49 protein-coding genes and 4 tRNA genes (1 of these 53 running past the window's edge) are annotated in these 57,671 nt (G+C 56.2%); 22 read left to right on the top strand and 31 right to left on the bottom strand.

The window, feature by feature from the left end; all coding sequences use genetic code 11:
• The 4 genes from C2U68_RS01975 to glnE all read right to left on the bottom strand — a co-directional run.
• Positions 1 to 193: the 5' end (the start) of a PAS domain S-box protein gene (locus C2U68_RS01975; RefSeq protein ID WP_260839178.1), read on the bottom strand. The gene continues 2,744 nt to the left of window position 1, outside the view; only the first 193 of its 2,937 coding nucleotides appear in the window; the start codon lies at positions 191 to 193; the stop codon falls past the left edge of the window.
• Positions 194 to 202: 9 nt separating this feature from the next.
• Positions 203 to 793 (bottom strand): YfiR family protein, encoded by a 591-nt coding sequence (locus C2U68_RS01970; protein WP_140910829.1) that lies wholly within the window; start codon positions 791 to 793, stop codon positions 203 to 205.
• Positions 794 to 809: 16 nt separating this feature from the next.
• Positions 810 to 3,206, bottom strand: a complete 2,397-nt coding sequence (locus C2U68_RS01965) for a TonB-dependent siderophore receptor (RefSeq protein ID WP_140910828.1) — start codon at positions 3,204 to 3,206, stop codon at positions 810 to 812.
• A gap of 165 nt (positions 3,207 to 3,371) precedes the next feature.
• Positions 3,372 to 6,248 (bottom strand): bifunctional [glutamate--ammonia ligase]-adenylyl-L-tyrosine phosphorylase/[glutamate--ammonia-ligase] adenylyltransferase, encoded by a 2,877-nt coding sequence (gene glnE / locus C2U68_RS01960; RefSeq protein WP_140910827.1) that lies wholly within the window; start codon positions 6,246 to 6,248, stop codon positions 3,372 to 3,374.
• Between the two features lie 238 nt (positions 6,249 to 6,486).
• On the opposite strand from glnE, the gene C2U68_RS01955 reads away from it, so the two are divergent.
• A complete protein-coding gene (locus C2U68_RS01955; RefSeq protein WP_186289471.1) occupies positions 6,487 to 6,894 on the top strand; it encodes a cytochrome c in 408 nt (135 codons plus the stop codon).
• 1 nt (position 6,895) lies between these two features.
• Positions 6,896 to 8,374, top strand: a complete 1,479-nt coding sequence (locus tag C2U68_RS01950) for a porin (protein WP_260839177.1) — start codon at positions 6,896 to 6,898, stop codon at positions 8,372 to 8,374.
• A gap of 62 nt (positions 8,375 to 8,436) precedes the next feature.
• Here C2U68_RS01950 and ubiB read toward each other — a convergent pair whose 3' ends face one another.
• Genes ubiB through hslV form a run of 7 tightly spaced genes read right to left on the bottom strand, consistent with a single transcriptional unit; the run spans position 8,437 to position 13,916 of the window.
• Entirely contained in the window at positions 8,437 to 10,005 is a 1,569-nt protein-coding gene (ubiB, locus tag C2U68_RS01945; RefSeq protein ID WP_140910824.1) for a ubiquinone biosynthesis regulatory protein kinase UbiB, read from the bottom strand.
• 12 nt (positions 10,006 to 10,017) lie between these two features.
• Positions 10,018 to 10,653, bottom strand: a complete 636-nt coding sequence (locus C2U68_RS01940) for an SCP2 domain-containing protein (RefSeq protein WP_140910823.1) — start codon at positions 10,651 to 10,653, stop codon at positions 10,018 to 10,020.
• Positions 10,654 to 10,842 carry a hypothetical protein gene (locus C2U68_RS01935; protein WP_140910822.1) on the bottom strand — a complete coding sequence of 63 codons (189 nt, stop codon included), beginning with the start codon at positions 10,840 to 10,842 and terminating at the stop codon, positions 10,654 to 10,656.
• Positions 10,843 to 10,875: 33 nt separating this feature from the next.
• Positions 10,876 to 11,625 (bottom strand): bifunctional demethylmenaquinone methyltransferase/2-methoxy-6-polyprenyl-1,4-benzoquinol methylase UbiE, encoded by a 750-nt coding sequence (ubiE, locus tag C2U68_RS01930; RefSeq protein ID WP_140910821.1) that lies wholly within the window; start codon positions 11,623 to 11,625, stop codon positions 10,876 to 10,878.
• An 8-nt stretch (positions 11,626 to 11,633) separates the two neighbouring features.
• Positions 11,634 to 12,023, bottom strand: coding sequence for a gamma-butyrobetaine hydroxylase-like domain-containing protein (locus C2U68_RS01925; protein ID WP_140910820.1), 390 nt, complete (start codon positions 12,021 to 12,023; stop codon positions 11,634 to 11,636).
• 6 nt (positions 12,024 to 12,029) lie between these two features.
• Entirely contained in the window at positions 12,030 to 13,349 is a 1,320-nt protein-coding gene (gene hslU / locus C2U68_RS01920; RefSeq protein WP_140910819.1) for an ATP-dependent protease ATPase subunit HslU, read from the bottom strand.
• A gap of 3 nt (positions 13,350 to 13,352) precedes the next feature.
• Positions 13,353 to 13,916 carry an ATP-dependent protease subunit HslV gene (gene hslV / locus C2U68_RS01915; protein ID WP_140910818.1) on the bottom strand — a complete coding sequence of 188 codons (564 nt, stop codon included), beginning with the start codon at positions 13,914 to 13,916 and terminating at the stop codon, positions 13,353 to 13,355.
• Positions 13,917 to 14,131: 215 nt separating this feature from the next.
• Here hslV and C2U68_RS01910 point away from each other — a divergent pair, with 215 nt between their 5' ends.
• On the top strand, positions 14,132 to 14,578 hold the full coding sequence (locus C2U68_RS01910; RefSeq protein WP_140910817.1) for a hypothetical protein: 447 nt from the start codon (positions 14,132 to 14,134) through the stop codon (positions 14,576 to 14,578).
• On the opposite strand, the gene C2U68_RS01905 is transcribed toward C2U68_RS01910, so the two are convergent.
• From C2U68_RS01905 to C2U68_RS01890, 4 genes are read right to left on the bottom strand one after another with little or no spacing between them, the layout of a single operon-like run.
• A complete protein-coding gene (locus tag C2U68_RS01905; RefSeq protein WP_140910920.1) occupies positions 14,572 to 15,036 on the bottom strand; it encodes a nucleoside deaminase in 465 nt (154 codons plus the stop codon). The two genes, C2U68_RS01910 and C2U68_RS01905, sit on opposite strands and share 7 nt — an antisense overlap.
• Positions 15,036 to 16,100: a homoserine O-succinyltransferase gene (locus C2U68_RS01900; RefSeq protein WP_140910816.1), complete on the bottom strand. Its 1,065-nt coding sequence runs from the start codon at positions 16,098 to 16,100 to the stop codon at positions 15,036 to 15,038. The genes C2U68_RS01905 and C2U68_RS01900 overlap by 1 nt, the downstream gene beginning before the upstream one ends.
• Positions 16,101 to 16,113: 13 nt before the next feature.
• Entirely contained in the window at positions 16,114 to 16,962 is an 849-nt protein-coding gene (locus C2U68_RS01895; protein WP_140910815.1) for an ATPase, read from the bottom strand.
• Between the two features lie 10 nt (positions 16,963 to 16,972).
• Positions 16,973 to 17,275 (bottom strand): DUF6763 family protein, encoded by a 303-nt coding sequence (locus tag C2U68_RS01890; protein ID WP_140910814.1) that lies wholly within the window; start codon positions 17,273 to 17,275, stop codon positions 16,973 to 16,975.
• A gap of 129 nt (positions 17,276 to 17,404) precedes the next feature.
• Between C2U68_RS01890 and C2U68_RS01885 the strand changes: the two genes are divergently transcribed.
• The gene (locus C2U68_RS01885) at positions 17,405 to 17,617 is read left to right on the top strand and encodes a SlyX family protein (protein WP_140910813.1); all 213 of its coding nucleotides are present in this window, start codon (positions 17,405 to 17,407) and stop codon (positions 17,615 to 17,617) included.
• Positions 17,618 to 17,633: 16 nt separating this feature from the next.
• On the opposite strand, the gene C2U68_RS01880 is transcribed toward C2U68_RS01885, so the two are convergent.
• The 5 genes from C2U68_RS01880 to C2U68_RS01860 all read right to left on the bottom strand — a co-directional run bounded on the left by C2U68_RS01880 (position 17,634) and on the right by C2U68_RS01860 (position 24,398).
• Entirely contained in the window at positions 17,634 to 18,962 is a 1,329-nt protein-coding gene (locus C2U68_RS01880; RefSeq protein ID WP_260839176.1) for a D-alanyl-D-alanine carboxypeptidase family protein, read from the bottom strand.
• 242 nt (positions 18,963 to 19,204) lie between these two features.
• Complete coding sequence (locus C2U68_RS01875) at positions 19,205 to 20,317, bottom strand: PepSY-associated TM helix domain-containing protein (RefSeq protein WP_260839175.1); 1,113 nt, start codon at positions 20,315 to 20,317, stop codon at positions 19,205 to 19,207.
• Between the two features lie 57 nt (positions 20,318 to 20,374).
• The gene (locus C2U68_RS01870; protein WP_260839174.1) at positions 20,375 to 22,705 is read right to left on the bottom strand and encodes a TonB-dependent receptor domain-containing protein; all 2,331 of its coding nucleotides are present in this window, start codon (positions 22,703 to 22,705) and stop codon (positions 20,375 to 20,377) included.
• A gap of 132 nt (positions 22,706 to 22,837) precedes the next feature.
• Complete coding sequence (locus tag C2U68_RS01865) at positions 22,838 to 23,791, bottom strand: FecR family protein (protein WP_140910810.1); 954 nt, start codon at positions 23,789 to 23,791, stop codon at positions 22,838 to 22,840.
• A gap of 91 nt (positions 23,792 to 23,882) precedes the next feature.
• Entirely contained in the window at positions 23,883 to 24,398 is a 516-nt protein-coding gene (locus C2U68_RS01860) for an RNA polymerase sigma factor (protein ID WP_140910809.1), read from the bottom strand.
• Between the two features lie 342 nt (positions 24,399 to 24,740).
• On the opposite strand from C2U68_RS01860, the gene C2U68_RS01855 reads away from it, so the two are divergent.
• Positions 24,741 to 28,217, top strand: a complete 3,477-nt coding sequence (locus C2U68_RS01855; protein WP_140910808.1) for a hypothetical protein — start codon at positions 24,741 to 24,743, stop codon at positions 28,215 to 28,217.
• A gap of 30 nt (positions 28,218 to 28,247) precedes the next feature.
• Here the strand turns inward: C2U68_RS01855 and C2U68_RS01850 are convergent, their stop codons facing one another.
• The 5 genes from C2U68_RS01850 to sucC all read right to left on the bottom strand — a co-directional run bounded on the left by C2U68_RS01850 (position 28,248) and on the right by sucC (position 35,496).
• Positions 28,248 to 30,335, bottom strand: coding sequence for a putative bifunctional diguanylate cyclase/phosphodiesterase (locus C2U68_RS01850; RefSeq protein WP_140910807.1), 2,088 nt, complete (start codon positions 30,333 to 30,335; stop codon positions 28,248 to 28,250).
• A gap of 340 nt (positions 30,336 to 30,675) precedes the next feature.
• Positions 30,676 to 31,800, bottom strand: a complete 1,125-nt coding sequence (locus C2U68_RS01845; protein WP_140910806.1) for a hypothetical protein — start codon at positions 31,798 to 31,800, stop codon at positions 30,676 to 30,678.
• A 4-nt stretch (positions 31,801 to 31,804) separates the two neighbouring features.
• Positions 31,805 to 33,451 (bottom strand): NAD+ synthase, encoded by a 1,647-nt coding sequence (locus C2U68_RS01840; RefSeq protein WP_140910805.1) that lies wholly within the window; start codon positions 33,449 to 33,451, stop codon positions 31,805 to 31,807.
• A gap of 3 nt (positions 33,452 to 33,454) precedes the next feature.
• Entirely contained in the window at positions 33,455 to 34,327 is an 873-nt protein-coding gene (gene sucD / locus C2U68_RS01835) for a succinate--CoA ligase subunit alpha (protein ID WP_140910804.1), read from the bottom strand.
• On the bottom strand, positions 34,327 to 35,496 hold the full coding sequence (gene sucC, locus C2U68_RS01830) for an ADP-forming succinate--CoA ligase subunit beta (protein ID WP_140910803.1): 1,170 nt from the start codon (positions 35,494 to 35,496) through the stop codon (positions 34,327 to 34,329). Before sucC ends, sucD begins: the two co-directional genes overlap by 1 nt.
• A 104-nt stretch (positions 35,497 to 35,600) precedes the next feature.
• Between sucC and C2U68_RS01825 the strand changes: the two genes are divergently transcribed.
• Positions 35,601 to 37,217 (top strand): sensor histidine kinase, encoded by a 1,617-nt coding sequence (locus C2U68_RS01825; RefSeq protein ID WP_313901395.1) that lies wholly within the window; start codon positions 35,601 to 35,603, stop codon positions 37,215 to 37,217.
• A complete protein-coding gene (locus tag C2U68_RS01820; RefSeq protein WP_140910802.1) occupies positions 37,214 to 38,554 on the top strand; it encodes a sigma-54-dependent transcriptional regulator in 1,341 nt (446 codons plus the stop codon). Before C2U68_RS01825 ends, C2U68_RS01820 begins: the two co-directional genes overlap by 4 nt.
• Positions 38,555 to 38,601: 47 nt before the next feature.
• Here the strand turns inward: C2U68_RS01820 and C2U68_RS01815 are convergent, their stop codons facing one another.
• Positions 38,602 to 39,078 (bottom strand): hypothetical protein, encoded by a 477-nt coding sequence (locus C2U68_RS01815; protein WP_140910801.1) that lies wholly within the window; start codon positions 39,076 to 39,078, stop codon positions 38,602 to 38,604.
• 149 nt (positions 39,079 to 39,227) lie between these two features.
• A complete protein-coding gene (locus C2U68_RS01810) occupies positions 39,228 to 41,063 on the bottom strand; it encodes an EAL domain-containing protein (RefSeq protein ID WP_140910800.1) in 1,836 nt (611 codons plus the stop codon).
• 181 nt (positions 41,064 to 41,244) lie between these two features.
• Between C2U68_RS01810 and C2U68_RS01805 the strand changes: the two genes are divergently transcribed.
• From C2U68_RS01805 to C2U68_RS01785, 5 genes are all read left to right on the top strand, one after another.
• Positions 41,245 to 42,096: an HDOD domain-containing protein gene (locus C2U68_RS01805; RefSeq protein ID WP_140910799.1), complete on the top strand. Its 852-nt coding sequence runs from the start codon at positions 41,245 to 41,247 to the stop codon at positions 42,094 to 42,096.
• 334 nt (positions 42,097 to 42,430) lie between these two features.
• Positions 42,431 to 44,080, top strand: a complete 1,650-nt coding sequence (locus C2U68_RS01800) for an OprO/OprP family phosphate-selective porin (RefSeq protein WP_140910798.1) — start codon at positions 42,431 to 42,433, stop codon at positions 44,078 to 44,080.
• A gap of 155 nt (positions 44,081 to 44,235) precedes the next feature.
• Positions 44,236 to 45,663, top strand: coding sequence for a sensor histidine kinase (locus tag C2U68_RS01795; protein WP_260839172.1), 1,428 nt, complete (start codon positions 44,236 to 44,238; stop codon positions 45,661 to 45,663).
• A 58-nt stretch (positions 45,664 to 45,721) separates the two neighbouring features.
• The gene (locus C2U68_RS01790; RefSeq protein WP_140910797.1) at positions 45,722 to 46,666 is read left to right on the top strand and encodes a cation diffusion facilitator family transporter; all 945 of its coding nucleotides are present in this window, start codon (positions 45,722 to 45,724) and stop codon (positions 46,664 to 46,666) included.
• A 5-nt stretch (positions 46,667 to 46,671) separates the two neighbouring features.
• On the top strand, positions 46,672 to 48,060 hold the full coding sequence (locus tag C2U68_RS01785; RefSeq protein WP_140910796.1) for a sigma-54-dependent transcriptional regulator: 1,389 nt from the start codon (positions 46,672 to 46,674) through the stop codon (positions 48,058 to 48,060).
• Here the strand turns inward: C2U68_RS01785 and C2U68_RS01780 are convergent.
• The 4 genes from C2U68_RS01780 to hemA are packed head-to-tail and all read right to left on the bottom strand — an operon-like array spanning position 48,057 to position 51,680.
• Positions 48,057 to 48,482: a M67 family metallopeptidase gene (locus C2U68_RS01780; protein WP_140910795.1), complete on the bottom strand. Its 426-nt coding sequence runs from the start codon at positions 48,480 to 48,482 to the stop codon at positions 48,057 to 48,059. The genes C2U68_RS01785 and C2U68_RS01780 overlap by 4 nt on opposite strands.
• Positions 48,479 to 49,345, bottom strand: a complete 867-nt coding sequence (gene prmC / locus C2U68_RS01775; RefSeq protein ID WP_140910794.1) for a peptide chain release factor N(5)-glutamine methyltransferase — start codon at positions 49,343 to 49,345, stop codon at positions 48,479 to 48,481. Before prmC ends, C2U68_RS01780 begins: the two co-directional genes overlap by 4 nt.
• Positions 49,338 to 50,423 (bottom strand): peptide chain release factor 1, encoded by a 1,086-nt coding sequence (gene prfA / locus C2U68_RS01770; RefSeq protein WP_140910793.1) that lies wholly within the window; start codon positions 50,421 to 50,423, stop codon positions 49,338 to 49,340. Before prfA ends, prmC begins: the two co-directional genes overlap by 8 nt.
• 6 nt (positions 50,424 to 50,429) lie before the next feature.
• Complete coding sequence (gene hemA, locus C2U68_RS01765) at positions 50,430 to 51,680, bottom strand: glutamyl-tRNA reductase (protein ID WP_140910792.1); 1,251 nt, start codon at positions 51,678 to 51,680, stop codon at positions 50,430 to 50,432.
• Between the two features lie 147 nt (positions 51,681 to 51,827).
• Here hemA and C2U68_RS01760 point away from each other — a divergent pair, with 147 nt between their 5' ends.
• From C2U68_RS01760 to C2U68_RS01715, 10 genes are all read left to right on the top strand, one after another.
• Entirely contained in the window at positions 51,828 to 53,552 is a 1,725-nt protein-coding gene (locus C2U68_RS01760; protein ID WP_140910791.1) for a tetratricopeptide repeat protein, read from the top strand.
• On the top strand, positions 53,552 to 54,121 hold the full coding sequence (lolB, locus tag C2U68_RS01755) for a lipoprotein insertase outer membrane protein LolB (RefSeq protein ID WP_140910790.1): 570 nt from the start codon (positions 53,552 to 53,554) through the stop codon (positions 54,119 to 54,121). The genes C2U68_RS01760 and lolB overlap by 1 nt, the downstream gene beginning before the upstream one ends.
• On the top strand, positions 54,118 to 54,993 hold the full coding sequence (gene ispE, locus C2U68_RS01750) for a 4-(cytidine 5'-diphospho)-2-C-methyl-D-erythritol kinase (RefSeq protein ID WP_260839171.1): 876 nt from the start codon (positions 54,118 to 54,120) through the stop codon (positions 54,991 to 54,993). Before lolB ends, ispE begins: the two co-directional genes overlap by 4 nt.
• Positions 54,994 to 55,002: 9 nt before the next feature.
• Positions 55,003 to 55,077, top strand: a tRNA-Gln gene (locus C2U68_RS01745).
• 35 nt (positions 55,078 to 55,112) lie between these two features.
• Positions 55,113 to 56,066, top strand: coding sequence for a ribose-phosphate diphosphokinase (locus tag C2U68_RS01740; protein ID WP_140910788.1), 954 nt, complete (start codon positions 55,113 to 55,115; stop codon positions 56,064 to 56,066).
• 46 nt (positions 56,067 to 56,112) lie between these two features.
• Positions 56,113 to 56,709, top strand: coding sequence for a 50S ribosomal protein L25/general stress protein Ctc (locus C2U68_RS01735; protein ID WP_140910787.1), 597 nt, complete (start codon positions 56,113 to 56,115; stop codon positions 56,707 to 56,709).
• A 16-nt stretch (positions 56,710 to 56,725) separates the two neighbouring features.
• Complete coding sequence (gene pth / locus C2U68_RS01730) at positions 56,726 to 57,283, top strand: aminoacyl-tRNA hydrolase (RefSeq protein WP_140910786.1); 558 nt, start codon at positions 56,726 to 56,728, stop codon at positions 57,281 to 57,283.
• 61 nt (positions 57,284 to 57,344) lie between these two features.
• Positions 57,345 to 57,429, top strand: a tRNA-Tyr gene (locus C2U68_RS01725).
• A gap of 19 nt (positions 57,430 to 57,448) precedes the next feature.
• A tRNA-Gly gene (locus C2U68_RS01720) sits at positions 57,449 to 57,522 on the top strand.
• 19 nt (positions 57,523 to 57,541) lie between these two features.
• Positions 57,542 to 57,617, top strand: a tRNA-Thr gene (locus tag C2U68_RS01715).
• Positions 57,618 to 57,671: the final 54 nt, after the last annotated feature.

The raw sequence follows: 57,671 nt of genomic DNA, 5'->3' as shown, positions 1-57,671 counted from the left end.
GGCCGTCCTCGAAAGCCACCGCGCTGTCGGTGCCGACCGCGATCAATTCTGCGTAGGGTTCCATGATCTGATGGACCCGTTGCTCCAAAGTCAGGTTTTGATATATCAGCAAACCGCCGCCGAGCAATATGAAGATCAAGACAGCCGATCCCCACAATATCAGAGATAGCCGGTGGTGAATGTTCAATCGCATCGGCATTGCTTACCTCATCCGGCGCAAGGCGCCGTTGAACAGGACGCTGGTGGACACCTCCAGCATCTTGGTTTGAATGGTCAGCGAAACCGCTCGCGCTTGGTCCAGATTGATGCTCATGCCCACCCGGTCATCCACAACGAAGCCCACGACTCCGCCGGCGTCGAGAAAATCCGGCGCGTCGCCGATCGTCAATACCGGCTTGTTGCGCAATTCGGCGAGTGCTTGTTGGCGTTGCCAAGGTTCCGGGTAAGCAATGTAAACCAATTGGCAAGCCGGCAATTCCGCCGGCCGCTGGGCGCGAACGATGCGGAAGCCGCGGCCTTGCTCGGTGCGGTTGCGCAAGGTATCGTCCAGAATCTCGCCGAACGGGTCCGGACCGAGGATGCCGACGCACCAGGGGGCACCGTTGTCCGGCAAGGCTTGGTCCGGCCAGACCACATAATGGGCGAAATTGCGCAGAAAGGCGGCTTTGACCCGGTACGGGTTTTCCTGAGTCGAGGCCGGAGCCGGCGCTAACGCGCAGAGCAGCAGAGTCAGCAGGCCGAATGCCCGGATTCGGCCGGAGCCGCTATGCGAAAACTTGATGCCGTATTGCATGCTCGTGCCGCCGCAGTCAGTACTTGACCGAAAAGTTGACCATCAACTCTTGCGGTCGACCGCGGCTGCTCTGCGACGGCCGGTAATGTTCGTCGAGCAGGTTTTTACCGATCAGGTCGACGCTGATGCTGTGGCCGCCCACTTGCCAGGTGTAACCGACCAAGGCATTCAGTAGGGCGTAGGTCTGGTAGGCCGAACTCGGCGTGTCCGGTAACAAGGTCTGGTCGAACACCAAGTTGACGCCACCGCCGATATGCAGCCCTTGCAGCGGGCCGGCGTCGAAATCGTAGCGGGTCCACAGATTGGCCAGATGCGGCGCGCTCATTTGTAGCGGCGCATTGTGAAAGCGCCACGCGTTCTTGTAATAGGCGCGGCCGGTCGCGTCCAGCGTGTTCGGATCCTGGGCCAGGATGGCGGCGTCGTTGCCGGTGAATTCGGTAATTTTGGCATCCATGAAACTGTAGGACAGGTACAACTGCCAGTTCTCGGCCAGCCTGGCCGTAGCGTCCCATTCGATACCGCGCGAGCGTTGCTTGCCGGTGGGGACGCCGTAGATGGTGGTGATACCCAAGCCGTCGGTTACGGCCAGATCGTTGACGATGTTTTTGTTTTCGATGTCGAAGAAGGTCAGCGTGCTCGACAGGCGGCCGGCGAACAGGTCGGCTTTCAGGCCGATGTCGACCCCGCGGCCTTCGCTCGGTACAGGGATGCCGCGGCTGCCGTCCAGGTTGTTGACCAAAAACGTGGCGGGAACGAAGGATTCGGCATAGGTGGCGAAGGCGGTCCATTCCGGCGTGATTTTGTAGAGCAGGCCGTACTGGGGCGTGAGTTTGCTGACGCTGGTTTGCGGTTGGGCGACATTGGTCAGACCGTCGCTGACTTGGCTGGTCGTGGAAGTCCAGCGCCAGCCGGCCAACGCCAGTAGCCGGTCGCCGAACAGGCCCAGGGTGCCGCCGCCGTAAACCGATTTGTCAACGGCGCCGACGTCCTGGTTGAAGCGGCCGGCGGTCAAGGCCGATAGCGGAATCGCGGTATTCCGGTTCCAGGTTGCCGGGTTGCCCAAGTCCCACCGCGGCAGCGGCGAGGCGATCGGGTTGTTGCCCAAGGCCGGATCGTTCGGCGCCTGGCCGGCATTGCGGTGGAAATTGCGGTCGACATACTGGCCGCCGAGCAACAAGCGCAGGCTGGCGAAACCCAGGTCGTATTTACCGACGCCCTGAATTTCGATGGTGTCGTCGCGGTTGGTATAGTTTTGCAGCCGTACCCGCCGGCCTTGTATTAGCGTGGCGTTGTTCGACATCCCCAGGTTGCCGCTGAACACGGCGTCGATATCGTATTCCAGATGCGAATAGCCGGCGCGCAGATTCCAGTGTTCGTTGGCTTTGAAGTCGATCCAACTGCTGAAATTATTGGTTTTGCTGTGGCGGAAGTCGCTATAGGCCATGCTGTTCCAGGTGTCCGCCAGCCCCGGCACGTCGACGCCGGACAGGTTGGGGTCCGCCGTGCTGGGGATCAGTCCGGCCCAGGTGCTGTAGCCGGGTTTTTGCATCAATTGCGGTTCTTCGATCTTTTCGAAGTGTTCGAATTTCAGCGAGACGCTGAGCCGGTCGCTAGGCTGCCACAGCAGGGATGGCGATAGGTTCCAGGAATGGGCGTCGTAAGCGTCCCAGTAATGCATGTCCTGGTCGTAGGACGCCGCCAGGCGGTAGGCCAGCGTGGCGGAGGCCGGGCCGGTGACGTCGGCATCGAAGCGGTATTCGCCGTAAGAGCCGTAGCGGGCGTCGGCGCTGGCGGCAAACCGGCGCTGCGGTTGTTTGGTGATGACGTTGACGATGCCGCCCGGCGCGACCTGGCCGTATAAAAACGAGGCCGGGCCTTTAACCACCTCGACCCGGGAAATATTGGTGAAGTCGAATATCGAAGGGCCGTGCACGCCGTCACGCAGGATCTGGATATTGCCGCCGGCCAGCGAGCCCACGGTGAAGCCGCGGATGGCCAGATTGGCATTGCCTTCGTTGAAATCGTTGCTGCGGTAGGTGACGCCGGGCGAATAGCGGGCGATATCGAAAATGTCGCGCGGTTTCTGGTCGGCAATGAACGACTCGGTGAAGGCCTGCAAAGCGAACGGCAGCTCGCGGATCGGCGAATCGAAACGGGAGCCGGATACCGAATTGGATGCGCTGTAACCGCGGTCGAGTTGGCTGGACACTTCGAACGGCGAGACCTTGACGCCGACCAGTTCGTCGATGTCCATGTCGGCGACGTTTTTGGTTGTTGCTGCCGCTTCCGGGGTGGATGCCGGCCGGTAAACCTCGCCGACTTCCGCGCTCGTTTTCGCCGTCGGCGCGACCCCGAGCGCCAAACCGGTCGCAACCGCGCCAAGTCCACCGAATCTTGGCCAACGTCGCGTCATATTTGAGCCTCCCCAACAGCGGTTAGTCAACGTTGCCGTCCGGTTTGGCCGATCAAATTCCTCCAGTCGCTACCCGCTCGGGCAGGGCGATCTAAGGCATCATAGCACGGGGTCGCCGCAACGGATTACTGTTGCACCCGGCTTGCGGTTTACACCGGAAACCGTTCACAGCATATAGTGCCGCCACAGCCGCTCGACTTCGCCGCGCAATTCGGCAAACTCGGCGCCGTCTGCGGTGGCGCTGAGTCCTTGCAGGACCTGGTGGTGGCCGTAATCCCGGTAAGCGCAGTAGGCTTGCTTCAGCAAGTCTGCGTCAGCGGCCGGCATCAAACCGTGCTGTTGCAAGCCTGCTAACAGACGCACGTTGTCGGTGTAGGTGGCAAGGTCCGGATAGTGTGCGGTGCCGGCCAGAATCGAGTATTGGACGATGAACTCGATGTCGGCGATGCCGCCGGCGCTGTGTTTCAGGTCGAATACCGCCGGGTCTTTCGGCGCCAGATTGTCGCGCATCTTTTCCCGCATTTCCCGCACCTGGGTCTGCAATTCGGCCGGATCGCGCGGCAGCGCCAGAATTCGGGCCCGAATCGCTTCGTAATCGGCTTGTAAATGCTTGTCGCCGGCCACGAAACGGCCGCGCACCAGGGCCTGGTGTTCCCAGGTCCAGGCTTGGTCCCGCAGATAGGCTTCGTAGTGGCCGATATGGGTTACGAGCAAGCCGGAGTCGCCGTTCGGCCGCAGCCGCAGGTCGGCCTCGTATAGCACGCCGGACAGCATCTTGGTATCCAGGATATGGCGGATTTTCTGGCCCAGCCGCAAATAGAACTGGGCCGTGCCGATCGGTTTTTCGCCGTCGGTGGTAGCGTTGCCGTCGGCGCAATCGTACAGAAACACCAGGTCCAGGTCGGAGCCGTAACCGAGCTCGATGCCGCCGAATTTGCCGAACGCAATCACGGCGAAAGCCGCCGGGTCCGGTCCGGTGCCGGGCGGGCAGCCGTGTTTGGCGGCCAGCATGTGCCAGGCCCGTTCCAGTACCTGCTCCAGAATCGCTTCGGCGATCCAGGTCAGATAATCGCTGACGATCATCACCGGAATCGCGCCCATGATGTCGGCGGCGGCGACCCGCAACACGTTCAGGTGTTTGAACTGGCGCAGCGCAATCATCAGCTGTTCGCCGTCCTGCTGGTCGACTTTATTCAGCGCCCGCTGCAAGTCTTCGCGCAAGGCCTGTTTCTGCAACGGCTCGTACAGCGAGCGGGTGTCCAGCAGTTCGTCGAACAAGATCGGATACTGTGCCAGATACTCGCAGATCCAGGGACTGGCCGCGGCCAGCGTGATCAGTTGTTGCAAGGCATCGGGATTTTCCGCGAGCAAGGCCAGATAGACGTTACGGCCGGATACGGCTTCGAACAGTTGCAAGATGCGCAGCAAGGTGGTGTCGGCATGCTCGCTGCCGGCAACCTGTTCGATCAGCTTCGGCATCAGCCGGTCCAGCACGCCGGCGCCTTTGGCGGTCATGCGTTTTACTGCGTGGGAGTCCTTGAAATCGGCGACGGCTTTTTGCATGGCTAGCGGGTCGGCGAAACCGTAATCGGCCAGCGCCTCCAGCGCCTGTTCGTCGTCGGCCCCGGCGGTCCAGATCAGGCGCGCGCTTTGCCGCTTGTTGTCCTGGTCGCTGAGCGAGAACACCTGTTCGAAAATTTCGTGGACCGAGGCACGCACCCGATCCAGTTCCTGCTTGAATTCCTGCCAGTCGGCGAAATCCAGCGAATAGGCCAGCAACAGCTGTGCCCGCGGCTCGGCGGGCAAATCGTGGGTTTGTTTGTCCTGGTATTCCTGGATGTGGTTTTCCACCCGGCGCAGAAAGCGGTAACCGAATTTCAGCGTGGCGACGTCGTCGTCGCCCATCAATTGCAAATCGCGCAGTACGTCCAATACAGTCTGGATTTCCCGTTGCTGCAGCGCGACGTCCTGGCCGCCGCGGATCAGTTGGAAGGCCTGGCCGATGAACTCCACTTCTCGGATACCGCCGGGGCCGAGCTTGACGTTTTCCATCCGGTCTTTGCGCCGCAATTCCTGCGTGATCTGGAATTTCAACGAACGCAATTCTTCGAAGGCGCCGTAGTCCAGATAACGCCGGTAAACGAAGGGTTTGATCATCGCCGCCAGTTGCTTGCCGCTGACGAAATCGCCCGCCACTTGGCGCGCCTTGATCATCGCGTAGCGTTCCCATTCCCGAGCTTGGGTCAGGTAATACTGTTCCATGCCGTCGAAATTCATGATCAGCGGGCCGCTGTCGCCGAACGGTCGCAACCGGACGTCGGTGCGGAACACGAAACCGTCCACGGTGATTTCGTCCAGCATTTTCACCAGCGAGCGGCATAGCCGGGTGAAGAATTCCTCGTAGCTGATTTCTTTTTTGCCGCTCAGTACGCCGTCCTCGGCGTAGGCGAAAATCAGGTCGATGTCGGACGAATAATTCAGCTCCCAGGCGCCGAGTTTGCCCATGCCCAATACCACGATATTGAACGGAGTACCGGCGGCCAGCGTCGGCGTGCCCCAGCGCTGGCAGGCCTGGCGGTATAAAAAATCCAGCGCGGTCTGGATGCAGGTTTCCGCTAGTGCGGTCAGATCGGCCAGGGTTTCGTCCAGATCGGACCAGCCGGCCAGATCGCGCCAGGCGATTCTGACCATTTCCCGGCGCCGAAACAGCCGCAACGCGCGGGCCAGAGTCGGTTCAGAATCGGCCGAGACCGCGCTCGGCGCCAGCGCGGCGGCGTAGTCCTGCCGGCGTAGCGGGGCGAACAGGTCGCCCGAGTCGATCAGTTCCGGCAGCAGACCGGGGTGGCGCAGCCAGTTGTCGCTGATGAACTGGCTGCAGGCGCAAACCTTCAATACCGAAGCGCGGAAGCGGTCGTCGCCGAATGCGGCCAGATGCTCGGGGCTAGAAACCTCGGTCAGTCTGGCGCAAAAATCGCCGGCCCAGGCTTGCAATTCATCGGGTAAATGCGCCGAATGCTGCGACAACGTATCGAAAAGCGTCATTGGCCGGTTCCTGTAGTTGTAAACGGAAGGGCATGATACCTAAACTGCCGAGGTCTGAATAACAATATCCACACTATGATTAAGGCATGTTTCCGCAGCGTTTTCCCGGCGTTCCGGCGTTGACGCTTTGCGCCTGCACGCAGCCAGCCCAAAGGGGGCTTTCACCATGAAAAAAATTTACCCGATACTCGTTTTATCCGCGGCAGCGGCGGCCTGTTCGGCGCCGGAGCCAAAAAACTTGAGTAGCTCAAGCGGTTGGAGCCAAACCGGAACGCCGGCCCTGCATGCGGTTCGCGACGGCAAATTACGTGAACTGATGGATCGAATGGACAGCCTGATGCATGAGCGATTTATGACAGAGACCCAAATCGATGCCGAGCGGCGCAAGTACGCGCGGCAGATTGCCGAGACTGCGCATAGCCTGTCGGCGAACGTCGACGCCATCATCGCCAGCCTGCCCGGTCTGAACCTTACCGCTGACGAACAAACCGCGTTTCGGGCGTTGGCGGCAAAACTGCGCAGCGAAATGGGCTTGTTGCAACAGCAAGCCGAATCGAATCGTATCGATCAAATCAGCGACAACCTGCATGAAATCAACACCACCTGTACCTCGTGCCACGCCTTGTTCCGCAAGCTGGGAGGTTAGTGTGAGTAGAGCGGGCAATTTTTTACTGAAATTGGCGGCGCTGCTTGCCTTGTGCGGAGCGTTGTCCGGTTCGGCGGCAGCGGACGACGACATCAAGGCTCTATTGGGGGCGATGAGCCGGCAGATCGAGGACTTGAAACAGCAGGTGGCGCAGTCCAATCAGCGCATCGGCCAGTTGGAGCAGGCGCTGAAGGTCTATAAAAGCGAGCAGCAATCGCCACAAGCCAATTTGGTCGGGGCTGCGGGCGTTCAGCCATTACCGGCCTCGGCCGCCGGCGCCGGTAATTCCAAGGAAAAAGCGGTTGTAACGGTTGGCGATACTAAAGGCACATTCAAAATTCCGGGGACCGATACTTCGTTAGGTCTGGGCGGATTTGTCAAAACCGACCTGCTGTTCAACAGCGTCAGCGCCGGTCGCGACCGTTTGGGCGACCAGCAATTGGCGATGTCGCAAATTCCGGTCGGCGCTGCCGGCGAACGTAGCCAGATTGCTTTCCACGCCAAGGAAAGCCGCTTGTGGTTCAAGTCGTTTACGCCGAGTGAGTGGGGCGACGTCAACACCTTCGTCGAACTGGATTTTTACGGCGATCCGGCCACCTATAGTTATACGCCGCGCTTGCGCCATGCCTACGGTTCGTTCGGCCATCTGCTGGCCGGCCAAACCTGGACTACGTTTTTGAACGCGTCGGCTTTGCCCGACAACCTGGATGTGGGCGGCTCGGCCGGCGCCCTGGCTAGTCTGCGTCAGCCTCTGGTGCGCTGGACCGAGCCGTTTACCTGGCTGGATACGCCGATGGAAGGGCTATTGGCGCTGGAAACGCCGCGCAGCCGGCTATGGGTGGATAACCATCTGGAGACGGGAAGCGCGAACCGGGCGGCGGCCGGCGATCCTAATCTGGATGCCGCCTATTGGACGACGCCGAACGCGGATCGCTATCCGGATTTGGTTGCTCGCCTGAATTTGAATCCGGAATGGGGCAACATGTCGCTGGCCGCATTGGGCAGGCAGTTGCGTTACACCAATAGCAGCAACGGTTATCGCCAGGATGCTTGGGGCGGCGGTGTCAATTTATCCGGCAGGATCAATACCGTCGGCCTGGATAACATCCGTTTCATGGCGCATTACGGCAAGGGCGATGCTCGTTACGTGTCGACAACCAACACCTTCGCCGATGCGGCGCTGGATAGCCACGGCGCGATAGAGTTGTCGGAGAGCTACGGCGCTATGCTGGCCTACCAGCATTGGTGGGACAAGCAATGGCGTTCCAGCCTGACTTACGGCTTCGCCCAAACCGACTATCCGTACTATGCCAATCCGGTATTGACCCGGCAGGTGCAATCGCTGCACGCGAATTTGTTATGGAGCCCGGTCAGCCAGGCCATGCTGGGCGTGGAATACACCTATGCCGACCGAGAACTGATCGACGGCCGCGACGGGGTGCTGCAACGGGTGCAGTTTTCGGCGAAATATAGTTTCTGAGGTGGGCAAGTTGGCCCAGCGTTCGAGCCTGTAATAAGTCGGAGCCGAAATGTCGCGGCGAATCAGCCCCGCAACAACGGCGATTGCAGGATCAGCGCTGCCGTAATCAGCACCGCGGCGCCGAAGATGGCGCGCAGGGTGCGGGTGTTGTTGCGCTTGAGTTGTTTGCGCAGTTGGATCATTTCCTTTTGCTGGTGTTGCAATTGCTGCTGCATATGCGCGGCGCTTTGCAGGGCTTGAAACACCAGGCCCGGCACTTCCGGCAGTTGTTCGCCGATTTCCGGAAACTTGCCCAGCAATTCCTTGATTTTCTTTTCCGGACCGATGCGTTGTTTGAACCAGTTTTCCAGGAACGGCTTGGCGGTTTGCCACAGGTCCAATTCCGGATAAAGCTGGCGGCCCAGGCCTTCGATGTTGAGCAGGGTTTTTTGCAGCAGTACCAGTTGCGGTTGTACCACCATGTCGAACCGACGCGCGGTCTGGAACAGGCGCAGCAACAGCAGGCCGAAGGAAATGTCCTTCAGCGGCTTTTCGAAAATCGGTTCGCATACCGCGCGGATCGCCGCTTCGAATTCCTCGATCCGGGTGGTTGGCGGCACCCAGCCCGATTCGATGTGCATTTTCGCCACTTTCCGGTAGTCGTGATTGAAAAACGCCAGAAAGTTTTCGGCCAGATAACGCTGGTCGCTGTCCGACAAGCTGCCGACGATACCGAAATCCACGGCCAGGTATTTATCCGGCAGTTGCACGAAAATGTTGCCGGGATGCATGTCGGCATGAAAGAAATTGTCGCGGAACACCTGGGTGAAGAAAATTTCGACGCCGCGCTCGGCCAGCTTTTTGAAATCGGCCCCGCCGCGGCGCAAGGCATCGATATCGCCGACCGGGACGCCGTAGATGCGTTCCATCACCAGTACTTTCCGCCGGGTCAATGGCCAATGGATTTCCGGGATGTAAAGCATCTCCGAGTTTTTGAAATTGGCGCGGATCGCGCTGGCATTGGCGGCTTCGCGGACCAGGTCCAGTTCGTCGAGTATGGTTTTCTCGAATTCGGCAACGATTTCCATTGCCCGCAGCCGGCGGGCGTCGGCCCAGAAGCGTTCGGCCAGGCGGGCCAGTTCGTACAACAAGCCGACGTCGGAATGGATTTTGTCTTCGATGTCGGGCCGTAGTACCTTGACGATGACTTTCTCGCCGCTGGGTAGCGTTGCGGTATGGACTTGGGCCACCGAGGCCGAGGCCAGCGGCGTCGAGTCGAATTCGGCGAACGCTTCCTCTATCGATTGGCCGAGCTGTTGTTCGATGATTTTGCGGGCGGTGTCGATCGAGAACGGCGGCACCCGGTCCTGCAATTTGACCAATTCTTCGGCGATGTCTTCCGGCAGCAAATCCTTGCGGGTCGACAGGGTCTGGCCGAATTTGACGTAAATCGGCCCCAGGTCTTCCAGGGTACGACGGATACGTACGCCGCGCGGTTCGCGTGAGTTGCGGGTCCAGTAATTCGGCGAAAAGAACGCCAGAAACCGGATCGGTCGGAACAGATGAGTTCTGAGTACGATTTCGTCCAGACCGTGAAACATCATCACCCAATTGATATGCATCAGGCGTAGCAGTATTTTGGGGCGAATCACGGTGGCGGTCCTTTAGTCAGACTCAGAGGTGTTGTCGGAAGTTGTGGTCAGCCGATCCAGCCGGGCGGCAAGGCGGTCGCAATCGCTACGGCAGGCGTCGATGCCGCGGAACAGCAATTCGGCTTCGGCCTTGGCCGGCAGTTCGCGGGTTTCCTCCTGCAGAAATTCTTCCAGGTTTAGCCGCAGCGTATGCAGGTTTTGACCGGTCCAGCGTTGGCCGCCGCGAACGATATCGCCCAGTTGCCGCGCCAGTCGCTCGCCGGTGACGCGGGCCAGTTTGCCCTGCAGATCGATATCGAGTTTTTCGAACAGGCGCTGGAATTTGCGGGCCAGTTGTACGTCGCCGGCCAGGCGCACTTCGCCCTTGAACAGCGAACGCATCGGCGTGGCGCTGAGGCCCATCAGGCCCAGCGACGATAAGGAACCGCTCAGGGTGGCGTCGGCCGCCGCCGGATAACTGTCCAGGATACGGATAGTGTCGCTGCCGGGACATAAAAACAGGCTGCTGCCGAAGGTATCGATCCGCAATTCAATGACCTTGCCCGCCATCGGCGCCAGATATTGTTCGCTGTGGCTGTCCAGCGCCAGATAGCGGACCAGTGCCGCTTCGAGTGCGGATATCAGCAGTGGTTTAAGCGAGCCGGGCATTTATTGAGCCTGCTGCTGCTGTTGTTGCTGCAGATAATCCCGCATGTCTTCGTTATCGATCCGATGGTATAAATCGGCGACGGCTAAGCTCAGACCGACGCTGTCGAAGCTGATATTGTCGTCGAGAGAGGAGTGCGTCGGTCGCCAATCGGCTTCGCTGATCGGATATTGCGCCTGTTGCAGAGCCATCTTCGAATCTCGCTACCGGGTCCGTAGGTCGGCTTAAAACTTGTAACCCCGGTGCACGGCAACGATGCCTTGGGTCATGTTGAAATATTCGCAACGCTCCAGGCCGGCGTTTTCCATCATTTGCTTCAATTCGTCCTGCTTCGGGTGCATCCGGATCGATTCGGCCAGATAGCGGTAACTGTCCTCGTCCTTGGCCACCACGGCGCCGATTTTCGGCAGGATGTTGAACGAATAAAAGTCGTAGACTTTTTCGGTGATCGGGTCGATCGGATGCGAAAACTCCAGCACGATGACGCGGCCGCCCGGCTTCAAAACCCGGTACATCGAACGCAATGCGGCGTCCTTATCGGTGACGTTGCGCAAGCCGAAGCCTATTGTCACGCAGTCGAAGGTATTGTCGGCGAACGGCAGGCATTCGGCGTTGACCTGGGCATAGCGGATATTGCCGGCAACGCCTTTGTCGATCAAGCGGTCGCGGCCGGTGCGCAGCATTTCCGAATTGATGTCGGCCAATACCACCTGGCCGGATTTGCCGACCCGTTTCTCGAACAGCAAGGTCAGGTCGCCGGTACCGCCGGCCAAGTCCAAAACCTTATCGCCCTCGCGAACATTGGCCAGTTGCACCGCAACCCGTTTCCAAATCCGGTGGATGCCGAGCGACATCAGGTCGTTCATCACGTCGTATTGGCGGGCGACCGAATCGAAAACGCCGCGCACCAGCGCGACTTTATCTGCCTTGGGGACCTGTTTGAAGCCGAAATGGGTGGTATTGTCGTTTGTCATGATTCGATTCAGTTGTGTAAGGGCGAGCGGCGGCTGATGCCGGCGGCTTGCAATGCTTCCAGGTAAGCCGACCAGAGCAGCGGGAAATCGGAACCCAGCTTGTACAGCAAGTCCCAGCTATAAATGCCGGTGTCGTGGCCGTCGCTGAAGATGAGTTTCACCGCGTAATTGCCGACCGGCTGAATGTCGGTAATGGTGACGTCTTCCTTGCCGGTCTGCAGAGTTTCCTGACCGGGGCCGTGGCCGACCGCTTCCGCGGATTGGGTGAAAACCCGCAGATACTCGCTGGGCATCTCGAAGATGCTGCCGTCGTCGAAATGGATTTCCAAAATCGCCGACACTTTGTGCAGCTTGATTTCGGTGGGTTGGCAATGGCAGGGAGTGATGGCTACGCGCATGGTCGGTTATAAAATGTAGCGGCTCAAGTCTTCGTCGTCGGCCAGTTCTAATAGGTGGGCGTCGACGTAAGCGGCGTCGATGACGACCGATTTCTCCGGCAGATCTGGCGCGCTGAAGGAAATGTCTTCCAGCAGTTTTTCCAGAATCGTATGCAGGCGGCGGGCACCGATGTTCTCGGTCTTTTCGTTGACCTGCCAGCCCAGTTCGGCAATGCGTTTGATGCCGTCGGCGGTAAATTGCAGATCGACGCCTTCGGTTTTTAGCAAGGCTTGGTACTGCTCGGTCAAGGACGCATCCGGTTCGGTCAGAATGCGGACGAAGTCGTCGGCGCTGAGTGCGTTCAACTCGACCCGGATCGGAAAACGGCCTTGCAGCTCCGGGATCAGGTCGGACGGTTTGGTTAAATGGAACGCGCCGGAGGCGATGAACAGGATATGGTCGGTCTTGATCATGCCGTATTTGGTGGTGACGGTGCTGCCCTCGACCAGCGGCAGCAAATCGCGCTGCACGCCTTCGCGGGAGACTTCGCCGCCGCCCGTTTCCGCGCGTTTGCAAATCTTGTCGATCTCGTCCAGAAACACGATGCCGTGCTGTTCAACCGCTTCCAGCGCCGATTGTTTGATTTCCTCTTCGTTGACCAATTTGCCGGCTTCCTCTTCCTGAAGCAGTTTCAGCGCGTCCTTGATTTTCAGTTTGCGCGATTTGGTGCGGCCGCTGTTCAGGTTCTGAAACATGCCCTGCAACTGGCTGGTCATTTCTTCCATGCCCGGCGGCGCCATGATTTCGACGCCGACCGACGGTGCGGACACGTCGATTTGGATTTCCTTATCGTTCAAATCACCTTCGCGCAATTTTTTGCGCATTTTCTGCCGGGTGGATTCCTCGGTATCCGACAGCATGCCGCCCTCGGCCCGCGGCAAAAGAATGTCCAGTACTTTGTCTTCGGCGGCGTCGGCGGCGCGGTTTTGCACCTTTTCCATGGCCGATACCCGCGTCATTTTTACTGCGCTGTCGATCAGATCGCGGATGATGGATTCCACGTCGCGGCCAACGTAGCCGACCTCGGTGAATTTGGTGGCCTCAATCTTGATAAACGGCGCATTGGCCAGTTTGGCCAGGCGGCGGGCGATTTCGGTTTTACCGACACCGGTCGGGCCTATCATCAGGATGTTTTTCGGCGTGATTTCGTCGCGCAACTCGGGCGCGACCTGACTACGGCGCCAGCGGTTACGCAAGGCAATGGCGACTGAACGCTTGGCGTCGGCCTGACCGACGATGTGTTTGTCCAGTTCGCTGACGATTTCTCTCGGGGTCATTTGACTCATGGTTTACTCTTGCGGCGCCGCTTGCGGTTCGGCGTCCAATTCTTCGATGCGTAAGTTGTGGTTGGTATAAATGCAGATGTCGGCGGCGATATTCAAGGCCTTTTCGACGATGTCGCGCGCACTAAGTTCGGTATTTTCCAGCAAGGCGCGGGCGGCGCTTTGGGCGAAGGCGCCGCCGGAGCCGATGGCGATGAAATCGTGTTCCGGTTCGATTACGTCGCCGGTGCCGGAGATGACCAGGGAAGTTTTGCTGTCGGCGATGATCAGCAGTGCTTCCAGTTTACGCAGGGCTCGATCGGTACGCCAGTCTTTGGCCATTTCTACAGCGGCGCGGGTCAGGTTGCCGCGGTGTTTTTCCAGTTTGCCTTCGAAATGTTCGAACAGGGTGAAGGCGTCGGCAGTGGCGCCGGCGAAACCGGCTATCACTTTGTCGTGGTACAAGCGTCTGACTTTTCTGGCATTGCCTTTCATTACGGTGTTGCCCAAAGTAACCTGACCGTCGCCGCCGATCACGACCTTGTCGCCGCGCCGGACCGATAGAATTGTGGTGCCTCTGAAGTTGGTCATAAGCTGGGAAACTGAAAACGGAAAGGCGGCGATTTTACATGTTCTGGGCTTGGATGGGTTAGAAGTTTAGCAAGCGCAGGCCTTGTCGGAAAAAGGTTCGGAGATTGAACAAAGCACTAAAACTGATTAAAGTTGAAACTGCTGGTATTTTAAGGATGCGCCGTTTTGTCGGGCGCTTCCAACATTACAACAACAATAACAACAAGAGGCTAGTCATGAATTTGTCGATTCGCTGGAAAAGCGCGCTGCTGTTGGGCGCGATGGTTTTTTCGAGTGTGGCGTTGGCGCTGACACCGGAGGAGGAGGAACGGTTAAAGGAATGCAAACGGCCCAAATTTCGCGATTTCGTACCCGAACATAAGGCCGAAGTCGATGCTGGGGTCGATATGTCGTTCCATGTCTCGCACAATGCCGATCCGTTGTCCATCAGTGCCGAGGCCCGCGGCGAGAAAATGAAGGTCGAGGTGGTCGATAAAAAGACTTTTTATTTCGTTAAATCCAAATTGCCGCAACTCAGTCCGGGATTCGCCCGGATCCACGTCATGGCCAAATCGGCCGAAAGCAAAGTCGAGTCCGGCTGCTGGGGGCAGGACGGCTGGTTGATCAAAATCAAGGGTGAAGAGGCTGCGGCCAAGCCGGCAGTTCCGGCAGCGGCTCAGTAGCGGATTTTATCGGTCTGGATTTGCCATAAGCGGAACGGTTCCGCGGCAGATTCGAGCGGCAGATGCCGCATAACGATCTGGCGCTGCTCGGCAGGTTTGTCGATTTCAGTGTAAATCAGGCTGTCGTCAAAGCCGGCTTGGGCGGCATCGTCGCGACTACTGGCGAAATAGACTGCGTCCAGCCGGGACCAATAAATCGCGCCCAGACACATCGGGCAGGGTTCACAACTGGTGTAGAGCACGCAGTGTTTCAATTGAAAGTCTTGCAAATACTGGCAGGCTTGGCGGATCGCCAGAACCTCGGCATGGGCGGTCGGGTCCATGTTCTCGGTGACGCGATTGCCGCTGGCGGCGATGATGCGCTGGTCTCGCACGATCAGCGCGCCGAACGGGCCGCCGCCGTTGCTGACGTTGAAGCAAGCCAGTTCTACCGCTTGATGCAGAAAGTCCTGGTGCATCACAGGCCCAGCGGATTGCGCGGATCGACGCCGTCCATGAACGGCAGTCGGCGGTCTTCGTTGGTGATTTGGTAGACCTTGCCCAGCCAGTTGTTGAATACGGCTTTGGCCGAGTCGCGCCAGGTGATGTCCAGACGTTCGACGATTTGCTCCTCCGGCATTGCCGTTAGCTGCCGGCCGCCGTGGCGGGCGGCCTGGACGTGGCTGGCGTAGTCGGCCAGCAGGCGTTTCGCCGTTTCGTCGAAATAGTGTTCCGGATAGGGCGGATAATCGTCGCGTTCGGCGCGGTAATAGCGCAGTACCTCGCGTTTATATTCCTTCAACAAGCTGATGTCGTCGTACTCCGGATGGCCCTGGAAGAACACGATCCGGAAGCCGTCCGGGCTGACCGCCAAATGTACGCCGGCCTGGTCGCTGGCGACTAATACCTTCAAGCCTTGTTTTTCCATGTCGCTACGGAAAACCTCGTTGAACCGAGAATGCGGTACATCGAAGCGGGTATTGATTTCGGATACCAGCGGGTGGTTGCGATCGACCACCTTGTGCGAGTAGACCCCCCAACGCTTGGCCGGCAGCCGGGTGCGTTCGATACCGTAACAATGCTGAATCAGAGCATGGGTGGCGAGGCAGGAACAGAGCACCGAAGTGACGTTTTCCTTGGCCCACTCGAACACTTCGGTCAGCGGCCGCCAAAAATCCTCTTCCTGTAAATGGTCGTGGGTGACGTTGGCGCCGCTGATGATCAAGGCGTCCAGGCCGTCGCGTTTGATCTGTTCGAAGCTTTCGTAATACTTGGCGATATGCGCCAGAGTTTCCGGGCCGCGCTCCAGGCCGTCGATGGTAAACGGGTGGACGTGGAACTGGGCAATTTGGTTGCAGGCGCCGACCAGACGGAAAAACTGGCGTTCGGTGGCTTCCAGCGCGGCATCCGGCATGATGTTCAACAGGCCGATGTGCAATTCGCGGATGGATTGGTGGGCGGCGCGGTCCGGCGTCAGAATCTCTTCGCCTTCTTCCTGCAAGCGGCGGAAAGTCGGTAATTCGGTATGAGCAACTAAAGGCATGTCAGTGGGCCGCTCAAGCGCTTTGGCGGGCGATCGCCGCGGCGATCAGTTGGACGAAATCGTCCTCGGTTTGCACTTTGGCGGTTTCGTCGGCGCTGATCGTGTAACCGTACTGGGCGGCGATTGCCTCGTAACGCGGCACCCGGGCCTTGAACAATTCCGGAAACACCCAGCTGACGAATTCGTCCGGCGGAATCTGGTCGGTGTTCTGGTAGTTGCGTTCGCGCATGAATTGCGCCAGCTTTTCATCGACGAATTCCGGCCGGTAATACAGCGGTTTCGGATCTTGCTTGGCGCGGTCGATGATGGTCTGTTCCAATGCCGGCGGAATTTTGATGTAAACGATCAGCGTATGCTTGGCCAGGTTTTCCAGCACTTCCGGGCAATCCAGTTCGCAGACGCTGCCGCCGGCGTCGTTGATGAAATGCTTGTAGCCGTAGATGGCTTCGGCTTTATGGATGAAATCCGGCACGTCGTTCATCGCCGCGATTTCGGCTTGATGGTGCAGGGCCTGGCGGCGCTTGAATTCGGCCTGGCTCAAGCCGCCTTTGCCGGGGTCGCCGATTTTGCCGAGGAAGCTGGATACCGGCGCCAGATTGTCGACGGTGATGTTGCTGCAAATATAGATCGAGTCGGACTTAAGCAGGTCCCGCAAAAACGGCACGCCCATCGCTTGCTGTTTGATGTTGTCCAATATCGGTTCTTCCAGGTATTTGGTGCCGATCCGGTAGTCGCCGGAATAATGGAACCATTTGTCTTTGGGCAGTTTGGCCGATAGCGTGGTTTTGCCGGCGCCGGACATGGCTAACAGGGTGATGCTTTTGGACTCCCAGTCCAAAAACTGTTGCGGGGTCATTCTCATAAGGTCGTGTTTAATCCAAAAAGTCGCTGATATCCAAATCTTCCGAATCGGCCCGGCTGTGGCGGTCCGGATCGGTATAGCCGAGATCGTCGGCTTCCAGATCGTCGAACGGTGCGCTCCAGTCGTCCGGATCTTCGATGTAATCGATGGTCGAGCCATACCACGACTCGTTATCGTACTCGCCTAAATCGCCGTTGGCGTATTGCACTTCGATCGATTCGTCGGCTCCTTCGATCGCCACTACCTTGAAAGTAAGATTGCTTTCCAAATCTTTATACCAACGGCCGATGACCGGATCTGCAATGGTTGTCATGGTTGCATCCTCGCTGTGTTGATGTGGTGGGCAATGATAGCGAGTTTGGCGGGGCGGTGCGAGTGCGCAGGCGTAAAACCGCGATCAAATTCGATTAGAATGTGCCATTACTTGCAGCTTTAGGCCGTTATGAACGAAGAACGCATTATCGAATTGGAGATTAAGCAAGCGTATCAGGAAGACCTGATTCAGGCTTTGAACCAAGTGGTGGCCGACCAGCAAAAACAGATCGGCAAATTGGAGGAGACCTGCAAGTTGCTGCACGACAAGATTAAGAGTTTGGCGCTGAGCATGGCCGAGCGGCCGTTACTGCCGCTCGACGAAAAGCCGCCGCATTACTGAGCTGAGCGGCGGCCGGTTAAGACTTGGAGCGGTTGCGGTGACCGATTTTGCCGTGGTTGCCGGTCGCAGCCACGGTTTGTTTAGGTTGCGGAAAGGAGCTGCAATCCAGATTTTTGCCGTGCAGGCGGCGGCAGAAATCGCGGCTGTCGTCCTGTTGCAGGCCGGTCCATTGGCTGAGCCAGACGGTGCCTCTTTTGTTTTTGCTCTTGACGATACGCGGTTGGCCGCTTTTTGCCAACGGGCCTAATGCGTTGCGGACCCGCTGCAGGTTGATGTCGGCATCGATTTTGCGCGGAAAGCTGCCCAGGCTGACGTTCCATGATGCGGCGCTATAGCGGGGCTGCGGCTTGTTTGCCGCCAGCAGCCGGCGCTCGCGGCTTTCCGGCGTTTCGTTGATCCGAATCGGTTCGTAACGGCTGATGGCGCCGGAGTCTGCGCCCATTTGCGCGGCACTGCCGGCGCAACGGTTAGATGCCAATTGAAACGGCGGCGGCAATTGCGCGGTATCGTGCAATTGCGAGATGTGTTCGCCCAACTGGCTGTTGCCGCTCTTGGCAAAGCCCATATCCAACAGGTTGCCCATTTGCTCGAAACGTTCGCCGCTGCTGTGGGCGCCGAGCAGTACGCCGATGATCCGGTGGCCGTTGCGTTTGGCCGAAGCGATCAGGTTATAACCGGAGCCGCAGGTAAAACCGGTTTTGAAGCCGTCGGCGTCGGGGTAGGTTTTCAGGATCTTGTTGGTATTCGGCATTACCCGGCCTTTGTAACGGAATTCGGTGGCCGAAAAGTAATGGTAATACTGCGGGAAATCGCGCAGCACCGCCGCCGATAACAATGCCAGGTCGCGGGCGCTGCTGATTTGGCCGTCGTCCGGCAGGCCGCTGGCGTTTTCGAACGAACTGCTGCTCATGCCCAGGCGGTGGGCGGTTTGCGTCATCATCGCCGCGAAATTGGATTCGGTTCCGCCCAATCTTTCCGCCAACACCACCGCCGCATCGTTGGCCGAGCGGGTGGTGACGGCCATGATGGCTTGTTCGACGGTCAGGCTTTGCCCGGTGCGCAAGCCCAATTTGGAACTGGGCATAGATGCGGCGTGTTTCGATGCGTAAACCGTATCGGTTAGTTTCAGGTTGCCGGATTCCAGCGCGGCAAACGTCATGTACATGGTCATGACTTTGGTCAGCGAGGCCGGATACCAGCGCTGGGTGGATTCATTCTCGTGTATTACCCGGCCGCTGTCGGCGTCGATTACAATGGCCGCATAGCGGGCGGCCGCAAACGGGCTCTGCAGCATCAGGCAAGCCAGGGATATCAGGGCGAAACGGGGCTTAGGCAGGCGGCTCAAGTTATTACTTTGCTCCAGGAAGGTTGTGTAAGCGTTTGACGATATTATTTAATCAGAAATTTCAATTTCGACAAAGGCGGATTTCGTGGCGGGTTGGATGGATTCGACTGGCCGAGTGGTGGATTTTTACCGGGATCGGCCCGGAAAACCACGCTCTACCGTATCGTAGTGCCAATCTTGGCGCCGAAATCGCTCTCCGCGGGCACCGATCGGCAAAATAGCAAAAACCGGCGGCTTTCGGGTCAGATGCTGCTGCGCAGTTTGAATTTGTGACGGGCTTGGCGTTTTTGCAGCCAGCGAATCAGGCCGGTGACGAACAGCAGCGGACAGGCCAATCCGGAAATCAACACCAGCAATTGTCCGGTCAAACCGAAGGCTTCGCCGGTATGCAAGGGATGCAGCCAATTGATCAGCGTGTCGGAACCGCCCAGCTCGGCGGGATTGCTGACCGCCAATACTCGGCCGCTGTATTGATCCACCCAGACATTGGTTTTCGGGAAGCGTTGGCTGGGCTCGCCGTCTTGGCGCAGATTGATGCGGAAACTGCCGCCAGCATCGTGCGGAGTTTCGATCCAGCACAAGCGGGCGTCGGGAAAAACCGACTGGCCGGCGGCGACGGCTTGATCGAGGCTTATCCGCTGCTGTCCGGCGCGGGCCGGGAAAGATTGCGGTTTGGGCGTGGGCTGCAGGGGCGAAAAATAGCCGAACAGCGGATTGGCGTATTGTGGGATTTCCAGGGCAACGCCGCTCAGCGCCAAAACCAGCATCACGATGAAAGTGTAAAAACCCGCCAATTTATGCAGATCGTAATTCAGCCTTTCCTTGCTGGCCTTGGCCTTAACCGTCAGCGCGGTTTTTAGTTTGCTTAGCGGCGGCCACCACAGGTAGAGGCCGGAGATCAGCGAAATCAACAAAAAGCCGCCGACAATCGCCATCAAAATTTTACCGGGCTCGTCCAGTAACAGTTTGTAATGCAGGTCGTACAGCCAGGTCATCGCAAACTCGCCCCAAAAGCGGTTCGCCAGCACCTGGCCGGTGTAAGGGTCCAGCGAAACCATCAAAGGGGCGAAACCGTGGTGGGCGGTTTCTTCCGGTTTGTAATAGCGGGCGGTGACGGCGCGGTGCGGGTCTGCAGGAATTTCCAGGCGCCAGCCGCGTTGCCGGCCAGGTTCCGCCTGGCGTAAAGCCTGGTACAGGGCTTCGTAGCTTTGCCGCTGTGCATTGGGCTGGGCGATTACCAATTGCGGATTCAGCCATTCGTCGAGATCCAGATAGAACACCAACAGGCTGCCGGTCAGACCGGCGACTGCAATAACCAAGCCCAAGCTCAGACCCAAATGAAGATGGACCGCCAACCAAAGCTGGCGGGCGGTCTGTTTCCTTTTGGCTGTTAAAGCTGGCGCAGCCATGTTTTAGTAGTCGAACTTGACACTGACTGCGCCGTAGAAAGCGCGACCGTCGCCAGGTGAGTACAGCGCTCCGCCCGTAGCGTCGTACCACACGTATTCACGATTAACATCTGCCAAGTTTTTGACTTGGAACTGTAAGTCAACTTCTTTGGTAACTTGGTATCCAAGGTCCAGGTTGAGAGTGGCATATTCGCCAAAATTATCCAAATTGTTTTGCGGATCGATGTAATAGTCTCCCTGGCCAGTAGTCCACAGTGATGACCTGATCTGCCGAGTGATCTGGTAATCCAGGCCCGCAGAGAATAAGTAATCTGGCGTGTTGATGATCTGGTTGCCGATTCGGTAACTAGCGTTGGGAGCTTTGGTAACGATAGCTTCTTGTAATGAATAAGCTGCCCAAATGTTGACCGGTTCGATTGGGCTGATTTTGAATTCCAGGTCGACTCCTTGGCGTTCGGTGGAGCCAATGGATATGGAATCATTTTGGGCGCTGTTTAAAACTCGGCTGGACTCGTTGGTTGCGTCTTGTCGCCAGTAAGCGACACGAGCCTCCGCCCAGTCGACAGGTTTAAGTTTGACACCGACCTCCCAGCCTTCGTTGATTGATGGCGCAATGTCAGTAGCTCCCCGTGCAATTTTGTAGGTGGCGGCGCCTACCCCTACTTGGAAAGTACGTCCCCAGTTACCGTAAAGACTGTAACCATCGATCGGGGTGATCACTGCGCCGATTTTTGGCTGTGAAATCGTGCCGTAATCGTTGACATTTGCTGTACTGCCCTCCATTCGGTTGATGAAACTACCGTCAATCTGATCTGCCCGATAACCAGGAGTGATTTTTAACCATGCAGTTGGTTTTATCACGGCTTGCAGATAGCCGCCGTAAACCAAGAAATTAAAGTTCTGATCTCTAGTTTGGGCTCTTCTGACTGTATTGATTGTGGTGAAACGTAGCGACTTGTTTTCTTGTTGTTGAAAATCGAAACCGCCTTCCAGGGAAAAATCGTTTAACCAGGAAATTTGCGGGTGGTAGGTCAGCGAGGTCATCGCGCCATACTGTACTTCTTCGGTAGTGCGTTCTTGCTGAAAAGGTGATGTGGGGCTATTGCCGTAAAATTTCACAAATCGTTGATCTTCAAACGTATTGCTATAGCCTTTAGTCGACCAAAACAACTGATCGGTTAAGTTGATATCCAGGTGCGCGCTGACTTGGCCCAATTGGCGTTTGCCGCCGTCGGTAGCGTTTCGGGGCATCGATTGCTCAGGATTGGCATATTGTTCTTGGTAGGTGAGGTAGCCGGGTTCTTGGGCGTCGGCTTCGCTCCAGCGAGCTATCAAACCGACTTTGTATTTTTTGTCCTCAGGGGTATAGAACCATTTCCCGGAAAAGCTGTTTTTGTCGGTGTCGCTGTGATCGCGATAACCGTCGCTAGCACGGTACGAAACCTGGTAGTTTTGCGAGAAACCGTCCTTTTCATAACCCAATCCGGATTGAATATCGTGAGTATCGAAACTGCCGTAGCTAACTCGGCCTTTGACATAATTACCACCGGTGGTGGTGGTCATGTTGACGTTGCCGGCGATGTTATGCAGGCCATAGCGCGGGTCGTTGGTACCCCGCACGACTTCTATCGATTCGATGTCCAGCGGAAATAACGCGTCGATAAACGGCATGTTACCGTCATTGGTGTTGCTGGGGATGCCATCGATCAATAGCTTGACGGCATTGATATTGCCCTCTCCATTGAAGCCGCGGAAGGAAAATTTGCCGGTGGTGGTGCCTTGGCCGAATTGGGTGATTTGGATGCCCGGCATCCGATGCATTAAGTCGAATGCGGTCAATACGTTCTGGTCGGCGATCTTGTCGGCGTACATGATGTCGACTGATGTCGCGATGTCCTTGCTAGTCAATTTGCCGTTGTCCGGCTGTTCGTTGACCGTAACTTCGCCGAGCGAGATGATCGAATCGTCGCGGATGGCTTGCGGTTTCGGCGCCGGTGGGGCCTTCTTGATGGTAATCACGCCGCCGACAATCTCCGACTGCAGCCCGTGTTTATGCAGCAACCGGTCCAGCGCTTGCTGTACGGTGAATTCGCCGCGCAGCGCATCGGCTTGAATGCCGTTGACGATCGAGTCGGCGTAGATCAATTTGGCGCCGCTGGTCTTTGCCAAACTGTCCAGGCTGGCGGCGAGGCTTTGGGCCGGCAGATCGAGTTTGCTCGATACGGCTGCGCCGGCCCAGGTATTGCCGGCGATTGCCAGAGACAGGGCCAGCATCGGCAAAACGATGCGGCGTCCGCTGCGCTGCCGGTCAGTTGGACTGCTTGATAGAGTCATTTTCATCTCCTGATTTATGAAGGTTGGCCAGACCTGTGCCTGGGCATACCGTTCATAACGAAGCAGAACAAGGAAACTGGACAGTTTTGCCGAAAAAAATTGGTTCGGGGGAGTTCCGCGTAGCGGCTGCGCTTAGTGTTTGTGCAGTACGATAGTGTCTTTACTGCGTTGTACCCGTAGCGGCAATATGCTTTGCACGGCCTGTAGAAACGGCTGGAGATCGGTGGCGTCGAAACGTCCGCTTAGGGTTTGTCGGCCGAGCGACGCGTCGGCGAGCACGAAGTGAAGGCTATGGTAGCGTTCTAGTTCTTTGATTACGTCGGCTAGCGGCGTGTGGTCGAATAATAACTGGCCGCGGGTCCAGGCCAAAACCGGTTCGGCGTCGACTTTTTCCTGCCTCTGCCAGTGTCCCTCCGGATCGAGGCGGCGGCTGAATCCGGCGCGCAATGGTTCTCCCAGCCAACGGCTGCCGACCCGCATTTCCACTTCCCCTTCCAACACCGCAACGGAGGTGCCGTCGGCATCCTGATGGCGGACATTGAACAGCGTGCCGATATCGCTAATGTGCAGTTTCCCGGCATGGACCCGAAACGGACGCCAGCGCTCGTGGGCGACCTCGAATACCGCTTCGCCTTGCTCCAGTTCGATATCTCGGCGTAACCAGGATATGCGGGTTCGCAGGCGAGTAGCGGTGTTCATTTCCAAGCGCGAGCCGTCCGCCAGCGCCAATGTGCGGCGTTCGCCGATTCCGGTTTGGTAAGTAGTGGTTGGTGTGGAGAATTCCTGCCATGCTCCGCCGAGTACCGTCGCCAGTAATATCCCGGACAAGAGTTGCCGGCTATGGTGCCATCGTTGCGGACGAACCGATCTGGCCTGGTTCAATTCCGCCAAGTCTTGCGACTTCAGCGTGTCCAGATTGCCCCAAACTTGTTCGACTTCGCAAAAGGCGCGGCGATGCTCCGCACTTGCCGCCAGCCATTGCTCGAATTGCTGGCGTTCTGCGGCGGCGACATGCTCTGATTGCAGCGCTACGAACCAAGTCGTGGCCTGCCTCAGAGTGCGTTGCGAGGGCGAGGTTGATGACATCGGGTGGTACCAGGTTAGTCAACGGAGTTAACTCTTAGTCAGTTTAGCCGGTTTTGCTAAACAAGAGTTGAGACGTATCGGTCGTGGGGTGCTAAGGCAACATGTCCAGGCAATATTGGTGGCAATGCAGCATCGCTTTGACCAACTGGCGCTGTACGGTTTTTTCGGATACGCCCAGCCGATCGGCAATTTCGCGGTAACCGAGTTCGTCTACCTTGCGTAGCAACAATATGTGGCGGCATTGCGCCGGCAAGGCGGCGATCGCTTCCAGTACCCGGCGGTAACGCTGAGTGACGATTGCGGCGTCCTCCGGTTGCGGCAGCGGGCAAAGGGCGTCTTCCGCTAACGGCTCTTGGCGGGCGCTGTGGCGCTGGTTGTGGCGGACGAAATCGATTGCCAGCCGCTCGGCGGTGCGGAACAGGTAACCGCTCAGGTTGTCGGTATGGACCAGCCCGTCTTTCCGCAACAGGCGTAAATAGGTTTCCTGGCTCAAGTCCTGTGCCGTGTCGGGGCATTTGACGCGCTGTAACAGAAAATGCACGATCGCTTCCTTATGGTCGCGGAATAGTGCGGCAACCTGATCGGCGGGAATGGCGGCAGCGGACAAGACGGGCTCCGGTGAGAACAGATGGAGTTAGATTGAAGCAATTAATTTGCCAGTCGAGCCGCGCCGGTATAGGTGCCGGTTTTCAAGGCCGCAGGCGGATCAGGCGGCAGAAAAGTGCAGGCGGAATAATTAATCTAAGTTAAATGACTCAATTGCATCGGCAAATCACGCAGTTTTATGCGAGTCAAAATATTCGGCTGCGAGCCAAATCGGCCTAGGTTCGGCCGCCGTAAGGCGTTTTGCCGGGAGGCGGATGACGACCGCCGATAGCTTGCTGACCTCGGCTTGGGGTTTGCTATATCATGCCGCTACCATCAATTAAAAAATTCCAAGGGGGAGGCTATGGATAAACTCAGAGCGCTGGGTCTGGGACCCGCCGGTCAAGACGAGCAGGCGGTGAAACGCCAATTGCATCTTTACATCAATTTAAAACTGGCATCCTGCGGCCAGCCGGCATGTATTGATCACGCGTCGGCCCAATTCATGGATACCGCTCAGGATTTATTGAACAGCTACCTGGAAAAAAGCCGGCAATTGGCCAGCTCCTCGTTGTATCCGGCCGACCGCCGGATCCAGGATTTTCTCGACCGTTACTGCGGCGATGTCGGTCTGGACAAGGTGCCGTCGTTGCCGACCATGACCTTCGAGCTGGACCGCCACGGCGTAGCGCGAGAATTGTCGTTGCCGATGGGCGAAGACGAATTCCGTTCCGAAATCGTGTCCAGTTTCCGCGTCAAACAGGGGGTGTTGCATAATCCGGCCAGCGACCGCCGTACCACCCAAGGCTCGTTTCATATCGCCGAAGGCGGTTTGCCGGTGCCCGGCGACAAAAAACAGGTACCGAAGCTGACCTTCGCCTTGATGCTGGCCGAAGCTCTGAATCCGCCGCCAGACTTGCTGACCCTGCCGTTTACCGCCAATCAACCCCAGCCGGCGCGCATGTTCGCCTCCTTGCTGTTGCGGCCGGTGGTTTGCCCGGAAATCCCTGGCGTTGCAGCCGAAAAATCGATGGAAATCCGTTTTTTCGCCCCTGGAAATCTGGTCAGCAACCTCGATTTCGTCGAGAGTATTTTCGGCAACGGCGGCAATCCGGCCTTGCCGGAATGCGACGCGGCGCTGGACGTCGAACATTGGTCCGGCCACAGCGGCTGCGTGATTCTGGCGCCGCATCTGGTCAAGCTCACCAAAAAACAGTTGGGCTTGCCGCACTGGGATGATGCCAGCGAACGCCAGCGCGCCGAAGGCATGTGTTGGCAGAACCCGGCCGAACTGTATAACGACGGCCAGGCCTTTAAACTGACCGCCCGCGATCGTTCCGGCGTCATTGTCACGCTCGTCGCCGACAACTATTACGGCTACTGCAAAAAGGAAGTGAAAACCCAAATCAGCTATGCCGCCAATCTGTTCGGTTTGGCCGAGGAGGAGCATGCCGGCGGCGCGCTGGCCTTCCGCCGCTTCAACCACGGCGACGAATTCGGCATCGGTAGCCTGACCCGCGAGCCGGGCTATGATTTCGACGACATGGTTTATCGTTACGGCGCCATCATGGACATGCAGCCGGAAGGCTACGCCATCGACAAGCAATATCCGGACATCATTTACGTGCCGCAAGACCTGCGGATGAGCCTGAACAACCAGAAAATCACCTGGATCAGAAACGGCCAGAGCCATAGCATCCGGCTGCAACCGGGCAAGATTTACGTGCAGCCCAACGGCTATAAGATCGAGATGTGCAAGCACCCCGGCGCGCCGTCCTGGCGGTTGATCGGTACCGTCGCCGAAGGTACCTTTTGCCACAAGCCGTGTACCGTGTCCGGCGGCGGCAAGTCGGAAATTTCCAAATCCATCGAGGATGCGGTGATTTACGGGCCGTTGTTCGTCGACGACTTGCAGCACGATCTGGACCGGGTGCAGGCGATTTTCGACAAGGATTACACCGGCCGCTTCCTGCCGGGCTACGAGCACGAAGATCGCGATTCGGCCCGCAAGATTCTGAGTCCGGAGCGCAGCCTGGGCTCGGTGATCAAATTATTGACGCCGTCCAGTTATCACACCCCGGAGTTCAACAACTGGCTGAAATCGATTCCGCCCAGCATTCTGGCGTTGGTGTTCCTGATCAAACGTTTTTACCGCGAGGAGTGGGGCGAACACTGGCGTGACCATTTGTCGGTGGATGTCATCGACGGTGCGCCGGGCCACGAGCTGAAACTGAACCAGCGGAAGATCGTCGCCACCTATTTGCGGGTCGGTTTCGACGCCGAAGGCGGCTGGCGTACGTTTAAAGTTCGCCAGGACTACATCGCCTGCGAGAAAGTGCAGATGGAAGACGATATCAGCGCCTCGGTGGTGGTACCGACCACGTCAGTACAGCCGTGGTTACCGGATACCGGTTACCAGATGAGCTTGAAACTGGTCACCAACTGCGAATACCGGCTGTTTCAGCGGCCGGACGATGCGATCATCCCCGGCTACGACAAGCAGACCGAAGCCAACATGTCCGGCCCCGGCAATTTCATGGCTAATTTCGAGCCGTTGGATCCGGCAAAACTGGCCGCGGTGGTCGAAGACGTGATGACCTTCTCCAAATTTACCCCGCCGATGCAAAACCTGTTGAGCGATGCCTATCAGGACGGCAAGGGCTTTGTCGTGTCTTCCGCGCATCCGCGTTTGGTGGATGGCAAACCCTCGAAAAATCCGCGCTACCTGGAAACCCGGGTCGATGTGGTCAAGCCGCTGCGTAAATATGTCGCCGAAGTCGGGGCCCGCCTGCACCGGAAGATTCCGCTGAATCAGCCCTTGTGCCATCCGGTCGATGCGGTGCTGACCGGCCGGCGCAACAATCCGCCCGAGCCTGGAATCCGGCCGCTGGCGGTGTACAACCCGATTCATTACCAGGAGTTGCCGGAGCTGTTCATGGACTTCATCAGCTCGCTGACCGGCAAGTCGCCGTCGACCACCGGCGCCGGCAGCGAGGGCGCGCTGACCAAAGGCCCGTTCAACGCCTTGCGCGGCATCACCGACCTGAACAACACCTTGGTGTCTTATATCCTGACCGGCTATCCGGGGTTTTCCAGCTCGGCCGGTCATATCGGGCCCGACACCCGGGTCGACCACGACATCAGCTTGTTGATTCCGGAAATCTGGGCCCGCTTGTCGCGGCAGGAACGCGAAGCCGATTACCTGTTGCAACACGGTTACCTGGAGCCGTTGACCGATTTTGAGTACAAAGGTCAACTGGTCATGGCCAGCCGGCTCGGCTACCGCATCACCAGCCATTTCGTGCATAGCCTGATGGGCAAGATCTTCGACAATCCTTACGCGGTGTTCACCGACGAGATCCTGCAACCGGAGCGGCAAGACCTGGAGGTGTTCGTCGACGGCGTCAACAACATCGTCGAGACTCAGCAGCGGGTGGCCCAGCAATATCTGGACGACGGCAGCATCGAAGACGCCTGCCCGCCGTTGTATGCGCTGCTGCACATCATGGCGCTCGGCCATTACGAAGGTAAGGACGCTCACCATCCGGAGATCAGAGCCATGTTTAGCCGCGAGTATCTGCTGGCGGCGGATTGGTACCATGAGCGGCTGGAACTCAAACAGCAGCGGGAAATGGCTTTGTGGCGGCGCCACGTCGGCTATCTGGAGGGATTTTTACGCGACAACAGTCATCAGGCCATGGTCGGCCAATTGAAGCTGGCGGAACGATTGCAGCAAGCGCAACGCAAACTGCAGCAAGTGTCGGGTCCGGAGTATTTGAAATCGCTGGTCGGTACTTTGGGCGCCGATCCGCTGGGGCCTTACCGCTGCCGTAACGGATAAAGCCCGATAGCCGTCTGGCCGTCCGGAACCTTAAAACCGGGCGAACAGCCGGCGAAATTCGTCTATCGGCAGCGGCTTGTGGAAGAAATAGCCCTGGCCGCGGTCGCAGTTGTTCTGCTTCAATAAGGTCAATTGTTGCTCGGTTTCGACGCCTTCGGCTTGGACTTTCAGATTCAAGCCGTGCCCCAAGCCGATGATCGAGCGCACGATGCAGGCGTCGTTCTGGTTGTCGTAAATGTCGGCGACGAAGGATTTGTCGATTTTCAGCGTGTCTACCGGAAACCGTTTCAAATAACTGAGTGACGAAAAGCCCGTGCCGAAATCGTCGATCGCCAGACGAATGCCGAGGTTTTTCAAGTCTTGCATGTGCTTGATGGCGGTCTCGATGTCGTCCACCAGCATGCTCTCGGTAATTTCCAGTTCCAGGCGTTCGGCCGGAAAACCCGTTTCGCGCAAAATGTCGCCCACACTGTCGACCAGTGAAGTTTTCTTGAACTGCCGCGCCGACAAATTGATAGCCAAAAACAAATGGCGCTCCCGCAACGGTGAACACATATAGTCGCGGCAGGCGGTGCGTATGACCCATTCGCCGATTTCGACGATTAAGCCGCTGTTCTCGGCGATCGGGATGAATTCGTCCGGACCGACGGCGCCGATTGCCGGCGTCCAGCGTAGTAATACCTCCGAGCCGATGATGCTGCCGCTGGCCAGATCGACTTGAGGTTGGTAGACCAGCGAGAATTCGTTGCGGGCCAGGCCGTGGCGCAAATGGTTTTCCAGGTTCAGTCGGCGCAGGGATAAGGCGTTGGACGCGGCGTTGTAGAATTCGAAGGTGTTACGGCCGTGCTGTTTTGCCAGATACAGTGCGTCGTCGGCGTGTTTCAGCAATTGTTCGCTGGTGTTGGCGTCCTGCGGATACACGCTGATACCGAGGCTGGTGCCGACGAACAATTGATGGTCGTCGATGAAATACGGCTCGTTGATGGTGTTGATCACGCGTTGGGCGATATCGCCGGCGTCGGCGGGACTGGTGAGATTCAAACTGATCAGCGCGAATTCGTCGCCGCCGAGGCGGGCGACGGTTTCTTGCTGGCGCAAGCAGGCCGCAATTCGTTTCCCGACTTCGATCAGCAATTTGTCGCCGACCAAATGCCCCAGGGTATCGTTAATGTTTTTGAAACGGTCCAGGTCCAGATAGAACAGCGCAAAGATCTGCGGATTGCGCTTGGCCAGGTGGATGGCTTGTTCGAGCCGTTCGTTGAACAGCGAGCGGTTGGCCAGATCGGTCAACGGGTCGTAGTACGCCATATGGCGAATGATTTCCTCGGTATCCTTGCGGTCGCTGATGTCGTGAATGATGGAAACGAAATGGCTGATCGAGTTGTCGTCGGCCAGGATCGGGGCGATCGATTCCAGGCACCAAAACAGTTCGCCGTTTTTCTTACGGTTCAAAAATTCGCCGTGCCAGGCGGTGCCGCTCAACAGGGTGGTCCAAAGATTCTTGTAGGTGTCTTCGGCGGTCAGGTCTGACTTCAGCAGATTGGCTCGGCGCCCGATCACTTCGTCCGCCGTGTAGCCGGTAATCTGGTAGAAGGCGGGATTGCAATATTCGATTTGGGTTTGCGCATCGGTGACCATCACCATGCTGGAGCTGTATTGCATCGCCAGGGTGAGTTTGCGCAGCTCGCGTTCGGTGTTTTTGTGATTCTCGATCTCCCTGGCCAGTGCCGAATTTGCCGCGACCAATTGCGCTTGGCTGGGGATAGCCAGGATTTTCGGAACCAACGGCCAAACTAACGCGGCTGTGCTGATCGAAACCATTGCCGTTGCCAGTTTGACGAAACCGGACAGCCAATAGTCCGGTATCCAGACATTCCAGATGCTGAGCAAGTGGGTCGTGCCGCATAGAAAGATGAACAGGCCGAACAGCCAGTAAATCCAGCTGAACGGAATGTCCAGGCGCTTTTTCAGGATGTAGAGCAGTGCGAACGGGATCGAGTAATAAGACAAAACGATTAGCGCGTCGGACACCACGTGCAGCATCAGCAGATCGCTTTGCCACATATAACATTGGCCGTGCGGCATGTACGGGTGAATGTCGAACAGGTGATCTGGCATGTTTCGCTCGCTTTGGAGTTTCTCGAGCGCCGGAAAGCTGTCGGGCGAGGCACCGACGATCCGGCCCTGCGGGTTGGGATACTCGCGTTCCGTGCGGCTGGCTGGCAAGCTTAACGTAAATTTTCGCTAAAACAAACAAGTTAAGCGGCGGAGGCTATCGGCACCGGAAACGCTGTCCAAGTGCCCTAGATCGGGATGCACCGCCCGCCGCAGCCTAGCCGGAAGCGTGCGGGCTTTAATCCCGTGGAGATAGATATGTCGGCGCGACCCGGCAGACTAAAGCGTTATTCAGGGCTGCAGGCTGGGTTTGACGAGCGTCAAGGAGGCGACACCCGCCGGATCAGCCTTTGCGCTTGCCTTTCTTGCCCTTGTTTTTAACCGATTCCTGAGCGATCAAAGAGCGGGCCAGTTTGCGCAAACCGTTGGAAGAGACTTCCAGGCCCAACGGTGAGCCGATCGATTCCAATTCGTACATCAAGTCGGTCGCGGCAATCAGCGTGACGTAACGCAATTTTTCGCCGCCCGGCAATTGGCTGGAGGCGTCGCGCAACAACGGGGCGAAGGTATCCCACGAGCTGTTGAAAAACTTGCGCACCGGGTCGTTCTCGGCGACCGATTCGCTGCTCAGGCCTTGCTCGAAGGCCGTGCCGGCTTTTTGCAACACTTCGTGCAGTTTGGCCCGGGTGTCCTCGGCATTGCCGCCCAACTGGGCAGTGGCGATCGATTTGTCCAGGGAAGCCTGCCAGTTCTGCCACAGCGCGCGCCATTGTTTCAATTCGGTTTCGGTTAGAACCGCAGCCGGTTTGACGTTGTTCGGGTTCGGGTTGTCGGCCGTGTAGCCCAAATTGATTTGTAAGCCGTTGGCGTCGGCCTTGGCTTGGTTGAAGCGCAAGCTGTTGATCGTATCGTGCAAGTCTTCGCTGTGATCGGCGGCGATGTAAGGCACCAGAGCTTTAGCGATGTCCGGCCGGACCTGGTTCAAGTCGATTTTCAAACCGGACAGTTTCGGTTCGGCGGCTTTCTTGATCAAGGATTGCAACTGGCTGATATTCAGCGGCTGGCCGTTGCGGTCGAACGCGTTGAGCTGGGTGACCGGAAAGCTCAGCACATTTCCCGAAGCGTCCACGGTGGGTTGCTGAAAGGTCTGCAGGATACCGGACCATTCCACCAGCGCCATGCATTTGCCGCCCAAAGCGGTGCCGATCCGGGCCTGGACGTTGTTCTGGATTTTGACTTGGCCGTTTTCGCCGCTGATTTGCGGATGGTCCAGGTCCAGATAGCTGCATTGTTTGCCGTCTTTCCAGGCCCGCACCGATTCGTCCGGGCCGGTGTAGAGTTGGTTAACCAAAACGCTCTTGATAAAGCGGTATTCCATCGGCACTGGAATATTAATTTCGCGGGCTAGACCGTTCTCAGCCGTCAGCAGCAGTGCGGTAGAGATTAAAACGGTACGCAATATTGACATGAATTTACTCCTTAACGTTGTCGGGCGCTGTTGGATTAAGCGCGGCGGTGCCGCGGTAAGCCGATGAAATGGGGTAACGCCGGTCGCGGCCGAAGGCTCTAGGCGTAATGCGAATGCCCGGCGGCGATTGCCGGCGTTTGTATTCGTTGCGGTCGACCAGCGAGATGGCGCGTTCGACCGCGTCGCGCGGATAACCCAGGGCGACGATGTCTGCGGCTGATTGGTCCTGCTCGATGTAGAGGGCCAGAATCGGATCCAGGATCGAGTAGGGCGGCAGCGAGTCTTCGTCTTTTTGGTCCGGCGCCAGTTCGGCCGACGGCGGCCGGGTGATGACCCGCTCCGGAATCACCGGCGACAGGCTGTTGCGGTATTCGGCCAGTTTATAAACCATCAATTTGGATACATCCTTCAACGGCGCAAAACCGCCGGCCATGTCGCCGTAAAGCGTGGCGTAGCCAACGCTCATTTCGCTCTTGTTGCCGGTGGTCAGCAGCAGTTTACCCTGCTTGTTGGATAAGGCCATCAGCAATACGCCGCGGCAGCGGGCCTGGATATTTTCCTCGGTGGTGTCTTTCCGGCTGCCGGCGAACAGGGGCGCCAGCATCTGGTTGAAGGCGTTGACTGCCGGTTCGATCGGTAGGGTATGGAATTTCACGCCGAGGGCTTCGGCTTCCAGTCTGGCGTCTTCGTTGCTGATGTCGGCGGTATAGCGCGACGGCATTGCCACCGCCTCCACCCGGTCGGCGCCGAGCGCATCGGCGGCCAGTGCCAGTACCAGCGCTGAATCGATGCCGCCGGACAGGCCCAGAATTGCGCCGTGAAAGCCGTTCTTGCGCACGTAGTCGCGAATCCCAAGCAACAAGGCCTTGTATTCGCTGACGATGGGCTGGTACAGCGCAACGATGCCGGTTTGGGCCGGCAAAGTGCCGTCGAATTCGACTACATCGAGTTGCTCTTCGAATTCCGCCGCGCGATAAACCACTTCGCCGCTTTTATCGGCGACGAACGAGGCGCCGTCGAATATCAGTTCGTCCTGGCCGCCGATCTGGTTGACGTACACCAGCGGGATGCCGGCGGTGCGGACATGATTGCAGATGATGTCCTCGCGCTGCTGCATCTTGCAGGCGTGGAACGGCGACGCATTCAAGGCCAGCACGATGTCGGCGCCGGCATCGCGGTTAGCGGCCATGGTGGCGGGCAGCCAGACATCCTCGCAGATCGCCAGTGCCAACTTGCGGCCATTGGCTTCGAATACGCAACAGCCGGTTCCGGGCTCGAAATAGCGTTGCTCGTCGAACACGCCGTAGTTGGGCAGCGCGGTTTTATGGTACTCGGCGACGATGGCTCCGTCGCGGATGGCAGCCGCGGCGTTGTACAACTTGCCATCCCGGCGGCGCGGGAAGCCGATCACTGCGACGATGCCTTGAATTTGCGCGACCAGTTGCCGAACGGCCTGTTCCGATTGAGCCAAGAAATCGGCTCGCAGTAACAGGTCTTCCGGCGGATAGCCGGTCACGCACAATTCGGGGAACACAACGATGTCGGCTCGCCGCTCGCGGGCTTGTTCGGCTGCGGCCAGGATTTTGCCCACGTTGTCGGCAATGTCGGCGACGGTGAAATTGAGTTGGGCTAACGCGATTTTCAACGGCATTGGCTACTTCGAAAAACAATCCCGCATGGCCGCACCGATATCCGACGGCGAACTGACCATGCTGACGCCGGCCGCTTTCATCGCTGCGACCTTGCCTTCTGCCGTGCCGCTGCCGCCGGTGACGATGGCACCGGCGTGGCCCATGCGTTTACCGGGCGGTGCAGTCTGGCCGGCGATGTAACCGACCACCGGTTTCGTGACCTGGGCTTTGATGAATTCCGCGGCCTGTTCCTCGTCGCTACCGCCGATTTCGCCGACCATGACGATGCCCTCGGTTTGCGGATCGTCCTGGAACCGGCGCAACACGTCGATGAAGTTCATGCCGTGGATCGGGTCGCCGCCGATGCCGACGCAGGTGCTCTGGCCCAAGCCTTCGCGGGTGGTTTGGTGTACCGCTTCGTAGGTCAGGGTGCCGGAGCGGGAGACGATGCCGATTTTGCCGGGCTGGTGAATATGGCCGGGCATGATGCCGATCTTGCATTGGCCGGGCGTGATCACGCCGGGGCAGTTGGGGCCGACCAGCAAGGATTGGGTGCCTTGCATCGCGGCTTTGACTTTCAGCATCTGCAGTACCGGAATACCCTCGGTGATGCAGACGATCAATTCGATGCCGGCCGCGACCGCTTCCAAAATCGCATCGGCGGCGAAAAACGGCGGCACGTAGATCATCGTCGCATTGGCGCCGGTGGCTTTGACCGCTTGCTCCACCGTATCGAACACCGGTAGCTCCAGGTGAGTGGAACCGCCGCGGCCCGGCGTGACGCCGCCGACCAGTTGGGTGCCGTAGGCCAGGGCCTGTTCGGAGTGGAAGGTGCCTTGTTTGCCGGTAAAGCCCTGGCAAATGACTTTAGTGTTTTTGTCGATCAAAATGCTCATCAGGCCACCTCCTGCGCCAGTTTCACCGCCAATTCGGCGGCTTGGTTCAAATTGTCCGCCGGCACCAGCCCGAGCCCGGACTGGCTCAACATGGTTTTGCCCTGCTCGACGTTGGTGCCTTCCAAGCGCACCACGACCGGAATGGTCAAATGCATCTCCTCGACCGCAGCCAGAATGCCGGCGGCGATCACATCGCATTTGACGATGCCGCCGAAAATATTGACCAGCACGGCCTTGACGGTGCCGTCCGACAAAATCAGTTTGAAGGCCTCTTTGACCTTGTCTTTGTTGGTGCCGCCGCCGACGTCCAGGAAATTGGCCGGCGCGCCGCCTTTCAGTTTCACCATGTCCATCGTCGCCATCGCCAGGCCGGCGCCGTTGACCATGCAGCCGATGTTGCCGCCCAGCGTGACGTAGTTCAGATCGAATTGCTTGGCCTCGGCTTCCTTGGCGTCTTCCTGCGATGCGTCGCGCAGCGCGGCGATGTCGGGATGCAAAGCGATTGCGTTATCGTCGAAATTGATTTTGGCGTCCAAGGCGACCAGTCTGCTGTCTGCGGTTTCGATCAGCGGATTGATCTCGATTTGGCTGCAATCCTTGGCCAGAAACAACTGGTACATGCCGTTCAATATGGTTTGCAGTTGGCCCTGTTGTTCCTTGCCCAAACCGAGTGCGGCGCCGATTTGCCGGCCTTGGTAAGCTTGCAGTCCCGCCGCCGGATGTACCGGAACTTTGACGATTTTTTCCGGGGTTTGGGCGGCGACTGCTTCGATATCCATGCCGCCGGCCGCCGAGGCGATGAAAATCAGGCGTTCGCTTTCCCTATCCAGCAGCAGGCTCAAATAAAACTCGGATTTGATCGCAGACGCCTCTTCGATCCAGACGCTGTTCACCGGCAAGCCGGCGGCATCGGTCTGGTGGGTAACCAAACGCTTGCCCAGCATCTCTGTGCTGAATTGGCCGGCTTCTGCTGGGCTGTCGGCCAGTTTTACGCCGCCGGCTTTGCCGCGGGCGCCGGCGTGGACTTGGGCTTTGACCACGCACTTTACCCCACCCAACTGCCGAGCGGCTTCCTCAGCTTCCGCGGCACTGGCTGCAACCAATCCGCGCGGAACCGGGATGGCAAAGTCGTTAAATAGTTGTTTCGCCTGGTATTCGTGAATATTCATCTAGGTGCTCCATATTGAGGCGGGCATCGCGGCGTTTCGAGTTGGTGCTATGATTGCCGGACGCTAATTTTAACCAACTCCTGAAAAAACGACGGGCAATGCGAATGCCAGCGGCCGATACTTTATACCCCTGTCCCTTTTCCAAAGGTTACGGTATTCCCAGTCTGCAGGCTTGGCTGATGCTGAAAATCTTTGCCTTGTACCGTTTCGTAACCGCCAGCCTGTTCGCAATGCTGTTTTATTTGCGTTTCGGTCCGTCCCTACTCGGCTCTTACGACACCGCATTGTACCAGTTCGCCAGTTTGGCTTATTTGGCGATTTCGCTGATTGCCGCGCCAATCGCATTTCGACAGCGTTTGGGTTACGCCAGATTGGCCCAACTGTTTATTTTTACCGATATCGTATTGATTACGCTGATGATGCATGCCAGCGGCGGGGTCGGTAGCGGCATTGGCATCTTGCTGGCGATTTCGATTGCGGCCGGCGGGCTGTTGGTCGGCGGGCGGTGTGCGATCTTGTTTGCCGCGTTGGCGAGTGTGGCGATTCTGACCGAAGAAGTGTATGCGATTCAGACTCGGGCGTTTGAAACTACCACGCTCACCTATGCCGGCATGCTTGGCGTGGCGTTCTTTTCGATCGCTTTTCTGTCGGTGATAATGGCGCAGCGGGCCGAGCAGGCCGCGATTCTGGCGCAACGCCACGCGCAGACCATCGCCCGGCTGGAAAGCTTGAACCGCTACATCATTCAGCATTTACAATCCGGCATCATGATTGTCGACGACGGTGAGGCGACCCAGTTATCCAACCAGTCGGCATTGCGCTTATTGGGGCTGGAACGGCAGCCAGCCACATTGGCCGACATCTCGCCGCAATTGCAACAGGCTTTCGAGTTGTGGCGCGAACACCGGGAACAGGATTTTGCCATCGTGTCTTTGCCCGATCGAAGTGAAATTCAAGTCCGGTTCTCGGCACTGCTGATGGACGGCGAAACCTTGAATATGCTGATTTTCGAAGACATCGCCTTGTACAACCAGCGCCTGCAACAAAGCAAACTGGCTTCTTTGGGTCGACTGACGGCCAGTATCGCCCACGAAATCCGCAACCCGCTAGCGGCTATCAGTCATGCCGGCCAATTGCTGGCCGAGTCCCGCGCCCTGGAGGCCCAGGATTTGCGCTTAACCGAAATCGTCCGGGTTCATTGCCAGCGGGTGAATGGTATTATCGAGGATATTCTCAAGCTGTCGCGGCGGACGCCCTCGCATAAGCAGACAATTGCGCTGGACCAGTGGCTGCCGGCCTACTTGAGCGAGCAACGGCTGAATCTGGGGCTGAAAGAAGACACATTTAATGTGTCGTTTAAAGCCCAAGGCCTGGGCGCATACATCGACGGCGGGCATTTGAAACAGATTCTGGATAATCTGTGCGCCAACGCGCTGAAGTATGGCCGCCCGGAAGCTGGACCGCTGATGATCGAAGCGGGCATGGCTCAGGGCTCGCCTTACATCAGCGTCATCGACAACGGTCCGGGGATAAATGCCGACAACCTACAGCATCTGTTCGAACCGTTTTTCACCACGTCTCACCAGGGTACCGGGCTAGGGCTCTATATCTCCAGGGAATTGGCCGAATTGAATCGGGCGGAGTTGTATTACGCCCCCGGCGAAAAATCCTGTTTTACCTTGTTATTGGCGAACGCCGATCGCGCGGCGATTGAAATATGAATATGCCTGTTACTTTGTTGGTTGATGACGAACCCGATATTCGGGAGTTATTGGAGATCACGCTAAACCGGATGCAAATCCAAACCTGCTGCGCGGCGACGCTAGCCGAAGCCAAGCATTGGTTAACCAGCCGATCTTTCGATTTATGTCTGACCGACATGCGCTTGCCGGATGGCGACGGTCTGGAACTGGTCGATTACATCCAGAGCCAAGGTTTGCAATTGCCGGTGGCGGTGATTACGGCCCACGGCAGTATGGATGTTGCGATCAAGGCCATGAAAAAAGGCGCTTTCGATTTTCTGTCGAAACCGGTCGATCTGGCGGTGTTGCGGCAGTTGGTCAGTCATGCCTTGCAGATCTCGTTGAACCGGGTGGCGGAAAAAGAACGTCGCACTCGTGATTTGTTACTCGGCGAATCGATGCCAATGCGCAATATCCGCTCGAAGATCGATAAGGTCGCGCGCAATCAGGCGCCGGTATATATCAGCGGCGAATCCGGCTCCGGCAAGGAGTTGGTGGCGCGGTTGATCCATCAGCAAAGCCCCCGTAGCGATAAGGCATTTGTCGCGATTAACTGCGGTGCGATCCCGCATGAATTGATGGAAAGCGAGTTCTTCGGCCATAAAAAAGGCAGTTTTACCGGGGCGGTCAGCGACAAGCAGGGCTTGTTCCAAGCTGCGGACGGCGGCACCCTGTTTTTGGACGAAGTGGCCGATTTGCCGTTGGCGCTGCAAGTCAAATTACTGAGAGCGATACAAGAAAAGAAAATCCGGCCGATTGGCGAGCAACTCGAGATTCCGGTGGATGTGCGCCTGCTGAGTGCCACCCACCGGGATTTAGCCAAAATGGTCCAGGAAGGCAGTTTTCGGCAGGACTTGTATTACCGGATCAATGTGATCGAGTTGAGTTTGCCGCCGTTAAGGGCGCGGGCGGCCGATATTCCGCAATTGACCGCACATCTGTTGCAAGGCTTGGCCCGTAACAACGGCATTGCCAAGCCGGAGTTATCCGATGCGGCGCTCAGCGCGTTGAAGCAATATTATTTTCCCGGCAACGTCCGCGAGTTGGAAAATATTCTGGAGCGAGCTCTGGCGTTGCACGAGGGCGGCGTGATTCAGGTGGACGATCTGAATTTACCGATGGGCTTGGATTTGGCTGTGGCCGAAGATTTCAATGCCGAAAAAATGTCGCTGGAAAGCTATTTGGAAGATATCGAGAAAAAGGCATTGAGTTCGGCCCTGGAAGAAAACCGCTGGAACAAAACGGCGACAGCCAAATATTTGGGGATGAGTTTCCGCTCATTGCGTTACCGCTTGAAGAAACTCGGCCTGGAATAAGCGGCCGGCAGCCTGTCGCCCGCAAGGCTGCCGCAGGCGCTGCGTGGTTACTGGTATTTGTCCAATGTTCTTAACTGTTGCAGCGCGGCCTGAATTTTGGCATTGACGGCCTCGTCCAGCTCATTGTTCTTGTAAACCTTGTCCAGCAGGCCTTCTTCTACCAGTGCATCTTTAATCCAGCGTTTGGCAAAGGCGTAGCTGGCCGGAAACTTGGCGACTTCGCCGGTTTTCGGGTTTTTCAGGCTGTCGGCGTTAGCGGCCGGTTTGGTTGTGGCCGGTTTGGCCGGAGCGGCCTTGGTTGCGGTTTTTGCGGAAGGTTTGGCGGGGGCTGGTTTTGCGGGTTTTTCTGCGGTTTTGACGGCGGCGGGCGGGGCGGCTGGTTCCGGCTGCGGCGCCGGTTTGGCGGCTTCAGGTTTTGCTGCCTCGGCTTGCGGGCTTTCCGACGTATCTTTCTTCCCCCCCAGCACTACAAATATCACATAAGCCACAAAAATAGTGGTCGCTATGAAAAGCAATTCAGCCATAGTCCTTCCCCCTTGTTTTAATTTTATTTATTAAAGTTTAAGCACGATGTAAAGGCAAATATTGTTGCCGAATCCGAATATACCAGAGCAAAGCATGCCGGTAAACTAATTGGCCGGCCGATATCAACGGGAATTTCCCCCGAATAACTCTAATTGATCGTGGTCGTCGACTTCGGGGCAGCGAACAATATTGCATTGGAAACCTGGCTATCGATTAAATTGCGGTCGGGTTTCCCGAATGCGTAACCCTGGCCGAAATTAACGCCGATTTCTTTTAACTTGAGTGCGGTGCCGGTGGATTCGACAAATTCGGCAATGGTTTTCTTGCCCAGTTTGGAAGCGATTTCTACCATCGATTTCACCAGAATCTGGTCGGTTTCGTTTTCCAGCAGGTTTCTAATAAATTGGCCGTCGATTTTTACGTAATCGACCGGAAAGGTTTTCAGGTAATTGAAGGAACAAAATCCGGCACCGAAATCGTCGAGCGCGAATTTACAGCCCAAGGAGCGGATTTTGTTGATCATGTGCCGGGTCTTGTCGAAGTTGTCGACGGCGGCGGTTTCGGTAATTTCGAAGGTCAGGCGGCCGGCATCGATCCAGGTCATTTCCAGCTTGTCGCTGATCGTAGACAACAAATCCGGGTATTGAAAAGCGGTACTCGACAGGTTAATGGCCAGCGACACGTATGACATATACGACGGCAACGCCGCCAGAAAATCGATCGCGTTTTCCACCACCCATAAGTCGATTGCATGGATTAAACCGGTGCGCTCAGCGACCGGAATGAATTGGTCCGGGGTGATGATCTCGTCGCCCTCGCCGCGCATTCTGAGCAAAACTTCGTAATGGGAAATATTGCCGTCGGTCAACTGCACCACGGGCTGGAAGACCAGAAACAAATTGTTGTCGCGCAATGCCCTACGGATTAACGGCACCCAATAGATATCGCGTCGCCTTTCCTTGACGGTAACGTCTTCGCTGTTATACACGCAGACCTTGTCGCGGCCTGTGTTTTTCGCGAAATTGCAGGCCTGGCGTGCATGCAGGATCATTTCCCCCGGATGAAAGGCCGATACCGAGTTGTCCAGCGTGGCAATACCGATCGAAACCGAGGCGCTGTAGCAAACTTCGCCGGTGAAAAAACGGAAATTGTCGACCGTATTTTTGATGGTTTCGGCCAGTATCTGCGCCTGTTTTTTGGTCTTGTTCTCGACGAACAGGCAAAACTCGTCGGCACCGATGCGGGCGAACAGGCTGGCCGGGGGGGTTAGTTTGCGGACCAGAATGGCCAGCTCCACCAGCAGACGGTCGCCGACTTCGAAACCTTCCAACTCGTTGATCAGGCTGAAGCGGTCAACGTCGATGAACAACAACGCGCCGTCTTTTTGGGTTTTGTTGCTGCGATTCAAAATCAGCCGCAACTGGCGTTCGAAGCTGCTGCGATTGAACAAGCCGGTTAGTTCGTCGTGCGCTACCAGAAACTTGAGTTTGGCGTCGATGACGTTTTTTGCCGCCAACTCGTTAATCAATTGCTCTTCCTGGCGCTGACGAAGTTGGCGTTCTTGTTTCAGACTCAGCAAAAATTTCACCGCCAGCAACAACTCTTGAGTATTGACCGGGGTGTGGATTCTATAAGTGAGGCAATCGGTTTCCGGTTCGATCGAGCAGTGATCGGAGGGGCAGTCGAAGTTTTCGTTGTCCAACAAGACCACGGGAATCACCGAAGCCGCCGCGGTGCTCGAAAGGTTGCGGCACATTTCATGGACTTTGCACAGAGGCAAAGCCGTATTCAAGACGATCAGGCCGATGGCTTCCGGGGTGCTGCTGTGCGGGCGCAGTAGTTGGTAAATTTGCTCGCCGCTGCCGGCTTGGCTAATATTGGTAAAGCCTTTGGCTTTAAGCGTGGAAACGATTTTCAACGCCGAGATTTCGTCGTGTTCCGCTACGACGATGAGTTTTTCTTTGAGCGCGTCACTGGCAAACATTTAATACCATCCAGGTATTTGTTGAAAATGGGGGGGCTTCAAACATGGGTAGGGAGGGCGGCCGGCATTTGCAAAGCTTGTAATTCCATTGAAATGGACTAGGGTTAACCGCAAACTTTAAAGTCGTTTCTATGCTATCGCTTGCTAGTATAGGTGCAAATTCATAATTTTAGAATTGTTGATGATAGTATCCTCACCATCCACGTTAACCATTACCGATCTGTTGCGGGGCGATCTTCAACTCGCATCGCCGCCGAATGTTTATTTCCAGCTCAAGAAGGTGGTGGAGGATCCGACCAAGACTGCGAAGGACGCGGCGTTTGTGATCGAAAATGACGCGGCACTGGCCGCCAAGTTGTTGAAGATCGTGAATAGCGCGTTTTACGGTTTCCCGGCTCAGATCGGTTCGATCGCCAAGGCGATCACGCTGATCGGTACCCGCGAGTTGCAGAACCTGGTGCTGGGGGCGGTTGTCGTCGAGCGCTTTTCCGACTTGCCCGGCCAAGTTTTCACCATCCACGATTTTTGGGCGCGCAATCTGCGTTGCGCGCTGATTGCCAGGGAGCTGGATCTGCAATTCGGCAAGCACTATACGGATGTTGCCTTCATCTGCGGTTTGCTCCATAACCTGGGGCAGTTGGTGTTCTACCGCCGGATTCCGGTTTTGGCGCGAGAAGTGGATTTATTACTACAATCCCAGGCGCACCTGGAGGTCGACGACGACGTACACATCGAACAAAACGTGATCGGTTTCGACCACTTTCAGGTCGGTGCACAACTATGCCAGCTGTGGAATTTGCCGGAAGCCATCGTCGAAAGCATCCGCTTGCATTGTTTTCCCGATACGATCGGTCCGTTTTCGGATTTGGCGGCGATGGTCCGCTTGGCCAATTGTCTGAGCCGGATCGAAAATCCCTATGACGCTTTCGCGGTCAGCGCGCTCAATCTGTCCCCGGAACAAATCAGTTTCGTGCTGGATAAGATCAGCGACGAATTCGAAGTCATCTTTAAGCTGTTTTACCCCTCCCGCTAATTTCCCCGATTCTCCGCGCCGGCTCGTTCAAGTTTCCGGCCGGATGTGTGACGCAAATATTACGGCCGTTTTCCCGCCGCTTCTTACGCTAATCCGCAAATTACAGTTCCGTGGCATTGCTGCGGCTGACAAGCTGCGCGGTCGAATCTGTGCGTGGCGTCGAATATTATCGATCCGGTTTGGTAAAAGCGTTGCATTCAAGCAACATTTGCGTTGCTAAAACCGAATTGTCACAAAGCTGTCATATTACCCCCCTAAAATGCCTCCAAACTCGCCGGTCAAGCCGGTTGGTCTGTCTTAATTTATTGATTTATTTAAATTTTGGAGCATTTTAATGAGACTCTCTAAACTGAGCCTGGCAATGATGGCTGTTTTCGGCGGCGGTATTTGCGCTGAAGCGATGGCTCTGGATTTGTACGTTGACGCAAAGACCAAACAGATTTTCGCCGAGCCGGGGCCGGGGCGGACTAAATTGGGCTCTTTCGAAAAAGTTGAAGACACGGCTGCCCAGAAAGCCGAAATGCAAGCTCAAAAAGCCGAGGCTCAGGCTCAAAAGGCTGAGATTGCTCAAATTAGAGAAGATCTGGCCTTGAAAAACAACGAACTGAAGGCGCTTGACGAGCATATTAAAGATCCTAAGTTCAGTGAATTGGAGCTTAGTGAGAAAGGCATCAAGTTCGAAAGTAAGGACGGCAATTTTGAGATGGCGATCAACGGTCGGATGCAGGTTGATGCGCAGATGAACGTCAAAGATGCGAACACGACAACGGGTAGTACTCCAAATAGCACGCAACAATTGGCAGATGGCGCAAATATCCGTCGAGCGCGTTTGGGCGTCGAAGGCAGTTTCTTTAAAGACTACGAATATAAATTCGAGTACGACTTCAGCCGCGGCAACGGCTCTGTGGCGGCAGGCATTACCGATGCCTACCTTAACTGGAAAGGTTACAGCAACCTGGGCGTAAAAATCGGGTCGTTCAAAGAACCATTCAGTTTGGAAGAGGCCACCAGTAATCGCTGGTTAACTTTTATCGAACGTAACATGGCTGTTAACTCGTTCTCGGATAACCCTAATGCCTATAAAACCGGTATCGGGTTGTCTTGGACAGAGCCGCGTTGGACCGTAACCGGCGCCGTGATGACCGAACCAGTCGGCGGCGGTTGGGCTTACTCTACCTCGAAAAACGGTAACTCGGTGTGTACAAATGCCGGATGTACGACAACGGTTGTAGTTAATAGTAATGGCGACAACAATCGTAACGGTGGCTCGGGCGATATGGGCTGGGAAGTTACCGGGCGCGTGACCGGTTTGCCTTGGTATGAAGACAAAACCAAGTTCTTGCATATTGGCGCATCCGGTTCCGAACGGTTTATGCCCAACAATTTGGGCGGCGGCGCCAATAATATGGCATACACTGCCGCGGTGAATAGTAACGTCGATAGAACCAGTATTCTGAATACCGGTACGTTGCCGCTCGGTTCGACTTTGACGAGAATGGGTGGGGAAACAGCATTACTGTACGGGCCATTCTCAGCTCAGGCCGAGTATATTCAAACGGATATCAGTAACTCATCTAACGCGACCAACGCCAGATTTGCCGATGGTGCGACACTATCCGGTTATTATGGATATGTCAGTTATTTCCTGACAGGCGAATCTCGCGCCTACAAAGCAAAAACCGGTGCATGGGATCGCATAAAGCCAAACAGAAACTTTGATGGCAAAGGTGGTTTAGGTGCTTGGGAAATTGCCGCCGGTTATGATCATCTTAATTTGAACAGCGCCGGCATTAACGGTGGGGAAGCTTCTACCGCGAAATTTGGTGTCAACTGGTATCCGCACTCTCATTTCAAATTTATGGCCAACTACATTCACGTTTTGGATGTTCAACAAGCTAACACCACCTTGGGCGGAGCCAGAGGCGCTTCTTGGGATGGCGGTAATCTTGATATGTTCGAAATGCGCGGTCAGGTCGATTTCTAATCGGTCGTCGCGGAGGCAAGGATAGCCTCACTTTTTAAACAAAAAACCGTCTCGTGTCCCCCCAAGGGCGAGGCGGTTTTTTTTGGCCTGGGTTTGGGCGTCGACAATTCGCCATGCTAAATTGCACGACTCATTCATGTTCCCGGTATCCGCCTATGTATCCCACCATGCGCCGCTTGCTGTTTCGGCCGGTTATCTTCGTCAGTTTCGTTCTCGGTTTGTTGGTGATTGCCGAATTGCTGGCGATCGGCCGCCTGACCTGGGTCAACGATCAGCGTATCCACATCATCGAACGCGACATCGGCCGCGGCCATCGTTTGGAAGATACGCTGTTCGAACTGCTGCAACTGCAATTGACGCTGTCGACCAATCAGAGCGCTTCCGAGGCCGAGAAAAGTCAGTTAGCCGATATTCAGGAGCAATTGATCGGCGGTTTGAGCGATTACGACAGTGCGATACCGGCTAATCTGCAGCAACTGCAGGAAGTGTTCGGCAAGGCGGTGCAGGGCGACCAGGCTAATTTGGTCACCGCGTTGCAGTTGATTAAACAGGTTCTGGACCGGCAGGCTCAGGAAGAAGAGCGCTTGTTGATCAACATTGAAGACGACGGCGAATTGGAAATGCAGTTGGCGATCTTGTTGCCGCTGTTGTTGTTGTGGATCGTCGGCTACTTCTTTCGCACCAATGTGTTGGAGCCGCTGGACTGCTTGAAAGAACTGTTGTCCGGCCTGGCCGAGGGCGAGATGAAACCGATCAAGCGCAGCACCTCGGACCCGTTGCTGCACGCCTTGTTCGATCGCTATAACCATTTGGTTTCGCGTCTGGTCGAGTTGGAACGCGAACATCTGGAGCACACCGAATTGCTCGAATACCGGGTCCGGCAAACCAGTCACGCCTTGCTGGAGCGCAGCCAGCAGTTGGCCAAGGCTGAGCGTTTGGCCGCACTGGCTGAATTGGCGGCCAGCACCGCCCATGAACTGCGCAATCCGCTGGCCAGTATCCAATTGGCGATGGAGAACATGCTGGAAGAGTGCCGCGACAGTGATCTGGCGGAACGGTTGCAGATGGTGTACCGCGAAGTGCAACGCCTGACCCGCAATTTGAACGATCTATTGGCCTCTGCCCGCAGTAACGGCGAGACATCGCAACGTGTCGCCGTGCAGCCGTTGTTGGAAGAATTGTTGACCTTGCTGAAATATCAGGCGCGGGAAAACGTAAGCTTCAACTGTCGGGTGGCCGAAGAACTGTATGTGTTTTTGCCGGAGAGCGAGTTCCGTCAGGCGGTGTTGAACTTGCTGTTGAACGCGGTCCAGGCTATCGGGGCTAGCAATGGCGAAGTCAACGTCAACGCCGACATCCTTGACGGTAAATTGGAGCTTACCGTGGTCGATTCCGGACCGGGTTTCAGCGCCGACTTTTTACGCCACGGCATTCGGCCTTTCGTCAGCCTGAAAGACGGCGGCAGCGGCTTGGGGCTGGCGATGGTAAGACGTTTCGTCAAAGACCACCAGGGGGGGATGCGTTTACAAAACGACGAACAGGGCCACGCTTGCGTGACCTTGACTTTCCCGCTCGCTGCCTGAATCGGTCCGGTGCGACGCAGTCTGCTAAAATTCGATTCTTTATGCATGTCCTCCGCTAATGGCTAACGCACCGAAATCTCTCGCCGCCTACGGTTGGCTCTCCATCGCCGCAGCCGTGTCTACCATCGGCCTGAAAAGCTACGCCTATTGGCTGACCGGTTCGGTGGGCTTACTGTCCGACGCGCTGGAATCTGTAATCAATTTGGTGGCGGCGGTGATTATGGTCGCGGTGTTGAGTATTTCCGCGCGGCCACCGGACGATACCCACGCCTACGGCCATGAGAAAATCGAGTACTTTTCCAGTGGTGCCGAGGGCGTGATGATTCTGTTGGCGGCGTTCAGTATCGGTTTTTCGGCTTGGGAGCGTTTATGGCACCCGCAGGCTTTGCAACAACTGGACTTGGGTATCGCGGTCTCGGTGTTCGCGTCGTTGATCAATCTGGCGGTAGCGCGGGTACTGATCGGTGTCGGGCGGAAGCGGCAGTCGATCACCCTGGAAGCCGACGGCAAGCATTTGATGACCGACGTCTGGACCACGGTCGGCATTCTGGTCGGCATCGCCTTGATCTCGGTGGGTAACCGCTTCGAAGCCAGTTTGAATCTGGCGCAAAGTTTGGGTATGAACGGCTGGGAAATTTTGGATCCGTTGCTGGCGATCGGCGTCGCCTTCCATATCGTCTGGGCCGGATTGCAGTTGATCCGGCGTACCGTTTCCGGATTGCTCGATGCGGCGTTGCCCGCAGACGAAGTGAAAGCCATCATCGCGGTGTTGGAGCAATATGTTGCCAGCCATGCCATCGCTTATCACGCCTTGCGTACCCGTTACGCCGGCGCCCGCCGCTTCATGTCGGTACATGTACTGGTGCCCGGCCAATGGAGCGTGCAGCAGGGTCACGATTTGCTGGAGGATATCGAGCGGCAAATCATGGACAATTTGGACAATATCGATATCGATACCCACCTGGAACCGATCGAAGACCTTGCCTCCTGGGAGCATAAATAAAGCCTATGCCGGATACGCTGTTAATCATTGAAGACGAGGCTCTGCTCGGTTCCGAGCTGGCGCGTTTCTTTCGGAAAAAAAATTGGGAAGTTACGGTCAGCGAGAATTTGCAGCAAGCCGAGCGACATTTGCTGAGCCAGACTACCGACCCGTTGGTGGTGTTGTCCGACATGAACTTACCGGACGGCAATGCCCTGGATTTGTTGGAAAGAATCAAGGACAAGATCGGCAGCAGCGAATGGGTGTTTTTGACCGGTTACGGCGGAGTGGCCGATTCGGTGCGGGCGGTGCGGCTCGGGGCTTACGATTTCGTCGAAAAGCCTTGCGAACTGGAACGCTTGAACCTGTTGGTCGAAGGGGCGGCGCGCAGTGCTCGAGCCCAGCGCCAGGTGCAGCAGCAAGCCATGGCCCGCAACAGCAAGCATACGGTGGACGCCCTGGTCGGCAGTAGTCAGGCCGCCACTTTGCTGCGGACTATGATTTCGCAAGTGGCGAAAACGCCGTTTTCCAGCTTGATCATTTCCGGCGAAACCGGTACCGGCAAGGGTTTGATCGCACGGATACTGCATGCGTCCGGCAACCGGGCCAATGCGCCGCTGGTCGAAGTCAACTGTGCCGCGCTGCCGCGCGAGTTGCTGGAATCGGAATTATTCGGTTATGAAGCCGGCGCCTTTACCGGCGCCAAAAAGCGCCATCGCGGCTTGTTCGAGCAAGCCCACACCGGCACGCTGTTCCTCGACGAAATCGGCGAGATGGATCTGGATTTGCAGACCAAGTTGCTGAAGGCGGTGGAAGATCTCCGGATTCGGCGGTTGGGCGGCGAGGCCGAAATTGCGATAGACGTGCAAATCATCGCTGCCACCAATTTGAATTTGCTGCAAAAAGTCGAGCTGGGCTTGTTCCGCAGCGATTTGTACCACCGCTTGAACGTGATGAGCTTGCGGGTGCCGGCGTTACGCGAGCGCAAGCAGGATTTGGACGAGCTGGTGCCGTTTTTTATCGCCGAGAGCAACCGCAAGTCGGCGAAAAATGTCAGCAAAATTTCCAAACAGGCCTGGGCTTTGTTGAAAGCTTACGATTGGCCCGGCAACGTGCGCGAACTGCGGAATGTGATCGAGCGTTGCGTATTGCTCGCGAGCGACGAAAATTTTCCGGAGCATTGGCTGCAACTGCCGAATGCGCCGAGCAGCCCGACCGTGCAGCAAAACGAAAACGGTATTTTCCTGCCGTTGGACGGCAGCCTGAGCCTGCACGATATGGAGAAATACTTGATCCAGGAAGTATTGAACCGCACCGACGAAAACGTCACCGCCGCGGCGCGGATGCTGGGTACCACCCGCGAGACTTTGCGTTACCGGGTACAGAAATATAACTTGAAGTGCAAGGGCTCCTAGGCTTCGATCAGATTCAACACGGCTTCGGTGACGCTATTGCCGTCGATTTTGAAACCGCGCATTTCCAATACGCCTTTGGTGTTCAAGGAAATAATCAGATTCAGCGCATTCGGATAAGCCGCTTCGGCAATGTCGGTGGCCGAGGGCGTGGCCGGCGTGTCCGGATGCGAGTGGTAAATCGCAAACAGGCTTTCGCCGTTTTCCCGCATTTGTTTCATCGCCGCGATTTGTTCGGCGGCATCCAATAAAAACCGGCGTTTCGGGTCGGCGGCGCTGTTATTGACCGGATAGCAAGCGACCGGTTTGCCGCTGGCATCGGCGCCGATCAAGCCGCAGACTTCCGCTTCCGGGGACAGTTGCGCCAGATGCAGCAGTTGGTTGGTTAATTTGCGCGGCAGGCTGATTTCTAAAGTATTGGTCATGGATTCCATACCCCTCTGGTAACGCGAGGATTATTTGCTAAATCGTGGTGCGTGGCGACGTGCCGGTAACCGAGCGCCGTCAAGATGGTCTGGACGGCTGTCGCTTGATTGTAACCGTGTTCGAGCAACAGTTGACCATGCGGTTTCAACCGACTGCGAGCCTGCTCGGCGATCAGGCGGATATCTTTCAGGCCGTTTTCGGCGCTGACCAAAGCGTTGGCCGGTTCGAAGCGAACATCGCCTTGCCGCAGATGCGGGTCGTCCGCCGCGATGTAGGGTGGGTTGCTCACTACCAGGTCAAAATCGGATTCGGCTATGTCCGCAAACCAATTCGAAACGGCGAAATTAACGTTGGCCACCTGCAGCCGTCCGGCATTGCGTTGGGCTGTCTCCAGTGCCGCGCGGTTGATATCCAAGCCGACTACATGCGCCAGCGGACGCTCGACGGCGAGGGTGATGGCCAATATCCCGGAGCCGGTGCCCAGATCGATGACTCGGCAAGGCCGATCGCTCGGCAGCAAGTCGAGGCTAAGTTCGACCAGCAGCTCGGTATCCGGGCGCGGAATCAGCACCTCCGGACCGACCAGAAACTCGCGCGACCAGAATTCTCGGTGGCCGGTCAAATAGGCCACCGGAACACCTTGCCGGCGCTGCTCGAGCAAACGGTGGAATTTCGAGGTCTGCTCGGCATCCGGACTGCGCTCCGGCCAGGCGCGCAGAAACGCCCGCGGTTTATCCAGACAATGGCAGAGCAGGACTTCGGCGTCGAGTTGGGCGGTTTCGGAGCTGTCGGCCAATGCCGCTGCGGCGGAAGCCAGCAACTCGGCGATGGTTTCCGGCCGGACGCGATCGCCGTCAAGCATTGCCTAGCTGGGTCAGCAATTCTGCTTGGTGTTCGTGGATTAGCGGTTGGATGACTTGGTCCAGCGCCCCTTCCATTATGTCTTCCAGTTTGTACAAGGTCAGGTTGATGCGGTGGTCGGTCAGCCGGCCTTGCGGGTAATTGTAAGTGCGGATGCGCTCAGAGCGGTCGCCGCTGCCGACCTGCAATTTCCGGCTTTCCGACTGTTCGGCGTGGATTTTTTCCTGTTCGGCGGCCAATAAGCGCGCCTGCAATACTGACATCGCTCTGGCCCGGTTTTTGTGCTGCGAACGTTCGTCCTGGCATTCCACCACGACGCCGGTTGGGATGTGGGTGATGCGGATGGCCGAGTCGGTACGGTTGACGTGCTGGCCGCCGGCGCCGGAAGCGCGGTAGGTGTCGATGCGCAAATCGGCCGGGTTGATCTCGATTTCGTCGACGCTGTCGACTTCGGGCATGATCGCCACGGTGCAGGCCGAGGTATGCACCCGGCCTTGCGATTCGGTTTCCGGTACCCGCTGCACGCGATGGGTGCCGGATTCGAACTTCAATTGCGAATATACGTTCTGGCCGGCCACGCGCATGATGATCTCTTTATAACCGCCGTGTTCGCCGCGGTTTTCGTTGATGATTTCCACATTCCAGCCCTGACGCTCGGCGTAGCGTTGGTACATCCGCGCCAGATCGCCGGAGAAAATCGCCGCTTCGTCGCCGCCGGTGCCGGCCCGGACCTCCAAAAAGACGTTGTGATTATCGTTGGGGTCTTTCGGTAGCAACAGGATTTGTAGTTCTTGTTCCAAGGCCTCGCGCCGGCTGTCTGCCGCAGCGATTTCTTCCTTCGCCATCTCGCGTAGCTCCGGATCGCTGTCCTTGGCCATTTCCCTGGCCGATTCCAAATCGGTTGCGTTATCTTGATATTGTCTGTAGCAGGCGACGATCGGTTCCAGCTGAGCGTATTCCTGGCTCAGGCTGCGAAATTGGTTTTGGTTGCTTTGCACTTCCGGTTGGGTGAGCAGCGCGGTAATTTCTTCGAAGCGCTCGCCGAGGTTTTCCAGCTTGGTTTGTATCGAGGGTTTCATCAACGGTTATCTTAATTTGAAAATTTCGCGCGAGGCGGCGATCAGGTCGTGGCGTTCGTTGGCGCCGGCGTCGCGCAGTTGCGCGCAGGGCGTGTGGATCAATTTGTTGGTTAAGGTATGGGCTAAACGTTGTAACACGTCTTCGGCATTTGCGCCGGTATTTAGTTGGGCTATTGCTCTTTGCAACGCCTCGTCGCGGGTCTTTTCCGCTTGCGCCCGGAAATCGCGGATGGTTTCCTGAGCGCCCTGCGAGCGCAACCAGGCCAGAAAATGTTCGACTTGGGTGTCGATGATTTCTTCGGCTTGTTCCGCCGCGCGGCGGCGCGAGTCCATGTTCTGGTTGACGGTATGTTGCAGGTCGTCGACGGTGTACAGGTAAACGTCGCGCAATTGGCCGACTTCGGCTTCGATATCGCGCGGCACGGCCAGATCGACCATGAACATCGGCTTGTGTTTGCGGATTTTGATTGCGCTCTCGACCCGGCCCTTGCCCAGGATCGGCAACTGGCTGGCGGTGGAGGAGACGACGATGTCGGCTTCGGCCAGATGGTTGGGCAGTTCCGCCAACGAGATAGCGTAGCCGTTGAACTGGGTGGCAAGTACGTGCGCTTTGTCGTAGGTGCGGTTGGCGATGATGATCCGGCCGATGCCGTGTTGGAACAAATGGCGGGCCGTGAGCTCTATGGTTTCGCCGGCTCCGATCAGTAGCGCGGTTTGGTCGCTTAGCTTGTCGAAAATTTGCTGAGCCAGTTGTACTGCGGCGAAAGCGACCGAGACCGGGCTGGAGCCGATTGCGGTGTCGGTACGGACTTTTTTCGCCGCGGAGAACGTATGCTGGAACAGCTTGCTCAGGTTGCGGCCCAACGTGCCGGCTTGCGATGCTGCGTGATAGGCGGTTTTCATCTGGCCCAGAATCTGCGGTTCGCCGAGTATCATCGAGTCCAGGCCGCATGCAACGCGGAACATGTGGCGAATCGATTGGCTGTCTTTGTAACTATAAAGGTAAGGAGTAAATTCGGCGGGTTTGATCTGCTTGGTGTCGGCAATCCATGTCACTAGTGAGCTTTGGGCGTCGTGTTCGGCCTGGCAATAAAATTCGGTGCGGTTGCAGGTAGAGAGTATCGCGGCCTCGCTGATTTCACGGATGCTCCACAGATTTTTCAGTGTGGCCTCCAGGGCTTCCGACGGGAACGCCAGCCGTTCGCGGACGGCGACCGGCGCGGTGTTGTAATTTATCCCTACGGCGAGAAGAGTCATCGAATACGCATAAACACTTAAGAAAATTCCTGTATTTTAAGGAATGCGCAGTTTTTGTCCAAATCCAATCAAACAGCGGTCCGACTCGCCGGGGTTTTTCTGGTAATCTATAAAAAACAATTTTCTGAACACAGGTCGATTGATTGCATGAATAAATGGATAGCCATAGCAATAGTTTTGTCTGCAGCGGGATGTGCTGTTGCGCCTGACAAGGATGCTGCGGTCGAGAATCAGCCGGCGAAGGTTGATGGCCTGCAAAGCCGGGTTAACCGCAACACCGTCATTGACGAAGAGGTTTTATACCTGTTGATGGCGGCTGAGTTGGCGGGCCAGCGCAACCAGTACGATTTGGCGATGGATGCCTATTTGCAGGCCGCTAAGCGGGTCGACGATCCGCGGATTGCCGAAAGAGCGGTGAAAATCGGTTTGTTCCTAAAGGATGAGGCGCGGACGCGGGAAGCGTTGACGGTTTGGTTGTCTAAGGACGGCAAAAATTTGGCAGCCAGAAAGTTTGCGGTGTTGTTGGCTATTAAGAATTCCGATCATAAGGCAGCGCTGGATAATCTCGACGCGATGTTGGCCGACGATCCTGCCGGTTTTGAAGCCGGATTGCTGGAGATGAGCAAGCTGCTTGAAAAAGAGGGGCGGACTCAGTTTACTTACGATGTGTTGGATGAGTTGGCGCAAATGCGTCCGGCCCATGCCGGCATCTTTTTCGTCCAGGCGGTATTGGCTTCGGTATTGCAGCAGAGCGAACTGGCCCAACAAAAAATCAGTCAGGCCTTGTTGTTGGAGCCCGATTGGAACAAGGCGGTTATTTTTCAGGCGCAGTTGGCGGGTCGGGCGGGCGACTTGGCTAAGGCCAGAGAATATCTGGAAAAAGCCGTGAAACAGGCGCCGAACGACAAACAGCTCCGAAAAATGTTGTTGGAGGTTTTGGTTAATAGTCGCGATTATGACGACGCGATCAAGCTTTGCCAGTCAGTGCTTGAAGATAAGCCGGACGATCCGGAGACCTTGTTTGCTCTGGCTTTGATTCATATGCAGCTAAACCAGGTAGATAAGGCCGAAAACACTTTGGAGAGGTTGTTGCCCAATCCGGACTGGGAAGGCCAGGCCAGCTTTTACCTGGGCAAAATAGCGCTGGAGCAACAGCGTCCGGAAAAAGCTTTGGCTTGGTTCGACCGGGTCGAAGAGGGGAGTTACGCTTTCGACGCCGACATGGCCGCAGTCTCACTTTTGATGAATCAGAAGCGATTGGATGATGTCGAAGCGCGAGTCAATCGGATGGATGTCAAATATCCGGAGCAGCGTTTGCGGATACTGATGGTAAAGGCCGAATTGTATAACCAGTCCGGGCGCTATCAGGATGCGTTCGATGCTCTGACGTCAGCGTTGAAAGAGGCGCCGGATAACCGTGATGTGCTTTACGCTCGGGCTCTGGTGGCTGAGCGTTTGGATAAGCTCGACGTGCTTGAGGCAGATTTGCTGAAGATTCTGGAGAAAAAGCCGGAAGACGTCGCGGCTCTGAATGCTTTGGGTTATACCTTGGTCGACCGAACGCAACGTTATGATGAGGCCGCCAAATATCTTGGAAAGGCCATCGAGTTGCAGCCGGAAGAGCCGGTGATCGTCGATAGCTACGGTTGGTTGCTATATAAACAAGGTAAGTTGGAATTGGCCTTGGAATATTTGCGTAAAGCCTACGACAAACAGCCTGAAAATGAGATTGCCGCCCATATTGCCGAGGTGTTGTGGGAGATGGGTGATAAAAAGCAGGCCAAGGAATTGTTTGACGCTGCTTTTAAAAAATCTCCAGAGGACGAATATTTGCTCGAATTCAAAAAGCGCTTTTTACAGAGCGGCCAATAATGATGATTCTGCGTGGGCTGGGGGTGTGTTGCATTTTGGCATTGTCAGCTTGCTCGCTGGTTTCTGAGTCGGAAGTCAGCGTTTATCGTCCCTTTGAAACCCATGCCTTGCAGGCTCACGGTCGTTGGGCATTCTCGGGAAGATTGGCGGTTGCTGATGAGCGAGAGTCGTTTTCTGCATCGGTCAATTGGCGGCATCTTGGCGGCAGGGACGATATCGAGTTGTTGGGGCCGTTGGCGCAGGGGCGTTTGGCGATTAGTGTGGTCGATGGCGCGGTCACAATCGACGATGGCGAGAATCGGCAAGAATTTTACGGTTCGGCAGAGCAGGTTTTGTCGGAGCGGTTGGGAGTGGTGATGCCTGTCGACTCGTTGAGGTATTGGGTATTCGGGATTCTCGATCCGGGTTTGCAGGGCGTCGAATTGGATGCTGGTTTTATGCAGGCGGGTTGGAGGGTCACTTTTAGGGACGTGTATAAGGTAGCGTCGGATTCTCTGCCTAAGAAAATCAATATTGAAAAAGATCGTACAAAAATAAAATTGATAGTGGATCAATGGGATTTGTCGTGACTGAAAGTCAATTAAATTCGAAGGGATGGGGCGAGAAGTGGCCAGCTCCGGCAAAATTAAACCTGATGTTGAGAATTATCGGCCGTCGCCCGGATGGCTATCATTTGTTGCAAACGGTGTTCCGAATTATCGACTTGTGTGATTGGATTAGGTTTAGTCCTGCGGAGGATGGCAAAGTCAGGCTCCGCAACCCGATTCCTGGGGTGCCTGAGAGCGATGATTTGACTGTTCGTGCTGCTAATTTACTCAAAGAATATACTGGAAGCCGTGAGGGCGCGTGGATTGAAATTGAAAAGAATCTTCCAATGGGTGGTGGATTGGGGGGGGGGAGTTCGGATGCTGCCACGACGCTACTGGTACTAAATAAGCTTTGGGGATTGAACCTTTCTCTTGAGACTTTAATGGATCTGGGGTTGCGATTGGGCGCCGATGTGCCTGTTTTTGTGTTTGGTCGAACCTCTTGGGCTGAGGGAGTTGGAGAAAAGTTGACTGAGGTGAACGTTCCGGGCAGGTGGGTTGTTGTGATTAAGCCGGATTGCCACGTAAACACCAAACAAATTTTTTTGGCTAATGGGTTGACAAGAAATAGTAAACCAATCAAAATGACTGACTTTCTTGCAGGGGATGCAAGGAACGATTGTCTTTCGGTTGTGAGTGAGTTGTATCCTCCGATTGTAAGGGCTATTCATGCTTTGTCGGAATTCGGAGAGGCTAAGTTAACCGGTACCGGTGCCTGTGTTTTTGCGGAATTTGATTCCGAAGATGCGGCAAAGTGTGCGTATTCCGGGCTGATTGAAGAGTGGATGGTTTATCTCGCCAAGGAGGTGGATAAGTCGCCGCTTCACGTTAAGTTGGAACAGGGAGTGTTTTAAGTCAAATATTGGGCTGTCGCCAAGCGGTAAGGCACGGGGTTTTGATCCCCGCATACCTAGGTTCGAATCCTAGCAGCCCAGCCATAATTTCCAAATTTAAATCCCTTGGGAGTGCTTTAATGCGCGAGGCTTCGGTAATGGTATTCTCTGGCAATGCCAATAAGGCTTTGTCTGAAGGTATCGTGAAAAAGCTGAACATGCGCCTTGGCATGGCTAGTGTCGGTCGCTTTAGCGATGGCGAGATTTTTGTAGAGATCCAGGAAAACGTTAGGGGAAGGGATGTCTTTGTAATTCAGCCAACCTGTTCTCCCACCAACGAAAATTTGATGGAGTTGTTGGTGATGATCGATGCTCTTCGGCGCGCCTCTGCGGCCCGGATTACTGCAGTGATGCCTTACTACGGCTATGCGCGGCAGGATAGAAGGTCTCGGTCTGCGCGAGTGCCGATTACGGCGCGTTTAGTGGCCGACATGATAGGCAATGCTGGTGCTGATCGAGCCTTAACGGTAGATTTGCACTCCGACCAGATTATGGGTTTTTTCGGAATTCCGGTCGACAATGTATATGCTTCTCCAATTCTGCTTGGCGATATATGGCGGCAAGAATATCCGGACTTGATTGTGGTGTCGCCGGATGTTGGTGGTGTGGTGAGGGCTCGAGCAATTGCAAAGCGCTTGGGTGATGCGGACTTGGCGATTATCGATAAGCGCCGCCCTCGGCCTAACGTGTCTGAAATCATGCACATTATCGGTGATGTCGACGGTAGGACTTGTGTGATGGTCGATGATCTGGTGGATACTGCTGGTACGCTGTGTCACGCCGCTGCGGCATTAAAAAAGCACGGGGCAAAAAAAGTTGTGGCTTATTGCACTCATCCGGTGCTTTCTGGAGCTGCGGCTGAAAATGTCAAGCAGTCGGTGCTTGATGAGCTGGTCGTCACAGATACGATTCCCTTAACCGATGAGTTGTTGGGTGTCAGTAAAATCAGGCAGTTGAGTGTCGCTGAAATGTTGGCTGAAACCATAAGGCGAATAGCGGTTGGAGAATCCGTAAGTTCGTTATATGTTGATTAAATTGAGAATTAAAGTAGTGCTTGTGTGGCAAGCGTGAGGAGAAATAATGGCAAACGTGTTTGAATTTATTGCAGAGGCTCGTGTTGGTGTTGGTAGTGCTTCGGCGAAAGCGGTGCGTCGGCAAGGTAAGGTTCCTGCGGTTATTTACGGCGGTTCTGCTTCTCCTTTGATGCTGGTTCTTGATCATAACGAGGTCGTTAAGCATCTGGCTCACGAAGCGGTTTACTCTCATGTTCTGGATGTGATGGTTGATGGTGCGGCCGAAAAAGCGGTGCTGAAGCACATCCAGCGTCACCCGGCTAAGCCTCAGATTTTGCATATGGATTTCATGCGTGTCGATGAGTCTCACAAGCTGAAGGTTCATGTTCCGTTGCATTTTGTTAACGAGGCTGTGTGCGTTGGCGTTAAAAAAGGTGGGGTTGTGACGCATGCGATGACTGATGTTGAGGTTATATGCATGCCTTCTGTGTTGCCCGAGTTTATTGAGGTGGATTTGGCAGCTATCGATATCGGTGAGACTATTCATTTGTCTGACTTGGTGTTGCCTGCTGGCGTAGAGTTGCCTGCTTTGGCTCATGGTTCTGAGCACAATCATCCTGTGGCTCAGGTTGTTAAAACCAGGGGTGCTGAAGAATCTGTGTAATTGCCAAAGTCATTGAATGATTAGGTTGATTGTTGGTTTAGGTAATCCTGGTCAGCAGTACGAAAGAACCCGGCATAATGCCGGGTTTTTGTTTGTGGATCGTTTGGCTGAAGTGCATGGAGCGCGCTGGTCTCGCTCGGCTCAGTTTCAAGGGGATGTTGCAGATTGCAGCATTGGTCTTGGTAGGGTGTTGTTGCTGAAGCCAGTGACCTTTATGAACAGAAGTGGTGCATCGGTCGGTGCGCTGATGCGGTTTTATAAGATGGATTGCAGCGAGCTTTTGGTTGTTCATGATGAGCTTGAGTTGGCGGAAGGCGTGGTGAGGCTCAAGCGCAATGGTGGTCATGCTGGGCATAACGGTCTGCGAGACATAATATCCAACACTGGGACCAAAGATTTTTTCCGGTTGCGGATTGGTATAGGTCGGCCGTCTGATGGAGGCGTGGCTGATTACGTTTTGTCTGGTTTTTCTAATGGCGCGATGCTCAGGTTTATGGCTTTGTGCGATATGTTGCTCAAGGATGTTGAGGCGTTGGTGGCTGGTGATTTGGCGCGAATTAATTCGCTTGCGTAAGAAGCCGTATAAAAAGCTTGACCTCTTTTGTAAAAAAGAGGAAAATTGATCGAATAAGTACGGAGGGGTTCCCGAGCGGCCAAAGGGATCAGACTGTAAATCTGCCGGTTCTACCTTCGGAGGTTCGAATCCTCCCCCCTCCACCATCTAATTTTGAGGAATCCTGCGGGTGTAGTTCAATGGTAGAACTCCAGCCTTCCAAGCTGATTGCGTGGGTTCGATTCCCATCACCCGCTCCATTCTGAGTAGGTTGTTTTTGCTCATATAGCTCAGCAGGTAGAGCACTTCCTTGGTAAGGAAGAGGTCACCGGTTCAAATCCGGTTATGAGCTCCAGTTTATTTTGATCGTATTGTTGTAGGTGTTTCGAAATGGCTAAAGAAAAATTTG

The sequence above is a fragment of the Methylomonas koyamae genome, from assembly GCF_006483455.1.
Classification (GTDB): domain Bacteria; phylum Pseudomonadota; class Gammaproteobacteria; order Methylococcales; family Methylomonadaceae; genus Methylomonas; species Methylomonas koyamae_B.
This window is presented reverse-complemented; position numbering and strand designations above follow the sequence as displayed.

Bases quoted from the DNA above. Each gene is read 5' to 3' on its own strand.
- C2U68_RS01970 (WP_140910829.1), bottom strand. From the start codon at position 793: ATGCAATACGGCATCAAGTTTTCGCATAGCGGCTCCGGCCGAATCCGG.
- C2U68_RS01965 (WP_140910828.1), bottom strand. From the start codon at position 3,206: ATGACGCGACGTTGGCCAAGATTCGGTGGACTTGGCGCGGTTGCGACC.
- glnE (WP_140910827.1), bottom strand. From the start codon at position 6,248: ATGACGCTTTTCGATACGTTGTCGCAGCATTCGGCGCATTTACCCGAT.
- C2U68_RS01940 (WP_140910823.1), bottom strand. From the start codon at position 10,653: ATGCCCGGCTCGCTTAAACCACTGCTGATATCCGCACTCGAAGCGGCA.
- C2U68_RS01935 (WP_140910822.1), bottom strand. From the start codon at position 10,842: ATGGCTCTGCAACAGGCGCAATATCCGATCAGCGAAGCCGATTGGCGA.
- ubiE (WP_140910821.1), bottom strand. From the start codon at position 11,625: ATGACAAACGACAATACCACCCATTTCGGCTTCAAACAGGTCCCCAAG.
- C2U68_RS01925 (WP_140910820.1), bottom strand. From the start codon at position 12,023: ATGCGCGTAGCCATCACTCCCTGCCATTGCCAACCCACCGAAATCAAG.
- hslU (WP_140910819.1), bottom strand. From the start codon at position 13,349: ATGAGTCAAATGACCCCGAGAGAAATCGTCAGCGAACTGGACAAACAC.
- hslV (WP_140910818.1), bottom strand. From the start codon at position 13,916: ATGACCAACTTCAGAGGCACCACAATTCTATCGGTCCGGCGCGGCGAC.
- C2U68_RS01910 (WP_140910817.1), top strand. From the start codon at position 14,132: ATGAATTTGTCGATTCGCTGGAAAAGCGCGCTGCTGTTGGGCGCGATG.
- C2U68_RS01905 (WP_140910920.1), bottom strand. From the start codon at position 15,036: ATGCACCAGGACTTTCTGCATCAAGCGGTAGAACTGGCTTGCTTCAAC.
- C2U68_RS01900 (WP_140910816.1), bottom strand. From the start codon at position 16,100: ATGCCTTTAGTTGCTCATACCGAATTACCGACTTTCCGCCGCTTGCAG.
- C2U68_RS01895 (WP_140910815.1), bottom strand. From the start codon at position 16,962: ATGAGAATGACCCCGCAACAGTTTTTGGACTGGGAGTCCAAAAGCATC.
- C2U68_RS01890 (WP_140910814.1), bottom strand. From the start codon at position 17,275: ATGACAACCATTGCAGATCCGGTCATCGGCCGTTGGTATAAAGATTTG.
- C2U68_RS01885 (WP_140910813.1), top strand. From the start codon at position 17,405: ATGAACGAAGAACGCATTATCGAATTGGAGATTAAGCAAGCGTATCAG.
- C2U68_RS01870 (WP_260839174.1), bottom strand. From the start codon at position 22,705: ATGACTCTATCAAGCAGTCCAACTGACCGGCAGCGCAGCGGACGCCGC.
- C2U68_RS01865 (WP_140910810.1), bottom strand. From the start codon at position 23,791: ATGTCATCAACCTCGCCCTCGCAACGCACTCTGAGGCAGGCCACGACT.
- C2U68_RS01855 (WP_140910808.1), top strand. From the start codon at position 24,741: ATGGATAAACTCAGAGCGCTGGGTCTGGGACCCGCCGGTCAAGACGAG.
- C2U68_RS01850 (WP_140910807.1), bottom strand. From the start codon at position 30,335: ATGCCAGATCACCTGTTCGACATTCACCCGTACATGCCGCACGGCCAA.
- C2U68_RS01845 (WP_140910806.1), bottom strand. From the start codon at position 31,800: ATGTCAATATTGCGTACCGTTTTAATCTCTACCGCACTGCTGCTGACG.
- C2U68_RS01840 (WP_140910805.1), bottom strand. From the start codon at position 33,451: ATGCCGTTGAAAATCGCGTTAGCCCAACTCAATTTCACCGTCGCCGAC.
- sucD (WP_140910804.1), bottom strand. From the start codon at position 34,327: ATGAGCATTTTGATCGACAAAAACACTAAAGTCATTTGCCAGGGCTTT.
- sucC (WP_140910803.1), bottom strand. From the start codon at position 35,496: ATGAATATTCACGAATACCAGGCGAAACAACTATTTAACGACTTTGCC.
- C2U68_RS01825 (WP_313901395.1), top strand. From the start codon at position 35,601: ATGCCAGCGGCCGATACTTTATACCCCTGTCCCTTTTCCAAAGGTTAC.
- C2U68_RS01820 (WP_140910802.1), top strand. From the start codon at position 37,214: ATGAATATGCCTGTTACTTTGTTGGTTGATGACGAACCCGATATTCGG.
- C2U68_RS01815 (WP_140910801.1), bottom strand. From the start codon at position 39,078: ATGGCTGAATTGCTTTTCATAGCGACCACTATTTTTGTGGCTTATGTG.
- C2U68_RS01810 (WP_140910800.1), bottom strand. From the start codon at position 41,063: ATGTTTGCCAGTGACGCGCTCAAAGAAAAACTCATCGTCGTAGCGGAA.
- C2U68_RS01805 (WP_140910799.1), top strand. From the start codon at position 41,245: ATGATAGTATCCTCACCATCCACGTTAACCATTACCGATCTGTTGCGG.
- C2U68_RS01800 (WP_140910798.1), top strand. From the start codon at position 42,431: ATGAGACTCTCTAAACTGAGCCTGGCAATGATGGCTGTTTTCGGCGGC.
- C2U68_RS01795 (WP_260839172.1), top strand. From the start codon at position 44,236: ATGTATCCCACCATGCGCCGCTTGCTGTTTCGGCCGGTTATCTTCGTC.
- C2U68_RS01790 (WP_140910797.1), top strand. From the start codon at position 45,722: ATGGCTAACGCACCGAAATCTCTCGCCGCCTACGGTTGGCTCTCCATC.
- C2U68_RS01785 (WP_140910796.1), top strand. From the start codon at position 46,672: ATGCCGGATACGCTGTTAATCATTGAAGACGAGGCTCTGCTCGGTTCC.
- C2U68_RS01780 (WP_140910795.1), bottom strand. From the start codon at position 48,482: ATGACCAATACTTTAGAAATCAGCCTGCCGCGCAAATTAACCAACCAA.
- prmC (WP_140910794.1), bottom strand. From the start codon at position 49,345: ATGCTTGACGGCGATCGCGTCCGGCCGGAAACCATCGCCGAGTTGCTG.
- prfA (WP_140910793.1), bottom strand. From the start codon at position 50,423: ATGAAACCCTCGATACAAACCAAGCTGGAAAACCTCGGCGAGCGCTTC.
- hemA (WP_140910792.1), bottom strand. From the start codon at position 51,680: ATGACTCTTCTCGCCGTAGGGATAAATTACAACACCGCGCCGGTCGCC.
- C2U68_RS01760 (WP_140910791.1), top strand. From the start codon at position 51,828: ATGAATAAATGGATAGCCATAGCAATAGTTTTGTCTGCAGCGGGATGT.
- lolB (WP_140910790.1), top strand. From the start codon at position 53,552: ATGATGATTCTGCGTGGGCTGGGGGTGTGTTGCATTTTGGCATTGTCA.
- C2U68_RS01740 (WP_140910788.1), top strand. From the start codon at position 55,113: ATGCGCGAGGCTTCGGTAATGGTATTCTCTGGCAATGCCAATAAGGCT.
- C2U68_RS01735 (WP_140910787.1), top strand. From the start codon at position 56,113: ATGGCAAACGTGTTTGAATTTATTGCAGAGGCTCGTGTTGGTGTTGGT.
- pth (WP_140910786.1), top strand. From the start codon at position 56,726: ATGATTAGGTTGATTGTTGGTTTAGGTAATCCTGGTCAGCAGTACGAA.